The 57,671-nt window shown below is 72.9% G+C and carries 46 protein-coding genes, 1 tRNA gene and 1 riboswitch (1 of these 48 cut by a window edge); of the genes, 17 read left to right on the top strand and 30 right to left on the bottom strand.

Translation table 11 applies throughout. The annotated features are described in order from the left end of the window. The 6 genes from IO30_RS0103365 to hutU form a co-directional block, all read right to left on the bottom strand. On the bottom strand, positions 1-496 hold the 5' portion of the coding sequence (locus IO30_RS0103365) for a COG1470 family protein (protein ID WP_051901819.1). The gene continues 518 nt to the left of window position 1, outside the view; the window shows 496 of its 1,014 coding nt (coding positions 1-496); it begins with the start codon at positions 494-496; its stop codon lies off the left edge, out of view. A 16-nt stretch (positions 497-512) separates the two neighbouring features. Next, the gene (locus IO30_RS0103360; RefSeq protein ID WP_031139075.1) at positions 513-1,196 is read right to left on the bottom strand and encodes an LPXTG cell wall anchor domain-containing protein; all 684 of its coding nucleotides are present in this window, start codon (positions 1,194-1,196) and stop codon (positions 513-515) included. Between the two features lie 136 nt (positions 1,197-1,332). Beyond that, the gene (gene hutI / locus IO30_RS0103355) at positions 1,333-2,520 is read right to left on the bottom strand and encodes an imidazolonepropionase (protein ID WP_031139072.1); all 1,188 of its coding nucleotides are present in this window, start codon (positions 2,518-2,520) and stop codon (positions 1,333-1,335) included. Positions 2,521-2,564: 44 nt separating this feature from the next. Further along, positions 2,565-3,929 carry a formimidoylglutamate deiminase gene (locus IO30_RS0103350; RefSeq protein ID WP_051859467.1) on the bottom strand — a complete coding sequence of 455 codons (1,365 nt, stop codon included), beginning with the start codon at positions 3,927-3,929 and terminating at the stop codon, positions 2,565-2,567. Beyond that, positions 3,920-5,110: an allantoate amidohydrolase gene (locus tag IO30_RS0103345; protein ID WP_031139069.1), complete on the bottom strand. Its 1,191-nt coding sequence runs from the start codon at positions 5,108-5,110 to the stop codon at positions 3,920-3,922. The genes IO30_RS0103350 and IO30_RS0103345 overlap by 10 nt, the downstream gene beginning before the upstream one ends. 23 nt (positions 5,111-5,133) lie before the next feature. Continuing rightward, entirely contained in the window at positions 5,134-6,798 is a 1,665-nt protein-coding gene (hutU, locus tag IO30_RS0103340) for a urocanate hydratase (RefSeq protein WP_031139067.1), read from the bottom strand. A 106-nt stretch (positions 6,799-6,904) separates the two neighbouring features. On the opposite strand from hutU, the gene IO30_RS0103335 reads away from it, so the two are divergent. Beyond that, on the top strand, positions 6,905-8,275 hold the full coding sequence (locus IO30_RS0103335) for a type III PLP-dependent enzyme domain-containing protein (RefSeq protein WP_031139065.1): 1,371 nt from the start codon (positions 6,905-6,907) through the stop codon (positions 8,273-8,275). A 31-nt stretch (positions 8,276-8,306) separates the two neighbouring features. Here the strand turns inward: IO30_RS0103335 and IO30_RS0103330 are convergent, their stop codons facing one another. After that, positions 8,307-9,149 (bottom strand): MurR/RpiR family transcriptional regulator, encoded by an 843-nt coding sequence (locus IO30_RS0103330; RefSeq protein WP_031139063.1) that lies wholly within the window; start codon positions 9,147-9,149, stop codon positions 8,307-8,309. Between the two features lie 178 nt (positions 9,150-9,327). On the opposite strand from IO30_RS0103330, the gene IO30_RS0103325 reads away from it, so the two are divergent. Then, entirely contained in the window at positions 9,328-9,708 is a 381-nt protein-coding gene (locus tag IO30_RS0103325; RefSeq protein WP_031139061.1) for a hypothetical protein, read from the top strand. 336 nt (positions 9,709-10,044) lie between these two features. On the opposite strand, the gene IO30_RS0103320 is transcribed toward IO30_RS0103325, so the two are convergent. After that, positions 10,045-11,430, bottom strand: coding sequence for a cystathionine beta-synthase (locus IO30_RS0103320; RefSeq protein ID WP_031139059.1), 1,386 nt, complete (start codon positions 11,428-11,430; stop codon positions 10,045-10,047). A gap of 126 nt (positions 11,431-11,556) precedes the next feature. Here IO30_RS0103320 and IO30_RS0103315 point away from each other — a divergent pair, with 126 nt between their 5' ends. From IO30_RS0103315 to IO30_RS0103305, 3 genes are all read left to right on the top strand, one after another. Further along, positions 11,557-12,597: an SGNH/GDSL hydrolase family protein gene (locus tag IO30_RS0103315; protein ID WP_051859468.1), complete on the top strand. Its 1,041-nt coding sequence runs from the start codon at positions 11,557-11,559 to the stop codon at positions 12,595-12,597. Between the two features lie 210 nt (positions 12,598-12,807). Then, positions 12,808-14,028, top strand: coding sequence for an acetyl-CoA C-acetyltransferase (locus tag IO30_RS0103310; protein WP_031139055.1), 1,221 nt, complete (start codon positions 12,808-12,810; stop codon positions 14,026-14,028). Between the two features lie 486 nt (positions 14,029-14,514). Next, positions 14,515-15,357, top strand: a complete 843-nt coding sequence (locus IO30_RS0103305) for a hypothetical protein (RefSeq protein WP_031139053.1) — start codon at positions 14,515-14,517, stop codon at positions 15,355-15,357. On the opposite strand, the gene IO30_RS0103300 is transcribed toward IO30_RS0103305, so the two are convergent. Continuing rightward, positions 15,341-15,694, bottom strand: coding sequence for a hypothetical protein (locus IO30_RS0103300; protein WP_031139052.1), 354 nt, complete (start codon positions 15,692-15,694; stop codon positions 15,341-15,343). The two genes, IO30_RS0103305 and IO30_RS0103300, sit on opposite strands and share 17 nt — an antisense overlap. A 101-nt stretch (positions 15,695-15,795) precedes the next feature. On the opposite strand from IO30_RS0103300, the gene IO30_RS0103295 reads away from it, so the two are divergent. After that, complete coding sequence (locus tag IO30_RS0103295; protein WP_031139050.1) at positions 15,796-16,026, top strand: DUF4287 domain-containing protein; 231 nt, start codon at positions 15,796-15,798, stop codon at positions 16,024-16,026. Between the two features lie 144 nt (positions 16,027-16,170). On the opposite strand, the gene IO30_RS0103290 is transcribed toward IO30_RS0103295, so the two are convergent. Continuing rightward, on the bottom strand, positions 16,171-17,028 hold the full coding sequence (locus tag IO30_RS0103290; RefSeq protein ID WP_031139048.1) for a Bax inhibitor-1/YccA family protein: 858 nt from the start codon (positions 17,026-17,028) through the stop codon (positions 16,171-16,173). Between the two features lie 146 nt (positions 17,029-17,174). Then, a tRNA-Leu gene (locus IO30_RS0103285) sits at positions 17,175-17,256 on the bottom strand. 440 nt (positions 17,257-17,696) lie between these two features. Here IO30_RS0103285 and IO30_RS0103280 point away from each other — a divergent pair. Both IO30_RS0103280 and IO30_RS0103275 read left to right on the top strand, forming a co-directional pair. After that, a complete protein-coding gene (locus IO30_RS0103280; RefSeq protein WP_107065156.1) occupies positions 17,697-18,461 on the top strand; it encodes an ABC transporter ATP-binding protein in 765 nt (254 codons plus the stop codon). Between the two features lie 84 nt (positions 18,462-18,545). Beyond that, a complete protein-coding gene (locus IO30_RS0103275; protein WP_031139044.1) occupies positions 18,546-21,089 on the top strand; it encodes an ABC transporter permease in 2,544 nt (847 codons plus the stop codon). Between the two features lie 101 nt (positions 21,090-21,190). On the opposite strand, the gene IO30_RS0103270 is transcribed toward IO30_RS0103275, so the two are convergent. From IO30_RS0103270 to IO30_RS0103230, 9 genes are all read right to left on the bottom strand, one after another. Then, positions 21,191-22,525, bottom strand: coding sequence for an SAM-dependent methyltransferase (locus tag IO30_RS0103270; protein WP_031139042.1), 1,335 nt, complete (start codon positions 22,523-22,525; stop codon positions 21,191-21,193). A 146-nt stretch (positions 22,526-22,671) separates the two neighbouring features. Further along, positions 22,672-24,057, bottom strand: a complete 1,386-nt coding sequence (locus tag IO30_RS0103265; protein ID WP_051859469.1) for an NAD(P)/FAD-dependent oxidoreductase — start codon at positions 24,055-24,057, stop codon at positions 22,672-22,674. Positions 24,058-24,480: 423 nt separating this feature from the next. Beyond that, positions 24,481-25,422 carry a Ppx/GppA phosphatase family protein gene (locus IO30_RS0103260; RefSeq protein WP_031139039.1) on the bottom strand — a complete coding sequence of 314 codons (942 nt, stop codon included), beginning with the start codon at positions 25,420-25,422 and terminating at the stop codon, positions 24,481-24,483. Next, entirely contained in the window at positions 25,419-25,967 is a 549-nt protein-coding gene (locus IO30_RS0103255) for a DUF501 domain-containing protein (RefSeq protein ID WP_031139037.1), read from the bottom strand. The genes IO30_RS0103260 and IO30_RS0103255 overlap by 4 nt, the downstream gene beginning before the upstream one ends. A gap of 80 nt (positions 25,968-26,047) precedes the next feature. Continuing rightward, positions 26,048-26,536 carry an FtsB family cell division protein gene (locus IO30_RS0103250; RefSeq protein WP_031139035.1) on the bottom strand — a complete coding sequence of 163 codons (489 nt, stop codon included), beginning with the start codon at positions 26,534-26,536 and terminating at the stop codon, positions 26,048-26,050. 106 nt (positions 26,537-26,642) lie between these two features. Further along, a complete protein-coding gene (eno, locus tag IO30_RS0103245; protein ID WP_031139033.1) occupies positions 26,643-27,929 on the bottom strand; it encodes a phosphopyruvate hydratase in 1,287 nt (428 codons plus the stop codon). 283 nt (positions 27,930-28,212) lie between these two features. Continuing rightward, positions 28,213-28,947 carry a LysM peptidoglycan-binding domain-containing protein gene (locus IO30_RS0103240; RefSeq protein ID WP_031139031.1) on the bottom strand — a complete coding sequence of 245 codons (735 nt, stop codon included), beginning with the start codon at positions 28,945-28,947 and terminating at the stop codon, positions 28,213-28,215. A gap of 3 nt (positions 28,948-28,950) precedes the next feature. Beyond that, positions 28,951-29,123, bottom strand: a riboswitch (cyclic di-AMP (ydaO/yuaA leader). 279 nt (positions 29,124-29,402) lie between these two features. Next, complete coding sequence (locus tag IO30_RS0103235; protein WP_031139029.1) at positions 29,403-30,467, bottom strand: LysM peptidoglycan-binding domain-containing protein; 1,065 nt, start codon at positions 30,465-30,467, stop codon at positions 29,403-29,405. 103 nt (positions 30,468-30,570) lie between these two features. Then, on the bottom strand, positions 30,571-31,845 hold the full coding sequence (locus IO30_RS0103230) for a cytochrome P450 family protein (RefSeq protein ID WP_031139027.1): 1,275 nt from the start codon (positions 31,843-31,845) through the stop codon (positions 30,571-30,573). A gap of 121 nt (positions 31,846-31,966) precedes the next feature. On the opposite strand from IO30_RS0103230, the gene IO30_RS0103225 reads away from it, so the two are divergent. After that, entirely contained in the window at positions 31,967-33,175 is a 1,209-nt protein-coding gene (locus tag IO30_RS0103225; protein ID WP_234321767.1) for a globin domain-containing protein, read from the top strand. Positions 33,176-33,179: 4 nt separating this feature from the next. Here the strand turns inward: IO30_RS0103225 and IO30_RS0103220 are convergent, their stop codons facing one another. Next, a complete protein-coding gene (locus IO30_RS0103220) occupies positions 33,180-34,163 on the bottom strand; it encodes a nucleoside triphosphate pyrophosphohydrolase (protein WP_031139023.1) in 984 nt (327 codons plus the stop codon). Positions 34,164-34,191: 28 nt separating this feature from the next. Continuing rightward, positions 34,192-34,821 (bottom strand): SurA N-terminal domain-containing protein, encoded by a 630-nt coding sequence (locus IO30_RS0103215; protein WP_031139021.1) that lies wholly within the window; start codon positions 34,819-34,821, stop codon positions 34,192-34,194. A 177-nt stretch (positions 34,822-34,998) separates the two neighbouring features. On the opposite strand from IO30_RS0103215, the gene IO30_RS0103210 reads away from it, so the two are divergent. Further along, complete coding sequence (locus IO30_RS0103210; protein WP_051901817.1) at positions 34,999-37,401, top strand: YfhO family protein; 2,403 nt, start codon at positions 34,999-35,001, stop codon at positions 37,399-37,401. Here IO30_RS0103210 and IO30_RS0103205 read toward each other — a convergent pair. The 3 genes from IO30_RS0103205 to IO30_RS0103195 form a co-directional block, all read right to left on the bottom strand. Beyond that, entirely contained in the window at positions 37,389-38,897 is a 1,509-nt protein-coding gene (locus tag IO30_RS0103205; protein WP_031139018.1) for a serine/threonine-protein kinase, read from the bottom strand. The genes IO30_RS0103210 and IO30_RS0103205 overlap by 13 nt on opposite strands. Further along, positions 38,894-39,502, bottom strand: coding sequence for a hypothetical protein (locus IO30_RS0103200; RefSeq protein ID WP_037892907.1), 609 nt, complete (start codon positions 39,500-39,502; stop codon positions 38,894-38,896). The genes IO30_RS0103205 and IO30_RS0103200 overlap by 4 nt, the downstream gene beginning before the upstream one ends. 110 nt (positions 39,503-39,612) lie before the next feature. After that, positions 39,613-41,652, bottom strand: a complete 2,040-nt coding sequence (locus IO30_RS0103195; RefSeq protein WP_031139014.1) for an N-6 DNA methylase — start codon at positions 41,650-41,652, stop codon at positions 39,613-39,615. A 254-nt stretch (positions 41,653-41,906) separates the two neighbouring features. Between IO30_RS0103195 and IO30_RS44260 the strand changes: the two genes are divergently transcribed. Continuing rightward, positions 41,907-42,080: an Rv0909 family putative TA system antitoxin gene (locus IO30_RS44260; protein WP_107065152.1), complete on the top strand. Its 174-nt coding sequence runs from the start codon at positions 41,907-41,909 to the stop codon at positions 42,078-42,080. A gap of 118 nt (positions 42,081-42,198) precedes the next feature. Here IO30_RS44260 and mfd read toward each other — a convergent pair whose 3' ends face one another. Further along, positions 42,199-45,729 carry a transcription-repair coupling factor gene (mfd, locus tag IO30_RS0103185; protein ID WP_031139012.1) on the bottom strand — a complete coding sequence of 1,177 codons (3,531 nt, stop codon included), beginning with the start codon at positions 45,727-45,729 and terminating at the stop codon, positions 42,199-42,201. Positions 45,730-45,943: 214 nt separating this feature from the next. Here mfd and IO30_RS0103180 point away from each other — a divergent pair, with 214 nt between their 5' ends. From IO30_RS0103180 to IO30_RS0103170, 3 genes are all read left to right on the top strand, one after another. Next, complete coding sequence (locus tag IO30_RS0103180) at positions 45,944-46,222, top strand: type II toxin-antitoxin system Phd/YefM family antitoxin (protein WP_051859472.1); 279 nt, start codon at positions 45,944-45,946, stop codon at positions 46,220-46,222. Continuing rightward, positions 46,219-46,593 (top strand): type II toxin-antitoxin system VapC family toxin, encoded by a 375-nt coding sequence (locus tag IO30_RS0103175; RefSeq protein ID WP_031139008.1) that lies wholly within the window; start codon positions 46,219-46,221, stop codon positions 46,591-46,593. The genes IO30_RS0103180 and IO30_RS0103175 overlap by 4 nt, the downstream gene beginning before the upstream one ends. 65 nt (positions 46,594-46,658) lie before the next feature. Beyond that, positions 46,659-48,065 carry a DUF2079 domain-containing protein gene (locus IO30_RS0103170; protein WP_031139006.1) on the top strand — a complete coding sequence of 469 codons (1,407 nt, stop codon included), beginning with the start codon at positions 46,659-46,661 and terminating at the stop codon, positions 48,063-48,065. A gap of 86 nt (positions 48,066-48,151) precedes the next feature. Here IO30_RS0103170 and IO30_RS0103165 read toward each other — a convergent pair whose 3' ends face one another. Both IO30_RS0103165 and IO30_RS0103160 read right to left on the bottom strand, forming a co-directional pair. Then, the gene (locus tag IO30_RS0103165) at positions 48,152-50,737 is read right to left on the bottom strand and encodes an ABC transporter permease (RefSeq protein ID WP_031139004.1); all 2,586 of its coding nucleotides are present in this window, start codon (positions 50,735-50,737) and stop codon (positions 48,152-48,154) included. After that, entirely contained in the window at positions 50,734-51,510 is a 777-nt protein-coding gene (locus IO30_RS0103160) for an ABC transporter ATP-binding protein (protein WP_373316495.1), read from the bottom strand. The genes IO30_RS0103165 and IO30_RS0103160 overlap by 4 nt, the downstream gene beginning before the upstream one ends. Positions 51,511-51,937: 427 nt before the next feature. Between IO30_RS0103160 and IO30_RS0103155 the strand changes: the two genes are divergently transcribed. Next, on the top strand, positions 51,938-53,515 hold the full coding sequence (locus IO30_RS0103155) for an MFS transporter (RefSeq protein WP_031139000.1): 1,578 nt from the start codon (positions 51,938-51,940) through the stop codon (positions 53,513-53,515). Between the two features lie 80 nt (positions 53,516-53,595). Beyond that, on the top strand, positions 53,596-54,450 hold the full coding sequence (locus IO30_RS0103150; protein WP_237403450.1) for a hypothetical protein: 855 nt from the start codon (positions 53,596-53,598) through the stop codon (positions 54,448-54,450). Between the two features lie 12 nt (positions 54,451-54,462). Here the strand turns inward: IO30_RS0103150 and IO30_RS0103145 are convergent, their stop codons facing one another. Next, positions 54,463-55,026 (bottom strand): CGNR zinc finger domain-containing protein, encoded by a 564-nt coding sequence (locus IO30_RS0103145; RefSeq protein WP_031138996.1) that lies wholly within the window; start codon positions 55,024-55,026, stop codon positions 54,463-54,465. Positions 55,027-55,107: 81 nt separating this feature from the next. Here IO30_RS0103145 and IO30_RS0103140 point away from each other — a divergent pair, with 81 nt between their 5' ends. Next, a complete protein-coding gene (locus IO30_RS0103140; RefSeq protein ID WP_031138995.1) occupies positions 55,108-55,986 on the top strand; it encodes an alpha/beta fold hydrolase in 879 nt (292 codons plus the stop codon). Between the two features lie 694 nt (positions 55,987-56,680). Here IO30_RS0103140 and IO30_RS0103135 read toward each other — a convergent pair. After that, a complete protein-coding gene (locus IO30_RS0103135; RefSeq protein ID WP_031138993.1) occupies positions 56,681-57,553 on the bottom strand; it encodes a DivIVA domain-containing protein in 873 nt (290 codons plus the stop codon). Between the last annotated feature and the right edge of the window lie 118 nt (positions 57,554-57,671).

The raw sequence follows: 57,671 nt of genomic DNA, 5'->3' as shown, positions 1-57,671 counted from the left end.
CCGCCTCGCGGCCGTCTTCGGTGGCCACCACCGCGGCGGGGTGGTCGCCGGGCGGGGCGGCGGGCGGCACGGTGACGGTGAAGGGGACCACCGCGCGGGTGCGCGGCGGGATCTTCACGGTGGCCCCGGACCCGAAGCTGATCCAGGACCCGGCGGCGGTGCCGGCCGCGGCTCCGCCGGCGGGGCGTACCGCGAGGGCCCCGTCGGCGGTGTTGTAGGCGTCGGCCCCGCGCAGGGTGACGGTGCGCTCCCGGTCGGAGGTGTTGGCCAGGGCGAGGCGGTCCTCCAGCACGGTGCCGGGGGTGCCCGCGAGGTAGAAGTACGGGCGGGCGCCGCCGGGCCGCGCGGCGGCGGTCCCGGCGGCGGGCTCGGCGGTCCAGCCGGGCTCGTCGGCCGTGGCGGGGTGCGCGGAGCCCGCGTACAGGGCGGCGGCGAACAGCGGCACGAGGAGGAACACGTGCCGCTTGAGGGTCTTGAGGGTGTGGAGCACGGGCATGGCCGGGGTGCTCCGTTCAGGACCGGGCCCGCCCACCGCGCCGGGTGAGCCAGAGCACGCCGGCGGCGCCGGAGAGCAGCACGGTGGCGCCGAGGGTGCCGAGGGCGAGGGCGGAGTCGGTGGGTCCGGTCTGCGGGAGGGCGGTGGGGCCGCCTGCGCCGGCCGCGGGCGGCGGGGCGGCGGCGCCGCCGGGGGCGGTGACCTCCAGTTCCAGCGAGGGGCCCGGCTTGTTGCCGGGGGTGCAGGTGGTCGTGGTGCCCATGGCCTTGATGGTGAGCACCCCGGCGGTGAAGGTGACCTTGCCGCTCTTCTTGGGCGTGTAGGTGCCCGACAGGTCGGTGATCTTGATGGGGGTCTCGGCGGGCACGGCCTCGGGGTTCGAGGGGCCGGACACCGGTACGGAGACCTTCTCGGCGCCGTCGACGAGGACGACCGCGCTGGGGCTCATCGCCCCCTTGCCGAGTTCGATGGGGCTGGACGAGACGCCCTTCTGGAAGGACACCGTCAGCTTGTAGCCGTCGCCCTCCTTGACGGCCTTGATGTCGATGGGCGACACGGCCGACTTGTCCCCGATGGGGGTCTTGCAGTCGTAGGCCACGTCAACGACGGTGGCGTGCGCTGCCGGGGCGGCCAGCAGTACCGCCGATCCGGCGAGCGCAGAGGCCAGCGCGAGCGCGGTGGAGCGTTTCCGGTCGGACACCTTCGTCTTCCCCTCGGGCCACAAGTTACTGACGACACATCAGATTGGTGGCTCAAGGTACGCCCGGGGCCTTACGGAGGGAAGACAAAGGACGGCCCGGATCAGCGGCCCGTCGGCCGCACGGTTTTCGGCCGCTTCAGCGGCCCCCGGCCACCCGGACGCCCCGCTGCCAGACGGCGGAGACGAGCGGCACGCCGGGCCGGTAGGCGAGGTGGACGTGGCTGGGGGCGTCGAGAACGGCCAGGTCGGCGCGGGCCCCGGGGGTGACGGTGCCGATGTCGGTGCGGCGCAGCGCGCGGGCCCCGCCGGCGGTGGCCGACCAGAGGGCCTCGTCGGGGGTCATCCCCATGTCCCGGACGGCGAGGGCGATGCAAAAAGGCATCGAGCTCGTGTACGAGGAGCCGGGGTTGCAGTCGGTGGACAGGGCGACCGTGGCACCCGCGTCGATCAGGCGGCGGGCGTCGGGCCACTGGGCGCGGGTGGAGAACTCGGCGCCGGGCAGCAGCGTGGCCACCGTGGTCGCGGCGGCCTGCGCGAGGGCGTCCACGTCGGCGTCGGTGAGGTGGGTGCAGTGGTCGGCGGAAGCGGCCTCCAGCTCCACGGCGAGCTGCACGCCGGGCCCGTAGGACAGCTGGTTGGCGTGCACGCGCGGGATCAGTCCGGCGGCGGCTCCCGCGGTGAGGATCGCGCGGGCCTGGTCCCCGTCGAAGGCGCCCTTCTCGCAGAACACGTCCACCCAGCGGGCGTACGGGGCGCAGGCCGCCAGCATCTCGCCGGTGACGAGGTCCACGTAGGCCGCCGGGTCCTCGGCGTAGTCGGGGGAGACGATGTGCGCGCCGAGGTAGGTGACCTCCTCGGTGTGCGCGGCGGCGATGCGCAGGGCGCGGGCCTCGTCGGCGACGGTGAGGCCGTAGCCGGACTTGGTCTCGAAGGTGGTGGTGCCCTGGCGGCGGGCCTCGTCGAGGTGGCGCACCAGGTTCGCCTCCAGCTCGGCGTCCGTGGCGGCGCGGGTGGCGGCGACGGTGGTGCGGATGCCTCCGGCGGAGTAGCTGCGGCCGGACATCCGGGCGTTGAACTCGGCGGTGCGGTCGCCGGCGAAGACCAGGTGCGAGTGGGAGTCGACGAAGCCGGGGATGACGGCGCGGCCCTGCGCGTCGAACGCGGTGTCGGCAGCGGGCGCCTCGCCGGCGGGGCCGACCCAGGCGATCTTGTCGCCTTCGATGACGACCGTCGCGTCCTGGAGGAGGCCGAGGGGGCTTCCGTCCCCGACGGACGGGTCGTTCGTGACGAGGCTGCCGATGTTCGTGATGGCGGTGGTGGTCATGGGTTCCTCTCGTAACCGGGGCTCCGCCCCAGACCCCGTATCTGTCAGCCGCGGAGGGCCGCGATGGACTCGGCGAGGGCCGACGGGACGTCTTCGACCAGGGTGTGGGCGCCGTCGCGGACGATGTGCCGGCCGCCGACCACCGTGTGCCGGACGTCCGCGGCGGTCGCGGCGAAGACGGCCGTCTCGGCGCCCAGCCGCGGCAGGGCGCCCGCCGTGCGGACGGAGTCCAGCGCGATCGTGGTGAAGTCCGCGAGCGCGCCCGCCTCCAGGCGGCCCGCGTCGGCCAGGCCGAGCGCCGCATGACCGTCGGCGGTGGCGGCGGTCAGCAGGGAGTTCGCCGTCCAGTGGCCCCGGGTGCGGCTGCGCAGGCGCTCGTTCAGCTCCATCGCGCGGGCCTCTTCGAGCAGGTCGATCACGGCGTGGCTGTCGCTGCCCAGGGACAGCGGGCTGCCCGCCTGCTGGAGGCGGACCGCGGGGCCGATGCCGTCGGCGAGGTCGCGTTCGGTGGTGGGGCACATGCAGGTGCCGGTGGTGGTGCCGCCGAGGAGGGCGATGTCCCCGTCGGTGAGGTGGGTGTTGTGGACGCCGGTGGTCCGCGGCCCCAGCACCCCGTGGTCGGCGAGGAGCTGGGTGGGGGTGCGGCCGTGCGCCGCCTGGCAGGCGTCGTTCTCGGCGGTCTGCTCCGAGAGGTGGACGTGCAGCGGCGCCCCGCGCTCCTGGGCCCACTGGGCGACGGTGGCCAGCTGGTCGGCGGGCACGGCGCGCACCGAGTGGATCGCGGCGCCGACCAGGGCGTGCTCGCGGGGCTTGAGGGCGCCGGCCCGCTGCGCCCAGGCCTCGGCGCTGCCGTCGGAGAAGCGCAGCTGGTGGTGGCTCGGCGGCTCGCCGAAGCCCGCCGACAGGTACGCCGTGTCCAGCAGGGTGATGCGGATGCCGGCCGCGGCGGCCGCCTCGATCAAGGCCTCGCCCATCGCGTTCGGGTCCGCGTAGGCGGCGCCGCCGGGGGCGTGGTGGACGTAGTGGAACTCGCCGACGTTGGTGATGCCGGCCAGGGCCATCTCGGCGTAGACGGCCCGGGCGAGCGCGAAGTAGCTGTCGGGGGTGAGGTTCTGGGCGACCTTGTACATGAAGTCGCGCCAGGTCCAGAAGGTGCCCGAGCCCACCTGCACGGTGGAGCGCAGGGCCCGGTGGAAGGCGTGGCTGTGCGCGTTGGCCAGGCCAGGGAGGGTCAGGCCGCGCAGCACCTCCGCGCCGGGCGGCGGGGTGTCCGCACCGGTGCGCAGGGCCCCGATCCGCCCGTCGGCGGTCACCTCCAGGGCGACGCCCGGCTCGACGTGGGTGCCGAGCCAGGCGTGCTCCAGCCAGTACGTCTTGTGCGCGGCCACCGCGTGCCCCGTCACCTGCATGCGAGTCCTTCCAGTACGTCGGCGAGGGCCAGCACGCCGGCCACGCAGTCGTCCTCGGCGGCGAACTCCCGCGGGGAGTGGGAGACGCCGGTCGGGTTCCGTACGAACAGCATCGCCGTCGGGACGGCCGCGGAGAGGATTCCGGCGTCGTGTCCCGCTCCGGTGCCGAGGACGGGGACGGACCCGCCCAGGATGCGGTTGAGCTCGTCGCGCAGGGCGTGCTCGAACTCGACGACCGGGGTGAAGGACTCCCGGACGACCGCGAGGTCGATGCCGTCCTGGTCGGCGCGCTCGCGGGCGGCCTTCTCCACGGCGGTGACGACCGTGTCGAGGGTGGCCTGGTCGGCGGCGCGGGAGTCGAGCCAGCCGCGCACCAGCGACGGGATCGCGTTGACCCCGTTGGGCTCGACCGAGATCTTCCCGAAGGTGGCCACGGCCCCGGCGAGGGCCGCCTCGGTCCGCGCCGCCAGCACGGTCGCCGCGTAGGTGAGCATCGGGTCGCGCCGGTCCACGAGGCGGGTGGTGCCCGCGTGGTTGGCCTCGCCGCGGAAGTCGAACCGCCAGCGGCCGTGCGGCCAGATCGCGGAGGCGATGCCGACCCGGTCCCCCGACAGGTCCAGGGCGCGGCCCTGTTCCACGTGCAGTTCGACGAAGGCCCCGATACGGGCGAGGCGTTCGGGGTCGGCGCCGATGGCCTCGGGGTCGTACCCGGCGGCCTCCATGGCGCGGGGCAGGGCGATGCCGTCGGCGTCGCGGAGCTCGTACGCCTTCTCCTTGGTCAGCTGCCCGGCGGCGAGCCGGGAGCCGACGCAGGCGAGGCCGAAGCGGGCCCCTTCCTCGTCACCGAAGTTGGTGATGGCCAGCGGCCTGGAGAACTCCGCGCCCCTCCTGCGGAGTTCGTCCAGGGCCGCGAAGGAGGACACCACCCCGAGGGGGCCGTCGAAGGCCCCGCCGTCGGGGACGGAGTCCAGGTGCGAGCCGGTGACCACGGCGTCCCCCGCGAGGGGGTCGCCGAGCCAGGCCCACTGGTTGCCGTTGCGGTCGGTCTCGTACGTCAGCCCGCGCGCCTCGGCCTGCGCCTGGAACCAGGTCCGGCAGTCGGCGTCGGCGCCGGTCCAGGCGTAGCGGCGGTAGCCGCCGGACTCGGCGTGGCGGCCGATGGGCGCGAGATCCGCCCACATGGTGTGGAAGGAAGCGGCCTCGCTCACGCGTCGTCGCCCTCGCGCATCGGGACGCGCACGCCGCGCTCGTCCGCGACCGACTCCGCGATGTCGTAGCCCGCGTCGACGTGCCGGATGACGCCCATGCCGGGGTCGTTGGTGAGCACGCGGCGGATCTTCTCGCCCGCGAGCGGGGTGCCGTCGGCGACCGTGACCTGGCCCGCGTGGATGGAGCGGCCCATGCCGACGCCGCCGCCGTGGTGCAGGGAGACCCAGGAGGCACCCGAGGCGACGTTGACCATGGCGTTGAGGAGCGGCCAGTCGGCGATGGCGTCCGAGCCGTCGAGCATGGCCTCGGTCTCGCGGTACGGGGAGGCCACCGAACCGCAGTCGAGGTGGTCGCGTCCGATGACCAGCGGGGCGGCCAGTTCGCCGCTCGCCACCATGTCGTTGAACCGCTCGCCGGCCTTGTCGCGCTCGCCGTAGCCGAGCCAGCAGATGCGCGCGGGCAGGCCCTGGAAGTGGACGCGCTCGCCCGCCATCTTGATCCAGCGGTGCAGGGACTCGTTCTCCGGGAAGAGTTCGAGCATCGCCTTGTCGGTCTTGTGGATGTCGGAGGCCTCGCCGGACAGGGCGGCCCAGCGGAAGGGGCCCTTGCCCTCGCAGAACAGCGGCCGGATGTAGGCGGGGACGAAACCGGGGAAGGCGAAGGCGCGGTCGTAACCGGCCAGCTGGGCCTCGCCGCGGATGGAGTTGCCGTAGTCGAAGACCTCGGCGCCCGCGTCCATGAAGCCGACCATGGCCTCGACGTGGCGGGCCATGGACTCGCGGGCCCGGGTGGTGAAGCCGGCCGGGTCCTTGGCCGCGTAGGAGGCCATGTCCTCGAAGTCGACGCCGGTCGGCAGGTAGGCGAGCGGGTCGTGCGCGGAGGTCTGGTCCGTGACGATGTCGATCGGCGCGCCCTCGGCGAGCATCTGCGGGAGCAGGTCGGCGGCGTTGCCGAGCAGGCCGATGGAGAGCGGCTTGCGGGCGTCGCGGGCCTCGACGGCCAGGGCCAGGGCGTGCTGGAGGCTGTCGGCCTTCACGTCCAGGTAGCGGTGCTCGATGCGGCGCTCGATGGCGCGCGGGTCGACGTCGATGCAGATCGCGACGCCGTCGTTCATCGTCACGGCCAGCGGCTGGGCGCCGCCCATGCCGCCGAGGCCGGCGGTGAGGGTGATGGTGCCGGCGAGCGTCCCGTCGAACTTCTTGGCGGCGACGGCCGCGAAGGTCTCGTAGGTGCCCTGGAGGATGCCCTGGGTGCCGATGTAGATCCACGAGCCGGCCGTCATCTGGCCGTACATGGTCAGGCCCAGCTGCTCCAGGCGGCGGAACTCCTCCCAGTTGGCCCAGTCGCCGACCAGGTTGGAGTTGGCGAGCAGGACGCGCGGCGCCCACTCGTGGGTCTGCATCACGCCGACCGGGCGGCCGGACTGGACGAGCATCGTCTCGTCCTGCTTGAGGGTCTGCAGGGTGCGGACCATCGCGTCGTACGAGCGCCAGTCGCGGGCGGCCTTGCCGGTGCCGCCGTAGACGACCAGCTTGTCGGGGTGCTCGGCGACCTCGGGGTCCAGGTTGTTCTGGAGCATCCGCAGCGCGGCCTCCTGCTGCCATCCCAGGGTGCTGAGCTCGGTGCCTCGCGCGGCCCGTACGGGGCGGGGTCCTGACATGGCGGGTGCCTCCTGACGCTGTTGGTCAATCCATTCACATCCTCGCGCCCTGAATAGATTCAGTCAACAGCTGCGGGCGGCGCCGTCGGATGATGGGATGGCGGGCATGGCCACAGAGGCGCACGCGCCGACGGATGCACAGGGCGCCGCCGCGCGCCGGGACCGGGCCGTACGGGCGGCGGTCGCACAGGGACTCGTCGGCGGGACCGACACGGCGCCCCCGCTGGTCTGCCTGCTGGACACGGACGGGATCCGCGCCTCGGCCGCCGCCCTGACCAGCGCCTTCGCGGCCGCGCTACCGCCCGGCACGCCCGTCCTGCACGCCTTCGCCGTCAAGGCCGCCCCACTGGTCCCCGTGCTGCGCCTGCTCGCCGACGCCGGGCTCGGCTGCGAGGTGGCGAGCCCCGGCGAGCTGGCCCTGGCCCGGGCGGCCGGGGTGGGGCCGCTGCGGACGGTGCTGGACTCCCCCGCCAAGACGGCGGCCGAACTGAGCGAGGCCCTGGCGCTGGGGATCGCCGTCAACGCCGACAACCGGCAGGAGCTGGAGCGCCTCGACGCCCTGGTCGCCGCGTCCGCGACCCCGCCCGCCTCCCCGATCGGGATCCGGATCAACCCGCAGACCGGCGCGGGCACCATCGACGCCCTGTCCACCGCCACGGCCACCTCGAAGTTCGGCGTCCCGCTGCGCGACCCGGGCGCCCGCGCCTGGCTGGTACGGGCCTACCTGGACCGGCCCTGGCTCACCCGGCTGCACACCCACTCGGGCTCCCAGGGCGTCCCCCTGCCCCTGATCGCGGAAGGCGTACGGGAGCTGCACGCGCTGGCCGAGGAGATCAACGCGGCGGCCGGGCGCCGCCAGGTCGACACCCTCGACATCGGCGGCGGCCTGCCCGTGAACTTCGCCTCGGACGCGCACACCCCGGCCTACGAGGAGTACGTGGCGGCCCTGCGCGCGGCGGCCCCGGCCCTGTTCGACGGCTCGTACGGCCTGGTGACGGAGTTCGGCCGGTCCCTGCTGGCCAAGCACGGCCTGGTCCTGTCCCGGGTCGAGTACACCAAGACCACCGGGGCCCGCCCGATCGCCCTCACCCACGCCGGGGTCCAGCTGGCGACCCGTACCGTGTACGCCCCGGCGGCCTGGCCGCTGCGGATCCTGGCGTACGACGCGAAGGGCGCCCCGAAGGAGGGCGACCCGGTGGCCCAGGACATCGCCGGCCCGGCCTGTTTCGCGGGCGACCTCCTCGCCACGGCCCGGGAGCTGCCCCGGCTCTCACCGGGCGACCTGATCGCCGTCCCGGACACCGGGGCGTACTTCTTCACTGCCCACTACGGCTACAACAGCCTGCCCCGCCCGGCGGTCCACGGCTTCACGGCCACCCCGCAGGGCGGCATCCGCTTCGCCCTGGCCCGCCCGGAACAGTCCCTGGCCGCCATCGTCGCGGAAGCGGGCGGCGACCGGCCCGACGCCCTGCTCTAGACGGCCCAGTGCTGCGGCCGGGGCGCCCCGCTCACTCCACGAACAGCCCGCGCGCGGCGGCCCGCGCGTCGAAGGCCTCCAGCCGGGCCTGCGCGTCCGGCAGCGCGTCCGCCATGGCCTCCAGCAGGACCCGGCCCAGCAGCATCGGCGCACAGGCCGTGTCGAAGGCCAGGCCCGTACCGACCGGCGCCGGGATCAGCAGGTCCGAATGGCGGGCCACGGGGGCGAAGGCCGAGTCGGCGACCGTCACCACGGTCAGCCCGGCCCCACGGGCCCGCTCCAGCGTGTCGACGACCTCGCGGGGGTGGCGGGGCAGCGCGAAGCAGAGCAGCGCCGTGGCCCCGTCGTAGCGGGCCGCGTCGATGCGGTCCTCCAGCATCGAGCCGCCCTCGTCGAGGAGCCGTACGTCCGGGTGCACCTTGGCGGCGAAGTACGCGAAGCCGCGCGCCTGCGAGGAGGCCGCCCGCAGTCCCAGCACCGGCAGCGGGACGGAGGCGGCGAGCAGCCGGCCCGCCTCCTGGACCGGCGCGGGATCGGCGAGCGCGGCCGCGAGCTGCCGCAGGTTCTCGATCTCCCCGAGGACGGCCTGCTGGTACTCGTTGTACGCGTCCCCGGGCCCCTCGGCCGTCCGCTCCGCCGGAGCCACCTCGCGCAGGTGGCGGCGGAGCGCGGGGTACCCGTCGAAGCCGAGCGCCACCGCGAACCGGGTCACCGAGGGCTGGCTCACCCCGGCCAGCTCCGCGAGCTCAACGCTCGACAGGAAGGGCACCTCCGCCGCTCCGCGCACCATGCAGTGCGCGATCCGCCGCTGGGTCGGCGTCAGCCGGTGCCCCTCGAACAGTTTCTGCAGCCGCGCGGCCGGGCTGTCGCTCATCCCGTCCCCTCCGTCCCCGTGATCTATTCAGTCACCGAGCACTCTGCATGCGGTTATGCAGCGGGGCAAGCCCGGTGCCCGCTCCGCGAGACGCGGGAGCCCCGGGGCGGGATACGGGGGCGGGATACGGGGGCTAGCCCCAGTGCCCGCGCGGGGCGGCGGTTCCTACGGTGGGGCCATGGACGCGCACGCCCGAGAGCTGAAGAAGGAACTCGACGCCACGCTGGACGCCCGGCGCGAGCTGGGTCCGGAGTACGAGTCCGCGCTGGTGGACTCGTTCGTCGAGAAGGTCGACACGCAGGTCCGGCGCCGCCTCGCCGAGGAACGGCTGGCCGCCGCGCGGGACGGGCACCGCCCCGGTACGGCGGACGGGAACTTCGGCGAGCGCTTCGGCTTCGCCATCATCACCCTGGTCCTGGCGGTGCCGCTGTCGGCGATCGCCGCGACCCAGGCCCACTTCAGCGGGCTCCTGGTGGCCTGGGCGGGAATCGTGGGTGTGAACTTCATCCACGCGGGCAAACGGCTCAGGTCAGGCGGAGGCCGGGACACCTCCGCCTGACCATCGGCTTGCCGGCCGGCTCGGCCCCGAAAGCGGGAGAAGCCGGAAAAGACTGAGCGCGGGGACCGCCGCACCCCGGTTGCCCGGGGGCGGGACGACGGCGGTCCCCGCGATGGACACGGCCGGGTCAGGGCCGTCCGCGTCCGTGGCGTCCACGTGGTCCGGGAGCCGCTCCGGGGTACGCAACGCCGTTCGGTGGTGCCGGCCGGGCCCGGTTCCCCGGGTTTCCCTGCCGACAACCCCACTGTGCACGAGCCGTGTTAAGCCGGTGCTGCCGTCACGTGTCAGGCCCGTGCCGTTTGCGCGACGGCCGCACGCGGCCCCGTACGGCAGGTGTTACTTCGCGCCCTTGGCGAGGAAGGCGAGCAGGTCCTGGCGGCTGACCACACCGGTCGGCTTGCCCTCGACCAGCACGATCGCCGCGTCCGCCTCGCCGAGCACCGACATCAGCTCGGACACCGGCTCGCCGGAGCCGACCTGCGGCAGCGGCGCGCTCATGTGCTTCTCCAGCGGGTCGCCGAGGGAGGCCCGCTGCGCGAACAGCGCGGCGAGGAGCTCCTTCTCGACCACGGAGCCGATGACCTCGGCGGCCATCACGTCCGGGTGTCCGGCGCCGGGCTTCACGATCGGCATCTGCGAGACGCCGTACTCGCGCAGGACCTCGATGGCCTGGCCGACCGTCTCCTCGGGGTGCATGTGGACGAGGGAGGGGATGCCGCCCTCCTTGTCGTTCAGCACGTCACCGATCCGCGCGGACGGACCGGCCTCCTCCAGGAAGCCGTGACCGGCCATCCACTCGTCGCTGAAGATCTTGCTGAGGTAGCCGCGGCCGCTGTCGGGCAGCAGGACGACGACCACGTCGTCGGGGCCCAGACCCTCGGCGGCGCGCAGCGCGGCGACCACGGCCATGCCGCAGGAGCCGCCGACGAGCAGGCCCTCCTCCTTCGCGAGCCGGCGCGTCATCTGGAAGGAGTCCTTGTCGGACACCGCGATGATCTCGTCGGTCACGTCGGGGTCGTAGGCGGTCGGCCAGAAGTCCTCGCCGACGCCCTCGACGAGGTACGGGCGGCCGGTGCCGCCGGAGTAGACCGAGCCCTCCGGGTCGGCGCCGATGACCTTGACCGCGCCCCCGGACACCTCCTTGAGGTAGTTGCCGGTGCCGGAGATCGTGCCGCCGGTGCCGACGCCCGCGACGAAGTGGGTGATCTTGCCGTCCGTCTGTTCCCACAGCTCGGGACCGGTGGTCTCGTAGTGCGAACGGGGGTTGTTCGGGTTGCTGTACTGGTCCGGCTTCCAGGCGCCCGGGGTCTCGCGCACGAGGCGGTCGGAGACGTTGTAGTACGAGTCCGGGTGCTCGGGGTCGACGGCGGTCGGGCAGACGACGACGTCGGCGCCGTACGCCCGCAGCACGTTGATCTTGTCGAGCGAGACCTTGTCAGGGCAGACGAAGATGCACTTGTAGCCCTTCTGCTGGGCCACGATGGCGAGTCCTACGCCCGTGTTGCCGCTGGTCGGCTCCACGATGGTGCCGCCGGGCTTGAGGGCTCCGCTCTGCTCGGCCGCCTCGATCATCCGTACGGCGATCCGGTCCTTCACGGATCCGCCGGGATTGAAGTACTCGACTTTGGCCAGCACGGTGGCCTGGAGGCCTTCGGTCACACGGTTGAGCTTCACCAGCGGGGTGTTGCCGACGAGGCTGATCATCGAGTCGTGGAATTGCACCATGTTCTCCAAGGAGGGGACTCCACGGGTTCTCCGGGAGGTCCGGCCAGAGTATGCCGAAAGGGATTGGCCGACCGTACGTACGGGGCAGGTAGGTCAACAAGGAGCAAGGAGGTGGCCTGAACAGTGTCCAGGGCGAGAACAGCCCGCCGGATCGCGGCGGGGGCAGCGTACGGCGGGGGCGGACTCGGGCTGGTCGGGGCCGCCGCCGTGGGACTGGTACTGGCCGAGGTGCAGTTCGCGAAGCGCACGGTGGGCACCGGTCTCCCGGAGCCGCCCCGCGCGGACGGGCTGTACGGGAGCGACTTCGCCGGGCCCGAGCAGAGCCCCGGCCCGCTGCGCCTGGGGATGCTGGGCGACTCCACGGCCGCGGGGCTCGGCGTGCGCCGGGCCCGGCAGACTCCGGCGGCCCTGCTGGCCTCGGGGCTGGCGGCGGTGGCCGAGCGGCCGGTGGAGCTGCGCAACGTGGCGCTCTCGGGTGCCATGTCGGACGACCTGGACCGGCAGACGAGCCTGCTGCTGGACGGGGACGGCCCCGCCCCGGACGTGTGCGTGATCATGATCGGCGCGAACGACGTGACCCGCCGGATGCCGCCCACCCAGTCGGTGCGGCTCCTGACCTCCGCGGTGCGCAGGCTGCGTCTGGCGGGGTCCGAGGTCGTCGTGGGCACCTGCCCCGACCTGGGCACCATCGAGCCGGTGTACCAGCCGCTGCGCTGGGTGGCCCGCCGGGTCTCGCGCCAGCTGGCCGCCGCGCAGACCATAGGGGTGGTCGCGCTGGGCGCCCGTACGGTCTCCATGGGGGACCTGCTGGGCCCCGAGTTCGCCGCGAACCCGCGCGAGATGTTCGGCCCGGACTCCTACCACCCCTCGGCGGAGGGGTACGCGACCGCCGCCATGGCCATGCTGCCGACCCTGTGCGCCGCGCTCGGGCTGTGGCCGGAGTCGGACCGGCTGGACGTCTCCCGGGACGAGGACATGCTCCCGGTGGCCAAGGCGGCGTCCGCGGCGGCCGGGGAGGCGGGTACGGAGGTCACGGCGGTCCGCGGGCCCTGGGTCCTGCTCAAGCACCGCCGCCGGCGCCGGGTGCCGGGCGAGGAGCTGCCGGAGCACCGGGGCGGCGGGACGGGCGCGGGCCTCGCGGACACCCGCACCGCCGGACCGTGACGGCGGGGCGGCGCCGGGCCGCCCGCTCCGGTGCGGCCGGGTCGGCCGGGGTGGCTGCGGGGTCGGCCTCGGAGCCGGCCTCGGAGCGACCGGCATCACACGCCCAGGCCGGTGACCTCGACCGTACGGGGCGGTAACTTCGCATGCGGTCCCGTACGACGACCACCGCGCCACCGCAGCCGCAACCGCAACGCACCCCTTGGAGCCCCGATGCCCGAAGCAGTCATCGTTTCCACCGCCCGCTCGCCCATCGGGCGCGCCTTCAAGGGGTCCCTCAAGGACGTCCGCCCGGACGACCTGACCGCCACGATCATCCAGGCCGCCCTCGCCAAGGTCCCCGAGCTGGACCCGCGCCTGATCGACGACCTGATGCTCGGCTGCGGTCTCCCGGGCGGCGAGCAGGGCAACAACCTGGCCCGCATCGTGGCCGTGCAGATGGGCATGGACTTCCTGCCCGGCACCACGATCACCCGGTACTGCTCCTCCTCGCTCCAGACCTCCCGGATGGCCCTGCACGCCATCAAGGCGGGCGAGGGCGACGTCTTCATCTCGGCCGGCGTGGAGATGGTGTCGCGGTTCGCCAAGGGCAACTCGGACTCGTGGCCCGACACCCACAACCCGCTGTTCGCCGAGGCGGAGGCCCGTACGGCCGCCGTGGCGCAGAGCGAGGGCTCCTCCTGGCGCGACCCGCGGGAGGACGGCCTGGTCCCCGACGCGTACATCGCGATGGGCCAGACCGCCGAGAACCTGGCCCGGATCAAGGGCGTGACCCGCCAGGACATGGACGAGTTCGGCGTGCGTTCGCAGAACCTCGCCGAGGCCGCGATCAAGAACGGCTTCTGGGAGCGGGAGATCACCCCCGTCACCACCCCGGACGGCACCGTGGTGTCCGGGGACGACGGCCCGCGCGCGGGGGTCACGCTGGAGGGCGTCCAGGGCCTCAAGCCCGTCTTCCGCCCCGACGGCCTGGTCACGGCGGCGAACTGCTGCCCGCTGAACGACGGCGCCGCGGCCCTGGTCATCATGAGCGACACCAAGGCCCGCGAGCTGGGCCTGACCCCGCTGGCCCGGATCGTCTCCACCGGTGTCACCGGCCTCTCCCCCGAGATCATGGGCCTGGGCCCGGTCGAGGCGTCCAAGCAGGCCCTGAAGCGGGCCGGCCTGACGGTCGGCGACATCGACCTCTTCGAGATCAACGAGGCCTTCGCGGCGCAGGTCATCCCGTCCTACCGGGACCTGGAGATCCCGCTGGACAAGCTGAACGTCAACGGCGGGGCCATCGCCGTCGGTCACCCCTTCGGGATGACCGGTGCCCGCATCACCGGCACCCTGATCAACAGCCTCCAGTTCCACGACAAGCAGTTCGGCCTGGAGACGATGTGCGTGGGCGGCGGCCAGGGCATGGCCATGGTCATCGAGCGGCTGAGCTGAGCCGTAGCGGAGGGTAGGGGTCGTCCGAGGAACGAGGACGGCACCTGCCCGCAGCGCAGGCGAAGCTCAGCGCGACCAGGAAAACGAGCGGCTGAGCTGAGCCGTAGCGGAGGGTAGGGGTCGTCCGAGGAACGAGGGCGGCACCTGCCCGCAGCGCAGGCGAAGCTCAGCGCGACCAGGAAAACGAGCGGCTGAGTCGGTCTTAGCTGGATCCGACCTGATCACGGCCCCATGGCCGCTGACCTGCGTACTGACGCAGAATCTAACCCCGCCGCAGCCCATCTGTGACCGAATCTCCCCCAGGATGTGACCTTTGTCCTGGGGGAGACATGTTTTCGCAGGTCAACGCCGGTACGCATGGGGCGGGTGTGACCAAAGCCCTGTCCAATTCGTGACGTAATGCACTGCACGCCATTCCCAGGTCAGGACACTCTGATGTAGGAAGTCGGGGGATCGAATCACACCGGGAGTTAGTCAGTGAGCGCCATGTCTCTTGCCCTGCTGCTGACCACGGCCGCTGCCACGGCCGTGGGCGCTGCTGCACTGCACGCCGTCCACGGACTGCGCAAGCAGGTCACAGCCCTGCGCAGCGACCTGTCGGTGCCGGCCCACCCTCGTGGTGCGACCGTCCCCCACGCCCGCAGCGCCGTGGAGTCCCCCGCCGCGGAGATACGAGCCGCCGTGGCCGAAGCCCTCGCCGAGGAGCGCGAGCGCGAGCTGGCCGAGGCGCGGGCCTTCTGGGCCGCGCAGGAGGCCCGTGACGCCGCCGACGCGTCCCCCCACTTCGCCGGGGAGACCCCGAGGTCGCTGCTGGGCGGTCTGCCCGGGCTCGGCGAGGACGCCCCGGTCTTCTTGCCCCGGCAGGCGGACATGGTGGGCCTGGAGCACGTCCTCGGCGACGAGGCCGTCGACGAGTACCCCGTCTACCCCGAGGATTCGGCCGAGCTGGCCGCCGCCCGCCGCCGCCACCCCTCGCACCCGGACTTCGTCCCCGTGCAGGCCTCGCACCCCGGCGCCGACCACGAGCGCACGGTGAGCCGCCTGGAGGAGCTCGCGGAGGCCCGTACGGCGCTCGCGGACGTCCGTCCCGGCCCGCTGGGCACGCTGGACGTGTACGTCTTCACCGACGGCACCACGCTCTGTATGACCCCGGGGCACCGGGAGACCGCCGAGCGCCTGGCAGAGGCCCTGCGTTCGGGCACCGCGCCGGTCCTGCTGGGCGGCTCGGGCATCTCCGGCGCCTACGCCCTGACCTTCTCCTGCGGTGACACCGAGGACCCGGACAGCAACGTCTACATCCTCGCGGACCGCGTCATCGCTTCGCTCTGACCTCTGCCTGCTCCACCAGCCGCACGGCCTCGTCCAGCACCTCGGACGGGGCCGTCGTGGCATCCGTGCCCGGCGGCGCGGTCCGCAGCGCCTCGGCGAGGTCCAGCCCCGCCACGGCCACCTGGTCCCCGACGACGAACAGGCCCGCCTCGGGCATCCGGCGGGCCGGCCCGTCCTGCTCCGGCCCCTGCTCCAGCCGCTGCGCCCGGGCCGAGAGCTCGCGGGCGAGCTCCAGGGCCGTTTCCGCGGCCCCCTGCTGGAGGCGGCTCTGCGGTGCGGCCCGCAGCCAGTCGGCGAAACGTTCCACGACGGCGCTCAGGGGCGAAGTATCAAGCACCCGGCCGACCTTACGCGCCGCCCGGGCCCCATTGCCAACGGGCGAACTCTCCGGCACGGTGTCGTGAAGAGAACAGCACGGCGATACCTCCGGAGGCGCCCATGTCCGTAGAGTTCTCCGAGCAGACCCACCGCAACATGATCGACAGAATCCCCCGGACCACCGGTCGTGACATGTCCGACTGGCTCCGCGCCGTCGACGAGGGCCCCTCCCTCGTCCGGTTCGAGGAGAAGGTCAGCTGGCTCCTCGGCGCGCACGAGCTGTCGTACGGCCAGGCCAAGGCGATCATCCACGAGTACGACCTGCGCAGGGCCGCACGCCGCTTCGGCTGAGCCCGGTCCCTGCCCCTGGCCCCTGACCCCGATCCCTGCCCCCTAGGAACGCGGGAAGGCCCCGCGAGCGGTGCGCTCGCGGGGCCTTCCCTGTGCTGCGGGGCGGACCGGCCGGGCGACTGCCCGCGGTCCGGCCGGGTCCTGCTAGTCGTCGCCCGAGAGGATCTGGAAGATGCGGAGCATCTCCATGTAGATCCACACCAGGGTCATGGTGAGGCCGAAGGCCGCCAGCCAGGACTCCTCGCGCGGGGCGCCGTAGGCGATCCCGTCCTCGACCTGCTTGAAGTCGAGGGCGAGGAAGCAGGCGCCGAGGATGACGCCGAGGGCGCCGAACAGCAGGCCGAGGCCGCCGCTGCGGAAGCCGAGGCCGTCACCGCCGCCGAAGACGGAGAACAGCAGGTTGGCGACCATGAGCAGCATGAAGCCCATGGCGGCGGCCATCACGAAGCCGTAGAAACGGCGCGTGACGCGGATCCAGCCCATCTTGTACGCGAAGAGCACGGAGGCGAAGACGCACATCGTGCCCATCACGGCCTGGATGACCACGCCGGGGCTCAGGTAGGTGCTGGTGGCGGCGCTGATGACGCCCAGGAAGACGCCCTCGAAGGCCGCGTAGCCCAGGATCAGCGCGGGGACCGCGCTGCGCTTGAAGGACTGGACCATCGCCAGGACGAACGCGATGAGCGCAGCGCCGATGGCGATGCCGTAGGACTTGCCGAGGTTGGCGGGGTCGACCGGCAGCAGGACCCAGGCGAGGGTCGCCGTCAGGACGACCGTGCCGAGCGTCATGGCCGTACGGCTCACGACGTCGTCCATGGTCATCGCGTCGGTGCGCGGCGCCGCCTGCGGCATACCCGTGGCCGGGTCGGTCGCGTACGGGTTCGTCGCGTACGGGTTGGTCGCGGCCCCGGCCTGCTGGTGCTGCTGCGCATCGAACTGCGCGTGGCCACCGTTGTCGCGGCTGAACCCCCGTCGCGAGAAGACCGGGTTACTGCTCCTCATCTCACTCCTCCATGGCCACCGTGCGCGGCCTTGCAACAAGAGTAATGCGCTCGCAAAGAAAGCACCCTACTGCTGGAGGAGGATCTTAGAAGAAGGCATGGCGAAGCGCAGGGGATATATGAGGGGGCTTCGCGGGAGCTTCGGAGTGCCCGGAGCCGGACTTGAACCGGCACGGCCCGAGGGCCAGCGAGGTTTAAGCTCGCCGTGTCTGCATTCCACCATCCGGGCAGGGCGTAGTGACCCCCGTAGAAAAGCCGTGAACACTGCGCTGAGCCTATCGGGAACGCTCTTGCTCACAACGGCCGCTCTATGCGATGTTGTCTGATTTTATTGGAGCTTGAGTGGTCGTCAGGCGCGAGAATGCGCGGTCGGCCCGTTCCGGGCGGCAGTGACCCCCGGTACGGGAATGACGGGATTTCGATGGCCCGCGCCACCCCGCGCGCCACCCTCCTCGCCACCCCGCCTCTCCGGCGGACTCCAGGGGCCGTACGGGCTCCTGTCATACCAGAGGAGGATGCGAGCGGGGCTGTGATCAGACTCGAGTGGGCCAGCGAACGGGCACCTCGGCTGATCCGGAGGCGGCATGAGCACGGCGACGATGGGAACGTCCCGCCGACCCGTGCCGTACCGCAGCCCCCGTCCCGACAGGAGCCCCTCCCGTGACCACCATGAACTACGCCCCGCACACCGCCCAGGCCGTGGCCGCCCGCGCCACCGGCCTCTCCAAGGTGTACGGCCAGGGCGAGACCCAGGTGGTCGCCCTGGACAACGTCTCCGTGGACTTCGCCCAGGGCCAGTTCACCGCGATCATGGGCCCCTCCGGCTCCGGCAAGTCCACGCTGATGCACTGCGTGGCCGGACTGGACACCTTCTCGTCCGGTTCCGTCCGCCTCGGCGAGACCGAGCTCGGCAGCCTGAAGGACAAGCAGCTCACGCAGCTGCGCCGGGACAAGATCGGCTTCATCTTCCAGGCCTTCAACCTGCTGCCGACCCTGACCGCCCTGGAGAACATCACGCTCCCCATGGACATCGCCGGCCGCAAGCCCGACAAGCAGTGGCTCGACACGGTCATCGCCATGGTGGGCCTCTCCGACCGCCTCACCCACCGCCCCACCCAGCTCTCCGGCGGCCAGCAGCAGCGCGTGGCCGTGGCCCGCGCCCTGGCCTCCCGCCCCGAGATCATCTTCGGTGACGAGCCCACCGGAAACCTCGACTCGCGCTCCGGCGCCGAGGTCCTCGGCTTCCTGCGCAACTCCGTCCGCGAGCTCGGCCAGACCGTCGTGATGGTCACCCACGACCCGGTCGCCGCCTCCTACGCCGACCGCGTCATCTTCCTCGCCGACGGCCGGATCGTCGACGAGATGCTCAGCCCCACCGCCGACGGCGTGCTCGACCGCATGAAGGCCTTCGACGCCAAGGGCCGCACCAGCTGACCTGGGACCGCCCCGCGGCTCCGCACGCCCTTCGAAGCCCCCGCGGCTTCCTCCAGACTTTCCAGCCCCAGGACTGAGATCCCCATGTTCCGTACCGCCCTGCGCAACGTCCTCGCGCACAAGGCCAGGCTGCTGATGACGGTGCTCGCCGTCACCCTCGGCGTCGCCTTCGTCTCCGGCACCCTCGTGTTCACCGACACGCTCAGCAAGGCCATGTCCAACCAGTCCGCGAAGTCCTACGAGGGGGTCGCGGTCTCGATCACCGACCACGGCGCCGAGCGCACCGAGGACGGCGGCAAGGAGGGCGACCCGGGCATCAGCCAGGCGACCCTCGACCGGATCAAGGCCGTCCAGGGCGTCGGCTCCGCCTCCGGCCGGGTGACCGGCTTCGCCGGCGTCGGCGACGAGAACGGCAAGCTGATCGGCAGCGGCTGGGCCAACGCGGGCTCCAACTTCGCCCCCGTGCAGAACGGCCAGGACCCGCGCTACACCTTCACCGCCGGCTCCGGCCCGGCCAAGGACGACCAGGTCGCCCTCGACAAGGAGAGCGCGGCCCGCGGCAAGTACGAGGTCGGCGACAAGGTCCGCGTCGCCACCAACGGCCCGGTCCAGGAGTTCACCCTCTCCGGCGTCTTCGCCACCGAGGACGGCGCCGTCAACGCGGGCGGCAGCCTGGTCCTGTTCGACACCCGGGTCGCCCAGGAGCTGTACCTCCAGCCCGGCTTCTACCAGGAGGTCTCCGTAGCGGCCAAGGACGGCACCTCCGCCGACCAGCTGCTGGCCGGGATCAAGCCGCTGCTCGGCAAGAGCTCCGAAGCCAAGACCGGCGCCGCCCTCGCCGCCGAGCAGGCCAAGTTCATCGAGCGGTCCATGTCCGGCATGAGCCAGGGCCTGCTGATCTTCGCCGGTGTCTCCCTCTTCGTCGGCATCTTCCTCATCTACAACACCTTCACGATGCTGGTCGCCCAGCGCACCCGGGAACTGGCCCTGCTGCGCGCCGTCGGCGCCCACCGCGGCCAGGTCAAGCGCTCGGTCCTCGCCGAGGCCGCCGTCGTCGGCGCCATCTCCTCGGTCATCGGCCTGGCCTGCGGCGTCGGCCTCGCCGTGGCCATGCGCTCCGCGATGGAGCTCTTCGAGGCGAAGATCCCGGCCGGTCCGCTGATCATCGCCCCGGCGACCGTCCTGACCGCCCTGGTCATCGGCGTCGTGGTCACCATGCTCGCCGCCTGGCTGCCCGCCCGCCGGACCGCCAAGATCGCCCCGGTCGCCGCCATGGGCAGCGCCCACCTCCCGGCGACCATGAAGTCCCTGGTGCTGCGCAACTCCATCGGCAGCGTCCTGGCCGTCCTCGGCGCCGGTGTGGTCATCCTCGGCGTGAGCCAGAAGAGCGAGGGCCGCACGACCATCGCCGGCGGAGCGTTCTTCCTGCTCATCGGCCTGTTCGTGCTGCTGCCGATGCTGTCGCGCCCGGTCATCGCCCTGGTCCGCCCGCTGCTGGAGAAGGTATTCGGCATCTCCGGCAAGCTGGCCGCCCTGAACGCGGTCCGCAACCCGCGCCGCACCGCCGTCACCGCCGCCTCGCTGACCATCGGCCTGACCCTGGTCACCGCCATGTCGGTCATCGGCATCACCGTCGGCCAGGCCATCGACAAGGCCACCACCCAGAACATCAAGGCCGACTACCGGGTCACGATGGCGGCCGAGGGCATGAACCTCGACAAGTCCGTCCTCCCGGCCCTGGAGAAGGGCAAGGGCGTCACCGCGGTCTCCCCGAAGACCACCGAGATCGTCAAGCTCGGCGACACCTCCCAGGTGGTCAACGGCATCAACCCGGCCGCCCTGGCCCAGGTGCTGTCCGTGCAGACCACCGCGGGTGACCTCGCCTCCCTCGGCGAGGGCAAGCTGATGGTCTCCGCCAAGGAGGCCGCGAAGAAGGGGCTGTCGGTCGGCTCCACCCTCGAAGCCCGCTACGACGACGGCAAGAAGGGCACCCTCCAGGTCGGCGCGCTCTTCGACGGCAAGGACCAGCTGGACGACTACGTCCTCGACAACAAGATCCTGGCCTCGCACAACGAGACCCAGTACCTGCCCGAGGTCCTCGTCAAGACCGAGGGCGGCGCCTCCAAGAGCGCCCAGCAGGCCGTGATCGACGCCCTCGGCAAGAACCCGGCGATCAAGGTGGCCGACAAGGAGGGCATCCGCAACGAGATGGCCGGCATGATGAACACCGCGCTGAACATCATGTACGGACTGCTCGGCATGGCCCTGATCATCGCGGTCCTCGGCGTGATCAACACCCTCGCGATGTCGGTGTACGAGCGCCAGCAGGAGATCGGCATGCTGCGGGCCGTCGGCCTGGACCGCGGCAAGGTCAAGAACATGATCCGCCTGGAGGCCGTGGTCATCTCGCTCTTCGGCGCGGTCCTCGGCATCGGCGTCGGCGTCTTCCTCGCCTGGGCCGGCGGACGGACCATCGCGGCTTCCATCCCGGGTTACGAGCTGGTCATCCCCTACGACCGGATCGGGATCTTCTTCGCCCTCGCCGGGCTGGTCGGCGTCCTGGCCGCCATGTGGCCGGCCCGCAGCGCCGCCCGCCTGAACATGCTGACGGCCATCAAGACCGAATAGCGGCGCGGCACACGGTACGCACGGGCCCCGGGGCAGCAGCCCCGGGGCCCTTCCGCGTCCGTACGGGCCGGGCGCACCCCGGCGCCGGACCCGGGGGCTCCCTACGTGCCCCAGGTGCGCAGCCGCAGCGGCAGACCCGCGTCGCCGCCCGCCGCGGGCTTCACCGCGAGCACCTGGTTGACCCCGAGCCGGCCGCGTTCGAAGCCGAGCGCGGAGGCCGCCATGTACAGCAGCCAGACCCGCGCCCGGCCCGGTGAGGTCAGCCGTACGGCCTCGTCCCAGTGCTCCTCCAGACGGGACACCCAGGCCCGCAGGGTCAGCCCGTAGTGCTCGCGCAGCGCCTCCACGTCGCGGACCTCGAAGCCGGCCAGCTCCAGTTCGCCCACGGTGCTGCCGATGGGGGAGAGTTCGCCGTCCGGGAAGACGTAGGAGTCGATGAACCGGTCCAGCCGGTACTCCTGTTCGTCGGGCGCCGGGGGCCGGGCGATCTGGTGGTTCAGCAGCCGGCCGCCGGGGCGCAGCAGGTCGAACAGGGTGTGGGCGTACTCGCGGTAGCGCTCGTGCCCGACGTGTTCGGCCATGCCGATGGAGGAAACGGCTTCGTACGGGCCGTCCCTGACGTCCCGGTAGTCCTGGATCCGGATCTCGACGAGGTCGGCGAGGCCCTCCTCGGCGACGCGCTTGCGGGCGTACGCGGCCTGCTCGCGCGAGAGGGTGACCCCGGTGACCCTGACGCCGTACTCGCGGGCGGCGTGCAGCGCCATGGAGCCCCAGCCGCAGCCGACGTCCAGGAGCCGGTCGCCGGGCTGCAGCGCGAGCTTGCGGCAGACCAGGCCGAGCTTGTCCCACTGGGCCTCCTCCAGCGTGCAGCCGGGGCTCCAGTAGGCGCAGGAGTACACCATCGAGGGGCCGAGCACGCGCTCGTAGAAGGCGTTGCCGACGTCGTAGTGGTGCCCGATGGCGGCGCGGTCGCGGGTCCTGGTGTGCCGGGGCCCGGAGTGCCGGGCGACCTCCTCGGCGGGCGGCTGGGGCGGCGGCAGCGGCCCGGCGAGGGTCACCAGCTCCCGTACGGCCGCCCGCCGCACGGGATCGCGCAGCAGGGCCCGCAGGCCCGCGGGCGGGCTCGCGGGCCCGGTGTCCGGGGACTGCGCGGAGCCGTTCGCCCTGGGCCGGTCCCAGAGCAGGCCCGACACCCGCTCCAGCACGGCGTACAGGTCGCCCTCCACCGTCAGCTCGCCCGCCACCCAGGCGCGGGCCAGGCCCAGTTCGCCGGGCTTCCACAGCACGCGGCGCAGGGCGCGGCGGTCGTGGACGGCCAGCAACGGGCCGCCGGGCGGGCCCGCCTCGCTGCCGTCCCAGGCCCGGATGCGGATGGGCAGCGGGGCGCCCAGCAGGGTCTCGGCTACAGCGGCGAGCCGCGGCGCGGCGTCGGTCATGGCGCACCTCCACAAAGGTCCGACAAAACCGTCTACCCATCCGCCGCCCCGGGCACACCGAAGGGCACGCCGAAGGGGCCGCCCGCACCACGGATGGCGGGCGGCCCCTTCGGGGTCGTGCTCAGGCGTTCAGCGGGAACACCGGGTCAGGAGGCCTTGGCCTTCTGGGGGGTGTTCGCGGCGACGGCCGGGGCCGGCGCCGGCTTGGCGGCCTCGTAGAACTCCTCGCGCGGGGTCTCCAGCGCTCCGAGGGAGACGACCTCGCGCTTGAGGAACATGGCGAGGGTCCAGTCGGCGATGACGCGGATCTTGCGGTTCCAGGTCGGCATGGCCATGCCGTGGTAGCCACGGTGCATGTACCAGGCGAGCCGGCCCTTGAGCTTGATCTTCACCTTGCCGACGATGATGATCGCGACGCCCTTGTGGAGGCCGAGGCCCGCCACCGCACCCTTGTTGGCGTGCTCGTACTCCTTCTGCGGGAAGCCCCGCATGCCGGAGATGACGTTGTCGCCGAGGACCTTGGCCTGACGCAGCGCGTGCTGCGCGTTCGGCGGGCACCAGGCGTTCTCCACGCCCGCCTTGCGGGAGGACACGTCCGGGACCTGGGCGTTGTCGCCCGCGGTCCAGATGTAGTCGGTGCCGGTGACCTGGAGGGTCGGGGCGGCGTCCACGTGGCCGCGGGGGCCGAGCGGCAGGCCGTAGCGGGCCAGGACCGGGTTCGGCTTCACGCCGGCGGTCCACACGATGGTGTTGGAGTCGACCTCGAGGCCGTTCTTCAGCACCACGTGGCCGTCCACGCAGGAGTCCATGGAGGTGTTGAGGTAGATCTCGATGCCGCGGGACTCCAGGTGCTCCTTGCCCCAGGTGCCCAGCTTGGGGCCGACCTCGGGAAGGATCTTGTCGGCCGCGTCGACCAGGATGAAGCGCATGTCCTCGCGCTTGATGCTGGAGTAGTACTTCGTGGCGTCGCGGGCCATGTCCTCGACCTCACCGATGGTCTCCGCACCGGCGAAGCCGCCGCCGACGAAGACGAAGGTGAGGGCCTTGCGGCGGACGTCCTCGTCCGTCGTGGACTCGGCCTTGTCGAGCTGCTCGAGGACGTGGTTGCGCAGGCCGATGCCCTCCTCGACGCCCTTCATACCGATGCCCTGTTCGGCGAGGCCGGGGATCGGGAAGGTGCGGGAGACGGCGCCGAGCGCGATCACCAGGTAGTCGAAGGGCAGCTCGTACGCCTCGCCGACCAGCGGCGTGACGACGGCGACCTTGCGGTCCTGGTCGATGCTGGTGACCCGGCCGGTGAGAACCTCTGCCTTGGGCAGCACGCGTCGCAGCGGGACGACGACGTGCCGAGGCGAGATGCTGCCTGCGGCCACTTCGGGGAGGAAGGGCTGGTAGGTCATGTACGAGCGCGGGTCGACGACCGTGACGGTCGCCTCGCCGAAACGCATCTTCTTGAGAATGCGCTTGGCTGCGTACAGGCCTACGTACCCACCTCCTACAACGAGGATCCTGGGACGCTCCGTGGTGCTCATGGAACGAGTATCCAGCACCCAGAGGGGTGACGCTCGTGAGCCCCTTCACAAGGAGTCGGAAGCCCTCTGCTACACTGCGCGGCCCACGTGACCCAGGTCATGCTCCACAACGGGAACCGGGGCCTGGCCGGAAACGTTGTTCACCCGTCCTGAACTGGCCTCCAGGGTCTCAAGCGGACTGGACCACAGGCTCTTGTCCGTACCTCTGATGCGGAATCTGTCGTTACCGCTATTCGTACGAACGCTCGGAGAAACGGGCCCGAAGACCCCTGGAGGGGCCCGAAGGACCCTCCCCGTGGACCAACGGGCTCATTTTCCTTGTGAAGAACTTCACGAACTTCATGTGGATCACGGGACCAAAGACCCCCGAAGGCCCCTCACAAGGCCCCCGCAGGGCCCTGTGAGGGGCCCGTGCGGGCCCCGTCAGGCGACGGACCAGGCGATCCCGTCGAGGATGTCGTGCTCCGAGACCACGACCTCCGTGGCGCCGATCCGCTCCATCAGGGCCAGCAGGACCAGTGCGCCCGCGCCGATCACGTCCACCCGGCCGGGGTGCATGACCGGGATCGCCGCGCGCTGCGCGTGCGTCGCCGTCAGCATCCGCTCGGTGACCTCGCGGACCTGCTCGTAGGAGATCCGGGAGTGGTGGATGGCCGCGGAGTCGTACGCGGGCAGCTCCAGCGCGATCGCCGCGACGGTGGTCACCGAACCGGCCAGGCCGACCAGGGTGCGCGCCTCGCCCAGCGGGACCGACTCGGCGGCCAGGTCCAGCGCCGCCTCGATGTCGGCCCGGACGGCCGCGATCTGCGCCTCGGCCGGCGGGTCGGTGACGACCCCGTCCACGACCAGGTGGCGTTCGGTCATCCGGACGCAGCCCACGTCCACCGAGCGCGCGGCCCGGACGTGGTCCTCGCCGACGACGAACTCGGTGGAGCCGCCGCCGATGTCCACCACCAGGAAGGGCTTCTCCAGGTGGTCGGCGCCCACCAGCTCCTTGGTGGCGCCGGTGAAGGAGAACTCGGCCTCCTGCTCGCCGGAGATCACCTCGGGCTCGACGCCCAGGATGTCCAGCACGCCCCGGACGAACTCGTCCCGGTTCTCGGCGTCCCGGGAGGCGGAGGTCGCCACGAAGCGGATGCGCTCCGCGCCGAGCTCCTTGATGACCGCCGCGTACTCGCGGCAGGCTGCGAAGGTGCGCTCCAGCGCCTCGGGGGCGAGCCGGCCGGTGCGGTCCACGCCCTGGCCGAGGCGGACGATGGTCATCCGCCGGTCCAGCTCGGTGAAGGCGCCCGTGGCCGGGTCGGCGTCCGCGACGAGCAGACGGATGGAGTTCGTACCGCAGTCGACGGCCGCGACCCGGGTCACCGCTCCCCCTCCTCTTCCTTCTTCTTCTCCGCGCACGGGGTGACGCAGGCACCCTTGGCCCACCACTCGGGCAGCATCGCCAGGGCCTCGTCGCCGAACGGGTTCACGCCGGGTCCGGCCGCCAGCGAGTGGCCGACCAGCACGTGCAGGCACTTCACCCGGTCCGGCATGCCGCCGGCGCTCGGGAAGCCCTGGAGCACCTCGATGGCGTCACGGCGCTGGATGTAGTCCTCGTGCGCGGCCCGGTAGGCGGCGGCCAGCTCCGGGTCCTCGGCGAGCCGGGCCTGCATCTCCTTCATCACGCCGTTGGCTTCGAGGGTGCCGATGGCACCGGCCGCGCGCGGGCACGTCAGGTAGTACAGCGTGGGGAAGGGGGTGCCGTCGGGGAGCCGCGGGGCGGTCTCCACCACGTCCGGCTGGCCGCAGGGGCAGCGGTGCACGATGGCGCGCAGCCCGCGCGGCGGGCGGCCGAGCTGCTGCTCGAACGCCTCGATGTCCGCGTCGGTCGGCTCGGTCCGGTCGGTCTGGGGCGGGGGCGTCTGCATGCCTGGAGGAAGTCTCTTCGTTCGCGGTTTCGATGACATTCGGATCCGATGGAATCCGAGGAAAAACGGGTGGTACCCGGTCAGTCGCCGGGGCGGTCGGCCTTGTCGACGCCGTCCCAGACGTTGGAGTACCAGGGCCGGTCGGACCCGGCCTGGCCGGTGCGGCGCGGCTCGGGACCGCCCGCGCCGGGGTCCTTCATGATGTAGCCGGTCTCCCCCGGGCGGAGGTAGTGCAGGTGCTTGCGCGCTTGCTGCTCCGCGTAGGCGTCGTCCTGCCAGCGGGCCTTCTCGTCGCGCAGCCGCTCAAGGCGTTCGCGCGCGGTGGTGGCGGCCCGCTGCTGCTCCGCGATCTCCGAGCGCTGGGAGACGTACTGGCGCATCGGATACGCGAGGGCGACGACCAGCGTACAGAGGACCAGCACCAGCAGGGCGGCACGGCCGGTGAGCCGGCTGCGGCGGACCTGACGGCGCGACTGCGAGCGGTAGACGTGGGCGGCGGTCCGCTCGCCGAGCTGCTTGAGCCTGGTCGCGGTGGAGAAGGTGGAGAACCGATCCCGGTTCCCGGCCATTGATCCCGCCTCCCCTATATGCGCACTACGCAATACGTCCCCGCACACGGTACGGGACCGAGTGCGGGGACGTACGGAGGCTAGGCGCAGCCTTCGGTCAGAGCTGTCAGCCCTTGAAGCGCGGGAAGGCGGAACGGCCCGCGTAGACCGCGGCGTCGTCGAGGATCTCCTCGATGCGCAGCAGCTGGTTGTACTTGGCGACGCGGTCCGAACGGGCCGGGGCGCCGGTCTTGATCTGACCGCAGTTCACGGCGACGGCGAGGTCGGCGATGGTGACGTCCTCGGTCTCGCCGGAGCGGTGGGACATCATGCACTTGAAGCCGTTGCGCTGGGCCATCTCGACGGCGTCCAGGGTCTCGGTCAGCGAACCGATCTGGTTCACCTTCACGAGCAGGGCGTTGGCGGAGCCCTCCTCGATGCCGCGGGCCAGGCGCTCCGGGTTGGTGACGAAGAGGTCGTCGCCGACGATCTGGACCTTGGCGCCCAGGCGGTCGGTGAGGGTCTTCCAGCCGGCCCAGTCGTCCTCGTACAGCGGGTCCTCGATGGAGACCATCGGGTACGCGGAGACGAGCTCCTCGTAGTACTCGGTCATCTCGGCGGCCGAGCGGGACTGGCCCTCGAACTCGTACTTGCCGTCCTTGTAGAACTCGGACGCGGCGACGTCGAGCGCGAGCGCGATGTCCTTGCCCGGGACGTAGCCGGCCTGCTTGATGGCCTCGACGATGAGGTCGAGCGCGGCGCGGTTGGACTCCAGGTTCGGGGCGAAGCCGCCCTCGTCACCGAGGCCGGTGGACAGACCCTTGGTGTGGAGCACCTTCTTGAGGGTGTGGTAGACCTCGGCACCCCAGCGCAGCGCCTCGGAGAAGGACTCCGCGCCGATCGGGGCGATCATGAACTCCTGGATGTCCACGTTGGAGTCGGCGTGCGACCCACCGTTGAGGATGTTCATCATCGGAACGGGCAGCAGGTGCGCGTTCGGACCGCCGAGGTAGCGGAAGAGCGGCAGGTCCGAGGCCTCGGACGCGGCGTGCGCGACGGCCAGGGAGACGCCGAGGATGGCGTTGGCGCCGAGGGAGCCCTTGTTGTCGGTGGCGTCCAGGTCGAACATGGCCTGGTCGATCAGCCGCTGCTCGGTGGCGTCGTAGCCGACGAGCTCCGGGCCGATCTGCTCGATGACGGCGAGGACGGCCTTCTCGACACCCTTGCCGAAGTAACGGTTGGGGTCACCGTCACGGAGCTCGATGGCCTCGAATGCACCGGTGGAGGCGCCGGACGGAACTGCAGCACGGCCGGTGCTGCCATCGTCGAGGCCCACCTCGACCTCGACCGTGGGGTTGCCTCGGGAGTCCAGGATTTCCCGGGCTACGACGACGTCGATGGACGGCACGAGCATCTCCTTCTGGGATGTGACGCTGGGTGTGCGGTGGCGTGTCAGGCCGTGGGACGGCCTTGCCGACTAGAGCCTAACCGGCTCCGGGCACTCGGTCGGCCGACCGCCCGGGGGCTGGGACGAAAAAGGGCCCGAATACCCGCCTTCCAGGACATAGGACCCTTGATCTCGTGGCCTGGAGGCGGACATGCCGCCGCCCGGCGCGTGGAAATGACGCGCCGGGCGGTGGGAAGTGCGCGGGTTCAGCGGCGGGCCGCGAACCGTCCTGCGGTCATGACCGCAGTGTTCAGCTGAGCTTCAGCTTCTGACCCGGGAAGATCAGGTCGGCGTCCGCCACGATGTCCTTGTTCAGCTCGTGCAGCTGCTGCCAGCCGCCCTTGACGCCGTTGGCCTCGGCGATCGTGCCCAGGGTGTCGCCGGACTTGACCTCGTACGAACCGTTGCCGGTCTTCGGGGCCTCGGTCTTGGGCGCCTCGGTCTTCGGGGCCTGGGCCTTCGGCTTGGCCGCCGGGGCGGGGACCGCGGAGCGCTCGGAGCGGGTGACCGGAGCCTCGGAGCGCTTGGTCTCCTTCTTCGGCTCGGCCTTCTTCTCCTGCTTCTTCGGCTCGGCCTTCTTGGCGGGGGTCTCGGCCGCACCGCCGGTGTAGGAGGAGTTCGACAGGCCGACGCCGCAGGACGGCCAGGCGCCCTTGCCCTGACCCTTGAGGACCTTCTCGGCGACGGCTATCTGCTGCGCCTTGGTGGCCTGGTTGGCCTGCGCGGCGTACGCCTTGCCGCCGTAGCCGGCCCAGGTGGAGGACGAGAACTGCAGGCCGCCGTAGTAGCCGTTGCCCGTGTTGATGGCCCAGTTGCCGCCCGACTCGCAGGCCGCGACGCGGTCCCACTCGGAGGCGGTGGCGGCGCTGGCGGTGCCGGCGGCCATCAGGGGGGCGGCGACTGCCACACCGGTGACACCGGCGAGCGTGACGATGCGAGCGGCCTTGGAGGCGCGGCGGTGCTTGCCCTTGCCGGAAAGCAGCATGGAGTTTCTCCTCACCGACGCCTACGAGGTGAGCTGTCGGGTTCGGGCGAGTGAGTTGCCCGGCCGTGCGACCTAGCGCACGTCTTAACCCCTAGCCGGTGGCGTGACCGTCTCTCAACGGCCGCTCCCGGCGCCTACCTTGGTTCCCCCGCTCCTGCCTTCGGCGCTTTACGCGACGACTGTTCCCTCCGTCCGCCGGCAGGATTCGGCGATGCGGTCGAAGGAGCTCGCGGTGGCGAGCGATTCAGAAGGTAGACAGGTCTCTCCCCGATGTTCAACGCGCCACATCGGGGAGAAACGACCCCTACTTGCGCCCTCCCCAGGGGTGTTTGCGCAGGTGAGGGCAGGGTTTGCAGCAGCTTCGGGGCGGGACACGCCAGTTGACCTGAAGAGACACATGTCTCACTTACAGAAAACAGACAATCAGGCGTTACCGGATGTCCGAAGTGCCCCTATTACTTGGTTAGATCCAGGTTCTGACCGGGCTTGATCAGGTCGGCATCCCCGCCGATGACCTGCTCGTTGGCCTGGTAGAGGGCGTTCCAGCCGCCCTTGAGTCCCTTGGCGTCCGCGATGGCGGTCAGGCTGTCGCCCGCCTTCACCGTGTACGTGGGGTCCGACGCGGGATCAGATGCGGCGGGTGCCTCGACGGCGGGCGTACCGCGGTGCTTGCCGCCGCCCCCGACCGGTACGGACGCGTCCGGGGAGGTCAGCGGGACGGCCGAGGACGAGGGGTCGGGCGAAGTGCCCGGGACGGCCGGGGCCGTCGGGTCGCCGGTGGGCGCTGCCGGGTCCGCGGGCGCGCTCGGGTCCGGGGAGGGGGCCGGGGTCGTGGGGTCGGCCGGGGCCGTGGGGTCGACCGGGGCGGTGGAGCCGTCCGGGTTCTGCGGGCTGACCGGAGCCGACGGGTCCGCGGTGGTGGGGAGGTCCGGCGCCGGCATGACGGGCAGTCCGCTGGAGGGTGCGAGCGGGCCGTCGGGAATCGCGAAGGACGGGCTCTCGCCCGGGGAGGGGGTCGGGGCGCCGAAGTCGGTGGCCGGGGCGCCCTGTCCGCCGGCGGGCACGGAGGCGTCCGGGCGGCCCGGGGAGGGAGCCACCTTCGCGGTGCCGCCGGGCAGGCCCGGGTCCACCTCGGGAGCGGGGCCCTGCTGCGTCAGACCGGCCGAGGCCGCACACAGCGGCCACGCCTGCGGCCCCTGCGAGGCCAGCACCCGCTCGGCGACGGCTATCTGCTGGGACCGGCTCGCCAGGTCGGCGCGCTCCGCGAAGTCCAGGCCGCCGGCGCTCTGCCACTGCTCCTGGGTGAACTGGAGCCCGCCGTACGCGCCGCTGCCGAAGTTGGCGCTCCACGTGCCGCCGCTCTCGCATTCGGCGACCGCGTCCCACGTGGAGGTGTCGGCGGCAGTGGCACTGGTGGCGGCAAGCAGCGGCAGGGCCAGCGCGGAGCCAGTGACTCCGGCGGTGACTACCAGCGCGGGGACCTGGCGGGGGCGTCTGTGGCGGCCGTTCCCGGAACGCATGAGGGTGCACCTTTCGCATAACGGCGGGGTAACGGCAGAACCTAGCCTCCTTCGAACGGTTGTCACAAGTTCGACCGACAACTGACTACCGGTCAGCGTGCCTTCAGACGTTTCGGGGTGTGAACCGGACCGGAAGGGTGCGCAGGCCACGCATGATGAGCCCGCCCCGCCACCGCAGCTCTTCAGGAGGAACGGCAAGTTCCAGATCCGGCAGACGCGTCAGCAAACCCGCAAGCGCGGTCTGCCCCTCCAGCCGCGCGAGCGGAGCGCCGAGGCAGTAGTGGATCCCGTGCCCGTACCCGAGGTGCTGGTTGTCGGTCCTGGAGAGGTCGAGGGTGTCCGGCGCGGCGAACCGCTCGGGGTCCCGGTCGGCGGCCGCGAGGACGACCAGCACCGGATCGCCCGCCGCGATCCGGCTGCCTCCGAGGGTCAGTTCCTCGGTGGCGAACCGCCAGGTGGCCAGCTCCACGGGGCCGTCGTAGCGCAGCAGTTCCTCGACGCCGGTCTCCAGCAGGGCGCTCTCCCCGGCCGCCAGGGAGGCCTGGAGGCGCTCGCGCTGCCCGGGGTTCATGAAGAGGGAGTGGACCCCGTTGCCGATGAGGTTCACGGTCGTCTCGAATCCCGCGAACAGGAGGATGAAGGCCATGGCGGTGGCCTCGGCCTCCGTCAGGTGGTCGCCGTGGTCGCTCGCCCGGATCAGGTCGGAAATCAGGTCCTGTCCCAGATCATCCCTTTTGCGGTGGATGAGTTCGCCGAGGTAGGTCCGCATCTGCTTGACCGAGCGGGCCACTCCGCCCCGCGGCCCACCGCCGTGGCGGATCATCATCCCGGCCCAGTCGCGGAAGTCGTCCTGGTCCTCGCGCGGTACGCCGAGCATCTCGCAGATGGCGTAGATGGGGAGCGGGAAGGCGAACTCGTGGATGAGGTCCGCCTCACCCCGGGCGGAGAACTGGTCGATGAGGTGGTCGGTCAGCTCCTGCACGCGCGGGGTGAACTCGGCGACCCGGCGCGGGGTGAAGGCCTTCGACACCAGCCGGCGCAGCCGGGTGTGGTCCGGCGGGTCGATGTTCAGCAGGTGCGTCATCAGCTCCGCCTTGCGCTCCCCCGGGATCCCGGTCTTGCCCTTGGCGTGCGCGGGCTCCGCGTGGTGCGCCGGATTCTTGCTGAGCCGCTGGTCGGCAAGGGCCTGGCGGGCGTCCGCGTACCGGGTGACCAGCCAGGCCTCGACCCCGCTGGGCAGCTTGGTGCGGTGCACCGGGGAGTTCTCGCGCAGCCAGGCGTACGCGGGATAGGGATCGGTCGCGAACTCCCAGTCGAAGAGGGTCGGACCCTTCGGTCCAGGGACGTCTGCCGGGGCTGCGGGAGTCTGCTCATGCACCCGACGACCGTATCCCGGCCCGCACCCGGCACCCCATATGGGCCGTTCGTCGCGGCTGTCCGTAGATACGCCTTCCCTTGACCTCAGGTTCCCCGGCGTTCCTACTTTCGGTTTTGTGGATGTGAGGATCTTGAACAGCAGCTTCGCGGTGGTGGAGAGACGGGCCGAACACGCGGTCAAGTTCTTCTACTCCCACCTCTTCTGGCACAACCCCGGCATCCGTGCACTCTTCCCGCCCGCCGCCGAGGACATGGAGCGCCAGCGCGACCGGCTCTTCGCCGCGCTCACCCACGTGATCGCCCACCTGGAGGACGACACCCTCCTGCCCTACCTCCACGAGCTCGGACGCGACCACCGCAAGTTCCTGGCCGGCCCCGAGCACTACGCGGCCGTCGGCACCAGCCTGCTCGCCGCCCTCGCCGAGACCTCCGGGGACGCCTGGAACCCGGACGTGGAGAAGGCCTGGGCCGAGGCGTACCAGGTGATCGCCGACGCGATGACGGCCGGCGCCGCCGCGAGCGAGGACCCGCCGTGGTGGGACGCCGAGGTCGTGCGACACCTCCAGTACGGGCAGGACATCGCCGTGCTGACCCTGCGCCCGCACCTGCCCCTGCCGCACCTGCCCGGCCAGTACGTCAGCGTCAGCAGCGAGCGGGTCCCCACGACCTGGCGCACGTACTCGATCGGCAACGCCCCGCGCCCCGACCACACCGTCGACCTCCACGTCAGCCGGATCGAACGGGGCCGGCTCAGCACCGCCCTGGTCCAGGACGTCCGGCCGGGCGAGGTCCTGCGGCTCGGTGCACCCGGCGGCCGGCTGACCTTGCGCCGCGAGGGCCGCCCGCTCAGCTTCATCGCCGCGGGCACCGGCTGGGCGCCCGTGCGGGCCATGCTCGAAGAGCTCGCCGAACACCCTCCCGATCAGGACGTACGGCTCTTCGTGGCCGCGCGGGACGCCGCGCACCTCTACGACCGGCCGTTCATCGACGCGTACGCGCGGGGCGGCGCTCTCGCCGTCACCTACATCACGCCCGCCCCGGGGCAGCACCGCAACCAGGCCACCGACCGGCTCGCCACCGCGCTCAGCAACCGGGGGATGTGGCCGGACCAGGACGTCTACCTCAGCGGACCGGCCCAGTTCATCGAGGAGACCGCCCACCTCCTGGAGGAGCTGGGCGCCCGCCCCGACCGGATCTTCTACGACTCCGTACCCGCCGCAGGACGCGGCGAGGGCCCGGGCGGCCGACCGCTGGGCTTCGGCGAATGGTTCCTGAACCGGCCCGCCCCGCACTGGCACAACCCCTCGGGCCGGGCTCCGCGCACCCGCTGAACCCCTACGGCGTGAGGCCCTCGGCGGCCCGGATCGCGTCCCGGTAGGTACGCGCCGCCGCCCGCAGCGCCGTCTCCGGGTCGATGCCCTCTGCCTCGGCGCGCGCCGCCAGTGCGAGCAGCTCGTACCCGATGCCCTCTGCGCGGGGCAGCTCCACGGCGAGGGCGCCCGCGCGGACCCGGCCCGCGAGTTTGGCCGCCAGCGCCAGACCGGGCTGGCCCAGCGGGACCCCGTCGGTGACCGACTCCCGCTGCTTCTCCACGGCCTTGGTGCGCTGCCAGTGCGCGTGGACGTCCTCGGGGGTCTGGGCCTGCGCGTCGCCGAAGACGTGGGGGTGGCGGTGGACCAGCTTCGCCACGAGGGTCCCGGCCACGTCGTCGATGGAGAAGGCCTCGTCGGGATCGTCCTGCTCCTGCGCGATGCGCGCGTGGAAGACGACCTGGAGGAGGACGTCGCCGAGCTCCTCGCGCAGCGCCTCCCGGTCCCCGTCCTCGATGGCCTCGACGAGCTCGTACGCCTCCTCGATCGCGTACTTGGCCAGGCCCCGGTGCGTCTGCTGCGAGGTCCAGGGGCACTCGCGCCGGACCCGGTCCATCACCTGGACCAGGTCGAGCAGGCGGGCGCCGGGCAGGTCGTAGGAGCCGGGGAGCAGTTCCAGGTCGGGCATCGAGACCCGGCCGGAGCCCGCCAGCCGGGCCAGCCCGTCGGTCAGCCGCCGGTCGCCCTCCCCGCCCGGGAGCACCACCAGGGTCCGGCCGCCCGCGCAGGCCTCGACGAGCGCCTGCGCGTCCGGGTCCTCGTGGACGACCTCGATGCCCGCCTCGCGCAGGTACGGCAGCTGCGGGTGGCCGGGGTCGGCGCACAGGACCCGGTCCGCGGCGTGCAGGGTCTGCCACGCGGGCCAGGACAGCACGCCGGGGGCGACCCGGTGGCTGGTGGTCAGCAGGACGATGCGGCCGGTGGGCTCGGCGGGTACGTGGTCGGTCACCCTGCGAACCTACCCCCGGCCGCCGGGGTCAGGCTCCGGCGGGGGGCTGCTGCTCGGGCCGGGTCTTCTGGGTGATCCAGGGGGTCTCCCCGTTCCCCAGCTTGATCTGCTGGGCGTCCCAGGCGCCGTACCGCGGGTTGACCTCGATGTCGAGGGCCTCCGCGGCGGCCCGGGCGGGCGCCTCCAGCTTCCCCTGGCCGTACTTGGCGGTCAGCTTGGTGAGCAGCACCTGGTTGGTGAGGAAGCGCTCCGCCTGGCCGGGGGCGATGGCCCCCTTCTGCAGGAGCAGGGCCTCGAACCCCTCCTCGCCCTGGTTCTCGTCGACGTACCGCTTGCGCTCGTCCTCGATCTCCTTCTCGGTGGCGGAGACGCCGGCGGTCGCGGCCATCTTGTCGATGACCCTGCTCTGGAGGATGGCGTCGAGCTTCTGCCGCTCCAGGTTGGGGGTGCGCGCGATCAGCTCGGCGGCGGCCGCCTGGCCCTCGCGGTTCTGTGCGGCGCGGACGTCGTTGACCTGGGCCTGGAGCGCGGAGGTGGTGATCCGTTCACCGCCGACGACGGCCGCGGTGCCGGGACGGGTCTCGCCGGAGCAGGCGGACAGCAGAGGGGCCGCCACGAGCAGGGCGGCGGATACGGAGAGCGCTGTGCGACGGTGCAAAGGAGCCTCCAGGGCCGGGAGATTGTGCGTCGGTGCACAAGGGCCGTGCGGTGATCGATGTTATGAGGTCAGGGTGGTCCGAGCCACCGGTTCGACCAACGATTCCCGGGGTGTTGGGGTTCGTGTTCACTCCGTGGCCATCATCGCGACCTCCGGCGCTGCCAGGGTCGGCCCACCATGTCGACACCGCACCGCTCGCCGCGCCGCCGGAGCCTGTCCGGCTCGGCGCTCGCCGCCCTGGTCACCGCCCTGGCCGTGTGCGCGGGGGACGCCGCCGCCCGCGTCTTCCCGTACGGGCCGCGCCACCGCAGCGTCAACGACCTCGGCAATCAGTTCGTACCCTTCCACGCGCACCTGTGGGACCTCCTGCACGGCCGCGCCGAGGGCGGGCTGCTGTTCAACTGGCAGTCCGGCTACGGCACCGGCTTCCTGCCCGACCTGGGCACCTATCTGGCCAGCCCGTTCGCGCCGCTCGTCGCCCTCTTCCCGCGGGCCGACATCGACCTCGCGGTGTACGTGGTCACCGTGCTCAAGACGGCCGCCGCGGCGGCGGCCATGGCCTGGCTGCTGCGCACCCAGCGGCGCGGGCCCTGGTGGGCGGCGGGGCTGCTGGGAGCCTCGTACGCACTGTGCGGCTGGTCGGTGGCCGAGGCCTCCTACAACCCGATGTGGCTGGACGGGCTGATCGCCTTCCCGCTGCTGTGCCTGACGGGCGAATGGGCCCTGCGCGGACGCCGCCCGGTGGCCGGGGTGCTGGTGGTCGCCCTGTGCTGGACGGCGAACTTCTACACCGCCTACATGGCGACCCTGGGCGCGGCGCTGGTCCTGCTCGTCCGGGTGGTGCTGACCCGGGAGGGCGCGGCGGACCGGCTGCGGGCCGTCGGCCGGGCGGCCTCGGCGACCGTCCTCGGGACCGCCCTCGCGGCGCCCGTGCTGGCTCCCCTCTTCCTCAGCTCCGGGCAGGCGTACCCGGGGTGGGCCAAGGAGTTCCGGCCGGTGTCCTGGGCGGACCTGTTCGCACGCATGCTGCCGGGGACCTACTCCTTCTCCTCCCCCGCCGTCTTCGTCGGCACCGGGACCCTGCTGCTGGTGGCGGCGCTGCCCTTCCACCGGGCCGTGCCCGCGCGCACCCGGCTGTGGTGGACGGGGCTGACCGCGGCCGTCGCGCTCTCCCTCCAGTGGGCGCCGGCCCATCTGGCCTGGCACCTGTTCGCGACGCCGAACGGCAGCCCGTACCGGCAGACCTTCGTCCTGGCGGGGATCGCCGTGATCGCCGCCTGGACGGGGCTGGCGGCGGGGCTGCCGGGCGTGCGGGCACTGGCGGCCGGGGCGGGGCTGCTGGCGGCGGCGCTCTGGTGGGCGCGCGGCAGCGCCCTGGTCACCTCCGCGGGGCAACTGCTGTTCTGCGCCGGGCTGCTCGCGGCCGGGGCCGCGTGGTGGGCGCTCGGCCGCCGGTCCCTGGTGGTCCCGGCGGCCGGGCTGCTGACCCTGGTGCTGCTGGTGCAGGCCGCGGCGACGGCCGCGTACGGGCACAAGGGCAAGCTGGGCGGCCTCGACGACTACCCGTCCTGGGGCGCCGCCCACACCGCCCGCGCCGCGGCGCTGGCGCAGGCCGGGGGCTGGCCCGCGTACCGCACCGACCCGGGCCGTCCGGCGCTGACGGGCAACGATCCGCTGCTGCTGGGCGGGGAGGGCGGCTCCTACTACAGCAGCCACACCCCCGCGGTGTTCACGGAGACGATGGTGGCCCTCGGGGCCGGCTGGACCTCGCGTGGGCGCAACGTCCAGAGCATCGACAACCCGGTGACGGACGCCCTCTTCGCGGTCGGCGCCCGGCTGCGTCCCGACGGTACGGTCGCCCGCGCCGAGGTGCCCCCGCTGGTGACGGTCCGCCCGCCCGGCCCGCCCGCCGCCTTCGGCGGGTCCCCCTTCGCCAACCAGGAACTGCTGCTGGGGGCGACGGTGTACGAGGACCCGGCCGAGCCGGGCGTCTGCCGCGCGGGCACCGAGGCCCACCTGTGGGCACCCGAGTACGACGGGGCGGCCCGTCTCGCCGACGGGGCCGCCTTCCGGCTGCGCGGGAACGCACCCCGGGGCCGGGCGGCCCTCCAGCCGATGGGCGTCTCCCGGGGACCTTCCTCGGTCCTGGTCTTCGACGCGGCCCCGCCGCGGTGGACCCTGTCCTGCCTGGACCGCACCCGGCTGGACGCGGCGGTCGCCGGGCTGCGCGCCTCGGCGGCGACCTCACTGCGGGTCGGGTCCTCCGGCGTCCGGGCCGAACTTCCCCCGGGCAGCCGGGGCACGGCGGTCCTGTCGGTGCCCGCGATCGCGGGGTGGAGCTGCAACGGCCGCCCCGCCGCGGCCCACCTGGGCCTGGTGGCCCTGCCCCTGGACGGCCGCACGACCACCCTCGCCTGCACCTTCCGCCCGCCGGGACTGCTCCTGGGGGCGGCGGTCGCGGGGGCGGCCCTGGTGGTGCTGGCGGCCCTGAACGGGCTGCCCGGGCTGTCCCGGCTGTCCGGGCTGTCCCGGCTGTCCGGGCTGTCCTGGCTGCGGGCCAGGAGGCGTCAGCGCACCTGACCCAGCCACTGCAGGGTGCGGCGGATCTCGGCCGGGAAGGGGTGTGCCGGGCCGTGCAGCCGTTCCGCGTCGAACAGCAGGCGGGCCAGGGTGTCGTGGGCCGCCGGACGGTCGCCCAGGGAGAGCAGCAGGTGCGCTATGCGGCGGCGGACCTCCAGGGGGAGGCCGGGGTCCGGGTTGGCGTAGTGGTTCTCGAAGAGCGGCAGCAGCGAGCGGTACTCCGCCAGGGCCGCGGCCGGTTCGCCGAGCTGTTCCAGGCACTGCGCCGAGTCGTAGCGGAAGCGCAGCGCCTGCGGGTCGCCGGCCGGGAACTCGTCGGCGAGACGGCGCAGTTCCGGCAGGGCCCGGCGGTACTGGCCGTCGTCCATCAGGGTGGCGGCGTACTGCTTGCGCAGGGAGCGGACCACCGGGGAGTGCGCGCCGTGCTCGGCAGCCGCCGCCGGCAGGATCCCGCCGAGGATGTCCACGGCCTGGGTGAGACGGCCCTGGTCCAGGAGTTTGCGGGCCTCGTCGACGGCGCCCGGTACGTCCGGCTTCGGGGGCGCCGGAGGGGCGGTCGGCTGGGGCGGGATGACGGTGGCCCGGTCCGGCCAGGGCGCGTGCGGGCGCAGGAAGGGGCGGGTCGGGTCGAGCGGTCCAGCCGGGGCGGCGCTGCCCCGGGCCGGCAGCAGCGGGGCGAGCGCCTCGTACACCTCCTGCGCGGAGGAGGGCCGGTCCTGCGGGTCCTTGGCGAGCAGGTGCAGCAGGACCGCCTCCAGCTCGGCCGGGATCTCCGGGCGCAGCTGGCGGACCGGCAGGGGCGGCTCGTACAGGTGGCGGTGCAGGACGCCGAGGGCGGTGGAGCCGGCGAAGGGGACGTTGCCGCTGAGGAGTTCGTACAGCAGCACGCCGAGCGCGTACAGGTCGGTGTACGGGCCCACCGCGCCGCCCATGGCCTGTTCGGGCGCCATGTACGCCGGGCTGCCGATCGGAGAGCCGGTGCTGGTGAGACGGGTGGTGTCGGTGTCCATCACCGAGGCCACGCCGAGGTCGAGGACCAGCACGGTGCCGTCCGGGCGGATCATCACGTTGCGCGGCTTCAGGTCGCGGTGGACGATCGGCACCGCGTGCACGGCCGACAGCACCGCGCACAGCTGCGCGGCGACGGCGACCGCCCACGGCCACGGGTACGGGTCGTGCTCGGCGAGGTGGTCGGCGAGGTCGGCGCCCTCGACGTAGCCCATCACGAGGTAGAGCTCGTCGCCGTCGCTGCCCGCGTCGTGCACGGTGACCAGGCCCGGGTGGTCGACCTGGGCGGTGACCCGGCATTCGCGCACGAAGCGGCGGCGCAGTTCCTCGGCGACGGTGCCGGGGCCGGCGACCTTGTCGGGGCGCAGCAGTTTGACGGCGACCCGCCGGTCCAGGCGGCGGTCGTAGGCGGTCCAGACCTGGCCCATGCCGCCCTGGCCCAGGACGGTCGCGAGCTGGTAGCGGTCCCCGATGAGGCGGTCGGTCACCGGTTCGGGTCCTGGTCGCGGGGCGGCTGGTTGCGCAGCAGCTCGCTGAGCTCGTCGAGTTCGGCGCGGACCTGCCCGAGCCGCGGCGGCGGGGTGGCCTGCTGCGGCGGCAGCGGGGGCTGTGCCGGGGGCTGCTGCTGGGCGGGCGGGTAGCCGTAGCTCTGGGCCGGCCGCTGGACGGGCGGCTGGGGGCGCTGCTGGGGTTGCGGGTGCGGGTAGGGCGCGGCCTGCTGCGGGTACCAGTACGCCGCCCGCGCCGCGGACTTGTTCTCGTGGTGCTTGATGTCGGCGACGAGGAAGTACACGCAGATCGCGAAGCCGGTGAAGAGCGAGCCGCCCGCCCCCAGGTTGCCCTGCCAGCCGCTGGTGTCCTCGGTGGGGTCCATCCCGATCAGGATCAGCCAGCCGACGGAGAGCGCGCCGCTGACCGGCAGCAGCACCCAGTCGACCGTCTTGCGGGTGACCAGCGCGAGCCGCAGCATCGTCCCCCAGGCGAGGAAGCCGCAGGTGAGGACGGGCAGCAGCGCGAACAGCACGCGCAGTGCCACCACGCCCCCGGTGCTGGGCTGGTGACCGTGCTGCGGCGGAAGGCCGGGGCCGTGCATCGCTGCTCCTGACAGGCCGTGCGGAAAGGATTTCGGGTCTGAGCGTATACAGCGTCCCCGGCCATCGGTGAGGTGATGCCCCAACCGTTGTACGGTCGCCGCACAACCGCTCAGTCGGGGTGGACCGTGCCGTCCGACAGGCCGTCGTAGAGGCCTTGTACGAGCTGCTCACCGAGCCGTCCCGCCAGGCGCAGCGCGTCCTCGAACTCGGCGAGCGCGCGGAACCGGACGCCGTAGCGCTGCTGTTGCGCGAGCGGCAGCCGGGGCAGCCGGACGCGGCGCACGTCGAGCCGGGCGGTGGTGGAGGCGTGGCTGCTGGCGCGGCGGGCGTTGGCGGTGCCGCGCAGGAATCCGGCCAGGAACCACGGGTCGAGGGCGGCCGGGTCGGGGCGCAGCAGGGCCAGGCCCCGGCCGGGCACCGCGCCCGCGGTGGCCGCGCAGACGACACGGGCGGCGGCGGTGCCGCCGAGGACGGGGACGAGGACGTCACCGGGTTCGGTGAGCAGGGGCGCGTCGGCGCCGGGCGCCAGGGTCCCCGAGGGGCCGCTGGCGGCGTGCACGTCCTGCTCGGTGAGGACGGGCGCCGTACCGCTGCCGCTGCCGGTGCCGGTGTGCAGCGCCAGGGCTCCGGCGCGCACGAGTTCGCTGACGGTGGTCACGGGCGGCCGGGCCGGGGCTTCGGCGGCCGGGGCGGCGGGCGGCGGGGTGAGGCGGGCCGCGCGGGCCAGGCTCTCGTCGAGGCGCTCCCGTACGGCGCCCAGCTCGGCCGGGGTGCCGGCGGCGGCAGGGGGCGGCAGGTGCCGGGCCGGGGTCAGGTCCACGTCGTCGTCGAGGAGTTCGATGACGGGCACCAGGCGGCTGAAGCCCGGGACCTCCGTCACCGAACCGGTGCGGTCGTACGCGGCCCAGGTCTCCTGGACCGCGGCGTGCACGGAGGACCACGGGGTGCGGGCGCGCCCCTCGGCCGCCGCGGCGGCCGGCCCCGGGGCGGCAGAGGCGGTGGCGGTGACCGCGCCGTCGACGAGTAGCAGCGCTGCCGGGGGTGCGGCCTGCGGGGCGGGCCTGCGCAGCACCCACAGGTGCAGCGGGACCCCGTAGGGCGGGGCCGCGCCGGCCGGGAGCGCGACGACGGCCCGCAGCGCGCCGCGGCGCAGCAGGTCGGCGCGGATGCGCCGGCCGGAGCGGCGGGCGGCGACGGCGGGCGGCATGAGCAGGACGGCGGTGCCGCCTTCGCGGAGGTGGGCCAGGGCGTGCTGGACCCAGGCGAGTTCGGATTCGGCGCGGGCCGGGAAGCCGTACTCCCAGCGCGGGTCGTAGGCCAGTTCCTCGTGCCCCCAGTTGCGTTCGTTGAACGGCGGGTGGCTGAGCACGGCGTCGACGGCGGGCTGCGCGAAGGCGTCGGCGCGCAGGCTGTCGGCGGCGGCCGTCCGGATCCGGGCGGAACCGGCGAGGGCCAGGCGCAGGGCGGCGAGGGCGGCGAGTTCGGGCGAGGAGTCCTGGGCGTACAGGGCGGTGGCGCCGGGAACGGCCCGCAGCAGGGTGCCGGTGCCGCAGGCGGGGTCGAGGACCGTGCGGACGGCCGGTCCGGCGAGGGCGGCCATCAGTTCGGCGAGGCCGTCCGGGGTGAGCGTGTACTGCCGCGGGTTGGCGTCGAGGTGGCGGCCGAGCAGGAACTCGAAGGTCTTGCGGGCGCCGGTCCCGGCGGCGAGTCGGGCGGCGGAGCGCAGCAGGGGCACGGCCGCGGCCGGGACGGGGACTGCGGCGAGCGGATGGCCGTGCCCGAGGCGGGCGGCGAGGACCTGGTCGAGGACGGGGCGCAGCAGGGCGGCCATCCGCTCGTCGGAGACGGCGCTCAGCTCCAGCCAGTCGGTGGGCCGGTCCCGTACGACGAGGAGGGCGCCGCCCACCTTCAGCAGTGCGGCGACGGCGCCGCCGGGGTGGGCGGCGACCTGCTGCCAGACGCGTTCGCGCAGCGGGACCTCGGCGAGCTTGCCCTGGGCGCGCAGCCAGTGCTCCACCTCGGTCAGGGCGAAGGAGGGGCTGGTCTCGCTGCCGCCGACGGGCTTGGGGAAGTCGGGGTGGCGGCGGCGCCAGTTGCTGACGGCGGCGCGGCCGACCCCGGCCAGCCGGGCGACCTCGGCCGCGGTCACTTCCGCGCCCGCGGGCTCGGCGCCGGGGACCCCGGCTGCGGCGTCTGCGGCGTCTGCGGCGGCGTGCTCGGCGCCCGTCTCCTCGAACATGCCGGGGAGCCTACCGGTACACACGTGAGAGATCGATTCACACCGTGAATCCCGCAGGACCGCCCGAACCCCGTTGACCCGGTTCACACATGCCCGTGGGTCCGGCGAGCACAGGGCCCCGAACGGGCGTACCGTCGCAAACGGGATACGGAAGGAGCCCGTCCATGGGGATCTTCGACAGGTTCAAGGACCAGGCCAAGACCAAGGGCAAGGACATCTCCGACAACCTCGAACAAGAGGCCAACGAGAAGACCGGCAACAAGTACGCGGATCAGATCGACAAGGCACAGCAGCAGGCGGAACAGCGGCTGGGCATCGACGACGACCCGAACAAGTGACGCCGGCCCGACGACGACGTCGGGCGCTCACCCCACCGCTGTCCCCCCGAAAGCCGCAGGATCGGCAGCCGCCCGCGCCCCCGCGCGGGCGGCTGCCGCGTTCCCACGGCCCGAGGGACTACGAACCGAGGATCGTGGCGAGGAACTCCCCGGTCCAGGCCAGCAGTTCCCGCCCGACCAGCGGCTTCCCGCCGACCCGGGCCGTCTTCGGCCGCGGGATCAGCACCTGCGAGGTCGCGGGCTTGAGCACCGCCCCCGGGTAGAGCCGCTTGAGGCGCAGCTCCTGCGATTCACGCAGTTCCACCGGCCCGAAGCGGATGTTGGGGCCCTGGAGGGTGATGTCGCCGACCCCGCAGGCCCGGGCGAGCATCCGCAGCCCGGCCACCAGCAGCAGGTTCTCCACCGGCTCCGGCAGCTTGCCGTAGCGGTCGGTGAGTTCCTCCCGCACGGCCTTGACGTCCTCCTCGGAGTTGGCCGCGGCGATCGAACGGTAGGCCTGCAGGCGCAGCCGCTCGCCCGGCGCGTAGTCGTGCGGGACGTGCGCGTCGACCGGCAGCTCGATCTTGACCTCCAGCGGCGGCTCCTCCTCCACCCCGCCCTCGACCGCAGCCCGGTAGTCGGCCACCGCCTCGCCGACCATGCGGATGTACAGGTCGAAGCCGACGCCCGCGATGTGCCCGGACTGCTCGCCGCCGAGCAGGTTGCCCGCGCCGCGGATCTCCAGGTCCTTCATCGCCACGTACATGCCCGCGCCCATCTCGGTGTGCTGGGCGATCGTCGCGAGCCGCTCGTGCGCGGTCTCGGTCAGCGGCTTCTCCGGCGGGTACAGGAAGTACGCGTACCCGCGCTCGCGCCCACGGCCCACGCGGCCGCGCAGCTGGTGCAGCTGGGAGAGGCCGAAGTTGTCGCCGCGCTCCACGATCAGGGTGTTCGCGTTGGAGATGTCGATGCCCGACTCCACGATCGTCGTCGACACCAGCACGTCGAACTTCTTCTCCCAGAAGTCCACGACGACCTGCTCCAGGGCCTGTTCCGACATCTGGCCGTGCGCGGTCGCGATCCGCGCCTCGGGCACGATCTCCCGGAGCCTGGCTGCCGCCCGGTCGATGGACTCGACCCGGTTGTGGATGTAGAAGCACTGGCCCTCGCGCAGCAGTTCGCGCCGGACCGCCGCGCCGATCTGCTTCTCCTCGTACGGGCCGACGAAGGTGAGCACCGGGTGCCGCTCCTCCGGCGGGGTGGTGATCGTCGACATCTCGCGGATGCCGGTCACCGCCATCTCCAGGGTGCGCGGGATCGGGGTCGCGGACATCGTCAGCACGTCGACGTTGGCCCGGAGCTTCTTCAGCTGCTCCTTGTGCTCCACGCCGAAGCGCTGCTCCTCGTCGACGATGACCAGGCCCAGGTCCTTGAACTTGGTCTCCTGCGAGAACAGCCGGTGCGTGCCGATGACCACGTCCACCGAGCCCTCGCGCAGCCCCTCCAGGGTGGCCTTGGACTCGGTGTCGGACTGGAACCGCGACAGCGCCTTCACCTTGACGGGGAACTGGCTGTAGCGCTCGGAGAAGGTCCCGAAGTGCTGCTGCACCAGCAGGGTGGTGGGCACGAGGACGGCGACCTGCTTGCCGTCCTGCACCGCCTTGAACGCGGCGCGCACCGCGATCTCGGTCTTGCCGTAGCCGACGTCGCCGCAGATCAGCCGGTCCATCGGGACCGACTTCTCCATGTCCTCCTTGACCTCGGCGATGGTGGTGAGCTGGTCGGGCGTCTCCGCGTACGGGAAGGCGTCCTCCAGCTCCCGCTGCCAGGGGGTGTCCGGGCCGAAGGTGTGGCCGGGGGCCGCCATGCGGGCGCTGTAGAGCTTGATGAGGTCGGCGGCGATCTCCTTGACCGCCTTCTTCGCGCGTGCCTTGGTCTTGGTCCAGTCGGCGCCGCCGAGCCGGTGCAGGGTCGGGGCCTCCCCGCCGACGTACTTGGTGACCTGCTCCAGCTGGTCGGTGGGGATGTACAGCCGGTCGCCGGGCTGGCCGCGCTTGGCGGGGGCGTACTCGACGAGGAGGTACTCGCGGGTGGCGCCCTGGACGGTGCGCTGCACCATCTCGACGTAGCGGCCCACGCCGTGCTGCTCGTGGACGATGTAGTCGCCGGCCTCCAGGGTCAGCGGGTCGATGCTCTTGCGGCGCCGGGTCGGCATCCGCCCGAGGTCCTTGGTGGCGGTGCGCTGGCCGGTCAGGTCGGTCTCGGTGAGGACGGCCAGGCGCAGGGCCGGGTCGACGAAGCCGTTGTCGAGGGAGCCGCAGGCGACGTGCACCAGGCTGGGCTCCAGCGTGCGCAGGTCCGGCTCCAGCCGGGCCGGGATGCCCTCGCCGCCGAGGACCTCCACGGTGCGGGCGGCGGGGCCGTGGCCCTCGGTGAGGTAGACGGTGTGCCAGCCGTCGGCGATCCAGCCCTTGGTGTCGGCGAGCGCCCGGGCGGTGTCCCCGCGGTAGGCCTCGGGAGCGTGCATGCCGAGCCCCAGGGTGTCGCCGCCCACGGTCTCGTCCGCGGCGAAGGGGGAGACCGACCACCACATCATGCCGAGCTCACGGGCCCGGTCGCGGACGTCCGCGATCCCGCGCAGCGAGGCGGCGCCCACGTCGATGGGGGCCTCGCCGCCGCCCGCGGTGGCCGCCCAGGAGGCCATCAGGAACTCCTGCGAGGTGGCCACGAGGTCGGCGGCGCGGGTCCGTACCCGCTCCGGGTCGCAGACCACGGCCATCGCCCGGGCGGGCAGCACGTCGATCAGCAGCTCCATGTCGTCGACCAGGACCGGGGCCAGGGACTCCATGCCCTCGACGGCGATCCCCTCGGCGATCTTGTTCAGCAGCTCGCCGAGCTCGGGGTGCGCCTCGGCGAGGGCCGCGGCCCGCTCGCGCACCTGGTCGGTCAGCAGCAGCTCGCGGCAGGGCGGGGCCCACAGCCCGTGCTCGGCGATCTCCAGGGACCGCTGGTCGGCGACCTTGAAGTAGCGGATCTCCTCGACCTCGTCGCCCCAGAACTCGACGCGCAGCGGGTGTTCCTCGGTCGGCGGGAACACGTCGAGGATGCCGCCGCGCACGGCGAACTCCCCGCGCTTCTCGACCAGCTCGACCCGGGCGTACGCGGCGGCGGCCAGCGCCTGGGTGATCTCGCCGAGGTCGGCGCTGCCGCCCTGGCGCAGGCTCACGGGCACGAGGTCCCCGAGCCCCTTGACCTGCGGCTGGAGCACGGAGCGGATGGGGGCGACCACGACGGAGACGGGCCCGGCGGCGGGGTCGTCCCCGGACGGGTGGGCGAGGCGGCGCAGGACGGCGATCCGGCGGCCGACGGTGTCGCTGCGCGGGCTGAGCCGCTCGTGCGGGAGCGTCTCCCAGGACGGGTAGTCCACCACTTCGTCGGGCGGCAGCAGCGAGCGCAGCGCGGCGGCCAGGTCCTCGGCCTCGCGCCCGGTGGCGGTGACCGCCAGGACGGTCCGCCCGGTCTCCCGGGCCAGCGCGGCGATCGCGAAGGGCCGCGCGGCGGCGGGGCCGACCAGGTCCACGTGCATGCGGTTGCCGTCCCCGGCCGCGGTGACCGCCTCGGCGAGAGCGGGGTCCCGGGTGACGGCGTCGAGCAGTCCGTGCAGGCTCATGAAGGGGGCTTTCCGTCCGGTGGTGGAGGCGTGGAGGGGCAACGCGAAGGACCCGACACGTCTCACGGGCCGGGGGTTCCCACCCTACGACGCCTCCGGGTCCCCCGCCCGTGGGATTCCGGTCCCCGTGCGGGTGACGGAGCTGGCGCGGACTGCTCCGATCTGATTACGCTTAGTCCAGCGGTTAGCCCACCACGCCTGCCTTGGAGTGCCCATGGAAGCGGCCCGGCAGTACAACGTCCACGAGGCGAAGACGAACTTCTCCAAGATCCTGGAGGCGGTCGCGACCGGCGAAGAGGTGATCATCAGCAAGGCCGGCGAGCCGGTGGCGAAGGTGATCCCGCTCTCGGGGAAGGTCCTGCGGACCTCTCGCGGATCCCTGCTGGAGCCTGTGGTCTTCGCCGACGACTTCGACGACATGTCCGACGACCCCGGCTTCGCCGAAGCCTTCGGCCTGCTTCCGCACCCCGAGGGCGCCGGGGCGGCCGAGTGAAGCTCCTGGCCGACACGCACGTCGTCGTGTGGTGGCTGACGGACTCGCCGCAGCTGTCGGACGGGGTCAAGGACCTGCTCGACACCGAACGGCTCGCCTACGTCAGCGCCGTCACCCCATGGGAACTCGCGGTCAAGCAGGCCCTCGGCAAGCTCGAAGGCCCCGAGGACCTGCCCGAGCGGGCCCGGGACTGCCAGCTCCGGCCGCTCCCCGTCACCGCGCTCCACGGCATCCGGGCGGGACAGCTCCCCCTCCACCACAGGGACCCCTTCGACCGGATGCTGATCGCCCAGGCCCAGTCGGAAGGGCTGACCCTCGTCACCCGCAACGCGTTCATCCCGCTCTACGATGTCGGCGTACTGACCGTCTGACCGTCTGAGCTCGCCGCGCCGCGTCCGCAGGAGTTCACGCCGCCCGGCCGAGGAGCGCCAGACCCGTGACGAGCGATGCGATAACCCGCCCTGCCCCCGCGACCACGGCCGCGGTGAGGCAGGGCCGGCTCCCGTGGACGGGGCCCTACCTGGTGGCCGCCGGGCTGTTCCTCGTCTACCTCGTCCTGTCCGTCGGGCGCTTCCGCCGGATGGAGTGGGCCTCCTGGGACCTGGGGATCTTCGAGCAGGCCATCCGCGCCTACGCGCACCTCCAGGAGCCCGTGGCCGACCTGAAGGGGCCGGGGACCAACATCCTCGGGGACCACTTCAGCCCCGTCATCGCGCTGGTGGCCCCCGTCTACCGGATGTTCCCGGGCCCCGTCACCCTGCTCGTGGTCCAGGCCGCACTGTTCGCGCTGTCCGCCGTACCCGTCACCCGGGCCGCCGCGCGGCTGCTGGGACGGGCCCGGGGCACCGCGCTCGGCGTGGCGTACGGGCTGTCGTGGGGGATCCAGCGGGCCGTCGAGTTCGACTTCCACGAGATCGCCTTCGCCGTGCCCCTGCTGGCCTTCGCCCTGGAGGCGGTGCTCGCCCGGCGCTGGTACGCCGCCCTGTGGTGGGGGCTGCCGCTGCTGCTCGTCAAGGAGGACCTCGGCTTCACGCTCGCCGCCCTGGCCGCGGTGGTGGCCTGGCGGGCCCTGCCGACCGACCGGCGGGCCACCTGGACCGCGGTGGCCGTCGCGGGCGGCGCCTCGGTCTTCGCCGTCCTCGTCTTCACCGTGATCGTCCCGGCCTTCGCCACCGCCGGGTACGGCTACTGGGACAAGATCGAGGGCGCGGGCCCCTTCGACGGCGCCGGCACCAAGCTCACCACCCTGGCCTGGGTCCTGATCCCCACCAGCGGCCTGCTGGCGCTGCGCTCGCCGCTGCTGCTGGTCGCCGCCCCCACCCTCGGCTGGCGGTTCCTGTCCGGCGACGACCACTACTGGTCCACCGACTGGCACTACAGCGCCGTCCTGATGCCGGTGGTGGCCCTCGCCCTCGTCGACGCGATCGACACCCTGCGGCGCAGCGAACGGCCCCGGCTGCGCGCGTACGCCCTCCAGCTGCCCACCGCCGTCCTCGCCGCGGGGCTCGCCCTCAGCGCGACCGCCCTGCCCACCGAGAAGCTCGGGCGGGCCGAGACCTATCAGAAGCCCGAGCGGGTCGTGGCGATCGAGCGGCTCCTCGCCCGGATCCCCGACGGGGCGACCGTGGAGGCCGACACCGGCCCGCTGACCCGGCTGACCTCCCGCTGCCGGGTCTTGTGGATCGGCGGCAGCCGCGGGGTGGTCCCCGACTGGATCACCATCGACAACTCCTCCGCCTGGGCCGGCCAGGACCCGGCCGCCTACGCCGCCCAGCTGCACCCCGGCCACCGGTGGGAGCTGGTGGGGCAGGCCGGCGGGGTCGTCCTGATCCGCAGGCAGTGAACGACGCCGGCCCCGGACCGCCCGTGTGGACGGTCCGGGGCCGACGCCCTCCCCTGTTGTTTCCCCCGTGACGACCGCGGCGGTCGTTACTCGCTCGCGATCGCGTTCAGTACGTTCATCCGCCCTGCCCGGAAGGCCGGGACCAGTGCGGCGAACAGGCCCACGAAGGCCGAGGCGGCGAACACCCCGAGGATGGTGGGCCAAGGGATCTCCAGCACCTTCAGGCCCTCCAGCGCGAGCAGCTGCTGGGCGGTGGCCCCCCAGCCCATGCCCAGGCCGAGGCCGAGGAGGGCGCCGAAGAGGGCGATGACCACCGACTCCAGGCGGATCATGCGGCGCAGCTGGCGGCGGGAGAGGCCGATGGCGCGCATCAGGCCGATCTCGCGGGTCCGCTCCACCACCGACAGGGCCAGGGTGTTCACGACGCCCAGGACCGCGACGACGATGGCGAGGCCGAGGAGCCCGTAGACCATGTTCAGCAGCTGGCCGACCTGGTCCTTCAGCGCCTGCTTGTAGTCCGCCTGGTTGAGCACCTTGTACTGCGGGTACTCGGCGAGCGCCGCCTTGACCCCCTTGTAGGCGGCGGCGTCGGACTGCCCGTCCTTCGCGGTGGCCAGCAGCATGAAGGGGCGCGGCATCCGGTCGGCCGGGACGTTCGCCTCGGCCACGGCGGTGCTGACGTACTTCATGCCCTTGTCGAGGTTGCCCTCGTCGCTGGTGATCGCGGCGACCTTCAGCTTGACGGTCTTGCCGCCGGTGAAGGCGACCGTCAGCTCGTCACCGAGCTTGATCCCGTGCGCGGTGGCGTACTCGGAGCCCACCCCGATGGAGTCCTTGCCGTACGCCGCGGCGTGCTCGCCGGCGGTCATCTTGCGCCGGATGTCCTTGGCGTACGTCGGGTCGGTGGCGCCGAGGCCGTCCGTCTCGGTGCGGCCGTCCGGGGAGGTGATCGTGGCCTCCACCTCGCGGTAGGCGGTGACGTGGTCCAGGCCCGGCGTGGCGCGCAGCGCCTGCTCGGCCTGGGGCAGGACGGGCTGGCCGGTCATGGAGTTGACGATGTAGTCCGCGCCGACCGACTTGTCGAGCTCGTCGGTGGCGGAGGCCACCATCGAGGAGCCGACCACCGACAGGCAGGCGACCAGGGCGAGCCCGATCATCAGCGCGGCGGCGGTGGCGCCGGTCCGGCGCGGGTTGCGCAGGGCGTTGCGTTCGGCGAGCCGGCCCACCGAGCCGAAGGGCCGCAGGACCACACCGGAGAGCACCCGTACGACGCCCGCGGCGAGCAGCGGGCCGATCACGATGAAGCCGATCAGGGTGAGGACGACGCCCAGGCCCAGCCACATGGATCCGGGACCGGCCTCCTCGGCGGCCGCGGCGAGGAAGAGCGAGGCGCCGCCGATGCCGGTGAGGACGAGGCCGAGGACGGCGCGGATGACGCCGGCCTTCTTGTCGCCGGGGGTGCCGGACTCGCGCAGCGCCGCCATCGGGGAGACCTTGCCGGCCCGGCGGGCCGGGATGAAGGCGGCGATCGCGGTGACCTTGATGCCGAGCAGCAGGCCGATGACCGGGGTGGTCCAGGCGACGGTCAGGTCATCGGTGGACAGGTGCATGCCCATCAGGCCCATGAGCTCCATGAGCCCGACGGCCAGGCCGATGCCCGCGCCCACACCGAGGAGCGAGCCGACGAAGCCGAGGAGGTAGGCCTCCAGGACGACGGACTTGAGGACCTGTCCGCTGTTGGCGCCGATGGCCCGCATCAGGCCGATCTCGCGGGTCCGCTGGGCGACCAGCATCGAGAAGGTGTTGAAGATGAGGAAGATGCCGACGAGGAAGGCGATCCCGGCGAAGCCGAGCATCACGTACTTCATCACGTTCAGGAAGGAGCCGACGTCCTTGCGGTTGGCGTCCGCGGACTCCTTGGCGGTCTGGAGCTTGTACGTGTCCGCGCCGACGGCGGCAGCGACGTTCCGCTTGAGCTGCTCGTCGCTCACCCCGTCCTTGGCGGTGATGTTGACGTGCGTGAAGGAACCGGGCTCGCCCAGCAGCTGGCGCTGCGCGGTGGCGGTGTCGAAGTAGACGACGGCCGCGCCCGGGTTGGTCACGGTGAAGGCGGCGATGCCGGTGATCTTGGCGCGGATGTCGCCGGTGATGGCGATGGTGCGCAGCTCGTCACCGAGTCCGAGGTGGTGCTTCTTCGCGGTGTCGGCGTCGACCATCACCTCGGTGGGACCGCGCGGCGCCTGGCCGGCGGTGATCTTCATCGACTTGAGCTCGTTGTCGTTCCAGTTGCCCGCGATGGTCGGGGCACCGGTGGTCGAGCCCATGTTCTCGTTCTTGGAGTTGACGACCGTGACGGACATCGACATGACCGCGCCCTCGGCGCTCTTGACGCCCTCGGCCTTGGCGGCCTTCTCGACGACCGCGCCGTCCAGGCTCTCGGGCCTGCCGCGGTCGGAGACCTCCTCGCCGTCCTTGGCCGCCTTCGGGCTGAGGGTGACGTCGGAGCTCGTCACCGCGAAGAGCTTGTCGAAGGTGGTGTTCATGGTGTCGGTGAACACCAGCGTGCCGCAGACGAAGGCGACGGAGAGCATGACCGCGACGGCGGACAGCGCCATCCGCCCCTTGTGCGCGACGAAGTTGCGCCGCGAGGTCTTCCAGACGGTGTTGCTCATGACGTGCGTCCGCGGGCGTCGAAGTCCTTCATCCGGTCCAGCACCTGCTCGGCGGTGGGGTTGAACATCTCGTCGACGATGCGGCCGTCGGCGAGGAAGATGACGCGGTCCGCGTAGGAGGCGGCGACCGGGTCGTGGGTGACCATGACGATGGTCTGGCCGAGCTCGTCCACCGAGCGGCGCAGGAAGCCGAGGATCTCGGCGCCGGCCCTGGAGTCGAGGTTTCCGGTCGGCTCGTCGCCGAAGATGATCTGCGGGCGGGCGGCGAGGGCGCGGGCGACCGCCACGCGCTGCTGCTGGCCGCCGGAGAGCTCCGTCGGACGGTGCTTGAGCCGTCCCGCGAGACCGACGGTCTCCACGACCCGGTCCAGCCAGGCCTGGTCGGGCTTGCGGCCCGCGATGTCCATGGGAAGCGTGATGTTCTCCAGGGCGTTCAGCGTGGGCAGCAGGTTGAACGCCTGGAAGATGAAGCCGATCCGGTCGCGGCGCAGCTGGGTGAGCTTCTTGTCCTTCAGCCCGGTGATCTCGGTGTCGTCCAGGTGGATCTGGCCGCTGGTCACCGTGTCGAGACCGGCGAGGCAGTGCATCAGCGTGGACTTGCCGGAGCCCGAGGGCCCCATGATCGCGGTGAACTGGCCGCGCCGGATGTCGACGTCCACGTCGTCCAGTGCGACGACGCGCGTCTCGCCGGAACCGTAGGCCTTGACGACCTTCCGTGCCCGGGCCGCGACGGCTTCATGGCCGCCAGTGCCCCCGTGCCTGGTCTCGGTCATAGCCGTTGTCACGGTGTTTCCCCTCGTTCGATTGCGTGCGCCGCTTGCGCCGCGGACGGGTGTCCGTCCGCGCGTCGCCGTCATGGAGTCTGCTGGCCGGGGCCCCTCCGGCGCGCTGGTGCTCATCGCCGTATCCACCGGGGGGTTAACCCCACCCCCCTGCATGCCCCGCCCGTATGAACCAGTTAAGGACGCGCCGGGGCCGCGCACCTCCTCCGCCGGGACGAATGACCCCTGGGCCCAAATGCGGACCGCCCCCTAGGGGATCTCCGCCTCTGGGGGGAGGCGCCCTGGGGGATACCGCCGGGCGGACCCGCGGTGAGAAGGTGTTCCCCGCAGTTACGTGCAGGGGGAAGGAATCTTGGTGAGCTCAGCGGAAAGCGGGGGCGGCAGTCCGGACGGCATACCTGCGGCGGGCTCCGGGGCGGTGGGGGCGGCCGGTGCCGGGGCGGCCGGTGCCGGTGCCGGCAGGGCCGGTACGGGGACTCCCGCGCCGGGCGGGGCCGCCGGGAGCGGGAAGCCGCCCGCCTCCGTCGTCGCCTCGCTGATGCTGGGCATGGCCCTGGTCGCCCTGGACAGCACCGTCGTCGCCACGGCCGTCCCGCAGATCGTCGGTGACCTGGGCGGCTTCTCCGTCTTCTCCTGGCTGTTCTCCGGTTACCTGCTGGCCGTCACCGTCAGCCTCCCCGTCTACGGCAAGCTCTCCGACACCTTCGGCCGCAAGCCCGTCCTGCTCTTCGGCATCGCCCTCTTCCTCGTCGGCTCGCTGCTGTGCGCCCTCGCCTGGAACATGGCCGCGCTCATCGCGTTCCGGATCGTCCAGGGCCTGGGCGGCGGCGCCCTCCAGGGCACGGTCCAGACCCTGGCCGCCGATCTGTACCCGCTGAAGGACCGGCCGAAGATCCAGGCCAAGATGTCCTCGGTCTGGGCCACCGCGGCCGTGGCCGGCCCGGCGCTCGGCGGACTGTTCGCCGCGTACCTGCACTGGCGCTGGATCTTCCTGGTCAACCTGCCGCTGGCCGGGCTCGCCCTGGCGATGGTGGCCCGTCACCTGACCGAGCCCGTACGGTCCCCCGTACGCCGGGGCCCGGTCGACTGGGCCGGGGCCCTGTCCATCTTCGCCTGCGGCGGGGTCCTGCTCTTCGCCCTCGTGCAGGGCGGGGTCGCCTGGCCCTGGCTGTCCGCGCCCTCCCTGGGGCTGCTGGCCACGAGCGCCGTCCTGGCCGCCCTGGTGGTGCGGGTGGAGCGCCGGGCCGAGGAACCGATCCTGCCCGGCTGGGTGTGGCGGCGGCGCACCATAGCCGCCGTCAACCTGGCCCTGGCCGCGCTCGGCCTGCTGATGGTCGCCCCGATGGTGTTCGTGCCCACGTACGCCCAGTCCGTGCTCGGCCTGGACCCCGTGGCCGCCGGTCTGGTCATGTCCGCGATGACGCTGAGCTGGCCCATCAGCGCCGCCCTGAGCCAGCACGTCTACCGGCGCATCGGCTTCCGCAACACCGCGGCCATCGGCATCTCGCTGGCCGTGGTCATCCTCTACTCCTTCACCCTGCTGCCCCATCCCGCCGAACCCTGGCAGCCCGCGCTGATCCTGTTCCTGCTCGGCGGCGCCCTCGGCCTCTTCCAGCTCCCGCTGATCATCGGGGTGCAGTCCACCGTGGGCTGGGAGCAGCGGGGCACGACCACGGCCTCCGTGCTGTTCAACCGTCAGGTCGGCCAGAGCGTGGGCGCGGCCCTGCTCGGAGCGGTGGCCAACGCGACCATCGCCGCCCGGCTGGTGCAGGCCCCGGTGCCCGGGCTCCCCGACAGCCTGGACGGGGTGGCGCAGGCCCTGGACCGGCCGGAACTGCTGCCCGCGGCCGCCGCCGACTACCTGCGCGACTCCGTGGCCGCGGCCGTCGACCACGTCTTCCTCGGCGCGACCTTCGCGGCCGTGGCCGCCCTGCTGGTCCTCCTGCTGATGGCACCGCGGAAGTTCCCCGTCCTGCCGGAACACCGCGAGGACTGACGGCCCCGGCGGGGCGGCTTGTCATGGCCCGAGCCCGTGCGTAACCCTCGGACCCAGGACCGTTTCTCCGGGGGGACGACATGGTTTCCGCACTCTGTGCGCTCGCGCTGCTGGCCGCCGTGGCCGGACCGATCGGCTGGCGTCTGCGCCGCCGCCCGGGCTTCGTCACCGGCCGCGACGGCCGTCTGTCGACCTCGACGACACTGGCCCTGGCCTGGACGGTGATCCTGCTCTGGCTGCTCCTGGCGATCTTGGCCTACGGGCTCACCGCGGGCGGGGGCGTCGGCTGGTTCCAGGGCGGACACGGGCCCCTGTCCACCCTGACGACGGTGTACCTGCCGCTGCTCGGCGGCCCGTACGTGGCCCTGATCGGGGCGAAGACGGTGGTCGGGGTGCGCGTGGAGAACGGCAGCATGGCCAAGCCGGCCGCGCCGCCCACGGCCTCGGGGCGGCGGCCGCTGCGGGAGCTGATCGCGAACGACGGCGGGCGGACCGACCTCGTCGACCTCCAGTACGTCGCCCTCAGCGCCGTGACGATGCTGTACGTGGTGCTGTTCTTCCTCGCGGACGTGGGCGGCGGGCTGCCTCGCCTGCCCGCCGAGATGTGGGCCCTGACGGGCGCCCCGGCGGGGGCGTACCTGGTGAACAAGATGGCCGGCCGCGCCAACCCGGTGATCACGGGCGCCGCCGTCTCCGACGGCCTCCTCACCGTCGAGGGCGGCGGATTCACCGAGCCCCGCCTCACGGTGGACGGCGCCGCGCTCCCCGTCACGGCGGACCCGCTGACCGGCGCCCTGGTGGCCGCCCTCCCGCCCGCGGTGCGGCCGCCGTTCACCGTGGTGGTCAGCTCGCACGGCCTGCGCAGCGACCCGTACGGCTACGCCCCCGGCCCGACGGTCCCGGCGCAGCCGGCGGACGCCCGGGAGACGGCCTAGGGGCGCGTCCGCTCAGGCTCCGGGCTCCTCCTTGTGGCGGGCGTAGTAGCGGGCCACCCGGGCCCGGTTGCCGCAGACCGACGCCACGCACCAGCGGCGGCGGGGGTGCGCGGGCAGGAACAGCAGGACGCAGTCGTGGGCCTCGCAGGTGCGCACCGCCGTCACCCGCGGGTCGGTGAGGAGTTCCGCGACCGCCTCGGCCAGTTCCGCCGCGAGCCGCCGGGCCGCGGCGGCCTCCCGGTGCGGATCTGCCGTCAGCCCGGTCCCGGCGGTCCACTCCAGCACGCGGTGCGAGGGCGCCGCGGCCAGCGCCCCGTTCAGCACGGCCAGGGCCTGCGCCGGGGGCCGTTCACCGCGCCGGGCCGCCTCCAGCGCCGGGCGCGCGGCCTCCCGTACGGCCCGCACGGCCGCCACCTCGGCCTCTCCCACCTCCCCGGCCGGGGACAGCCGTCCCCCCTGCACGGCCAGCCAGGCCGCGAGCCCCTCCGGTCCGGCGACGAGGTCGCCCGCGGCAGTGCGGGTGTTGAGGAGGTCCAGCGCGAGGGGCTCACCGGTGAGCGGGAAGGTCACTGTCACCCGACTAATGGTACGGCAGCCTCTTGACCCATTAGCGATCACCGGTGAAACTAATGGGAACGAGGCCCCAGGAGGCATGTGATGAACGCTCGCCCCACCCTTCCCGCCGTCCGCCACGACTCCGTCGACGTCGACGGAGTCCGCGTCGCCTACCGCGAGTCCGGCCCGGCCGACGGCCCCGTCCTGCTGCTCCTGCACGGCTTCCCCACCTCCTCCCACCAGTTCGCCCGGCTGATGGACGCGCTCGGCGAGGTCCCCTACCGGCTGATCGCCCCCGACTACCCCGGCTTCGGCCGTACCGAGACCCCCGCCGGGTTCACCTACACCTTCGACCGGCTCGCCGACGTCGTGGAGGGCTTCACCGACGCCCTCGGCCTCGAACGCTTCGCCCTGTACGTCTTCGACTTCGGCGCCCCCGTCGGCCTGCGGCTCGCCGCCCGCCGCCCCGGCCGCGTCACCGGCCTGATCGTGCAGAACGGCAACGCCTACGAGGAGGGACTGTCCGACGCGGCCCGCGAGTTCGCCGGGCTGCGCCGCGAGGTGCCCGGCCACGAGGACCGGATCCGGGGGCTGTTCACCGCGGAAGGCACCCGCTTCCAGTACGAGACCGGCGTCGCCGACACCGGCCTCGTCTCCCCCGACGGCTGGACCCTGGACCTCCACTACCTCGGCCTGCCCGGCCGCACCGACGCCCAGGCCGACCTCGCCTTCGACTACGCCTCGAACTTCGCGCACTACCCCGCCTGGCAGGCCTGGCTGCGCACCGCACGGCCGCCGGTCCTCGTCGTCTGGGGCGCGGGCGACCCCTTCTTCACCCCGGCGGGCGCCAAGGCCTACCTCCGCGACGCCCCGGACGCCGAGGTCCACCTCTTCGACGGCGCGGGCCACTTCGCCCTGGAAACCCACCTCCCCGAGATCACCCCCCTGATCGCCACCTTCCTGACCCGCCTCCTCCCGTAGCCCGGCCGGGCCCCAGACCGGCGTCGGCCCGGGACCGCACGGGGGTCCGGCCCGGGCCTGCGTCAGGCCCGCCGCGGACGGAACCGGCAGCCTCGCAACGGCGCCGGGGCCGCTTCGGAGCCCGAACGCCCTCCGCAGGCCCGAACCGGGGCCTGGCACGGTCCCGAACGGGGGCCTGGTGGCTCCGGCTGAGGCCAGGCCCGCCACCGACGGAGTCGGGGCAGCCTCGCGCTGGCGCCGGGGCCTGCCACGGGCTCGAACGGATGCTGGCTCGGGCCGACATCAGGCCCGCCACGAACCGACGTCGGCCCGGGCCCGCACGGGGTCCGGGCCGGGCAGGCGTCAGGACCGCGTCGGGCCTGGTCACGGCTTGCGCAGGCCCGGCGCCTGGCGCGGGCCCGAACGGGGGGCGGCTCAGGCTGGCTTCAGGACCGTCTGAGACCGGCGGCGGTCCGGGGCGGCGTCAGGCCGGGCTCGGATCGGGGTCCGAGCTGCTCCCCGGGCCGATGACCGGCTGGGCACGGCGTCAGGCCTGCCTCGGACCGGCTTCGGGGCTGACCCCGGGACGACGGCGGGCTGGGCACGGCGCCGGGCGGCTCGGGGCCGGGCCCGGGTCACGGCGTCAGCCGCCGGCCGGGGTGCGGCGTCAGCCGCCCGCCGGGGTGCGGCGTCAGCCGCCCGCCGGGGTGCGGCGTCAGCCGCCCGCCGGGGTGCGGCCGGTCAGGGCGGCCAGGCTGGCGCGGACGTGGTTCATGTGCGCCTGCATCTCCTCCTGCGCCTCCACGTGCTCCCGCAGGACCCGTTCGGTCTCCCGGCCCGTCCGCTCCTCCTGCACCCGGGCCGCCGCGAGCAGCTCCGCCGCCCGCGCCTCCGCGTCCTCCTGCCCGTGCCGGGCCGACTCCTCGGCCTCGGCGAAGCCCCGGCGGGCCTCCGCCAGCCGCCCCTCCGCGTACCGCTCCAGCTCCGCGTGGCGCGCCTCCAGCTCCGCCTCGCGCGCCGCGAGTTCCCGCTCCGCCGCCTCCCGGCGCTCCGTGTGCTCCTGCTCCCGCTCCGCCAGCAGCGCGTCCGCCCGCCTCCCCGTCTCCGCCAGGGCCGCCTGCGCCTGCGTCCGCCACGCCTCCGCGTCCTCCCGGGCCTGCGCCCGGGCGTCGTCCGCCTCCCGCTGCGCCCGCAACAGGCCCTGCCGGGCCCGGACCTCCGTCTGCTCGCGCACCGCCTCCGCGTCACCGCGCGCCAGTTCCGCCACCCGGTCCGCGTACGCCTCGGCCGCGCCCAGCGTCGTGGTCACGTCCGCCCGCGCGTCCGCCCGCACCGACTCCGCCTCCTCCTGCGCCAGCAGCAGGATCCGGCGGGCGCGCTCGCTCAGCTCGTCGTAGGTCTGCGGGGCCAGCGCGGCCACCGCCTCGCGCAGCCGCCCCGCCTCCTCCTCCATCCGCTTCGCCAGGACGGTCAGCCGCGCCACGCGCTCCCAGGCCTCGTCGCGGCTCCCGGACAGGCGCGCGAGGTACCGGTCGACCTCTTCCATGCGGTAGCCGCGGCCGCGCACGGTCGCAATGGGTGCACTCATCCTGGAAGCGCCTCTCTCGCGGGGATTCCTGTCAAGGATGCGTCATTTGCTCCCAGAAGCCGGAATGGCCGGGCCGGGACCCCGTCCGAGGGTCCCGACCCGGCCATTCAAGTGATCA

Source organism: Streptomyces xanthophaeus, from assembly GCF_000725805.1.
Classification (GTDB): Bacteria; Actinomycetota; Actinomycetes; order Streptomycetales; family Streptomycetaceae; genus Streptomyces; species Streptomyces xanthophaeus.
This window is presented reverse-complemented; position numbering and strand designations above follow the sequence as displayed.

Coding starts and splice junctions, on each gene's coding strand:
- IO30_RS0103270 (WP_031139042.1), bottom strand. CDS start 22,525: ATGACCGACGCCGCGCCGCGGCTCGCCGCTGTAGCCGAGACCCTGCTG.
- IO30_RS0103295 (WP_031139050.1), top strand. CDS start 15,796: ATGTCCGTAGAGTTCTCCGAGCAGACCCACCGCAACATGATCGACAGA.
- IO30_RS0103235 (WP_031139029.1), bottom strand. CDS start 30,467: ATGCGTTCCGGGAACGGCCGCCACAGACGCCCCCGCCAGGTCCCCGCG.
- IO30_RS0103150 (WP_237403450.1), top strand. CDS start 53,596: ATGGTTTCCGCACTCTGTGCGCTCGCGCTGCTGGCCGCCGTGGCCGGA.
- IO30_RS0103135 (WP_031138993.1), bottom strand. CDS start 57,553: ATGAGTGCACCCATTGCGACCGTGCGCGGCCGCGGCTACCGCATGGAA.
- IO30_RS0103180 (WP_051859472.1), top strand. CDS start 45,944: ATGGAAGCGGCCCGGCAGTACAACGTCCACGAGGCGAAGACGAACTTC.
- IO30_RS0103140 (WP_031138995.1), top strand. CDS start 55,108: ATGAACGCTCGCCCCACCCTTCCCGCCGTCCGCCACGACTCCGTCGAC.
- IO30_RS0103160 (WP_373316495.1), bottom strand. CDS start 51,510: ATGACCGAGACCAGGCACGGGGGCACTGGCGGCCATGAAGCCGTCGCG.
- IO30_RS0103240 (WP_031139031.1), bottom strand. CDS start 28,947: ATGCTGCTTTCCGGCAAGGGCAAGCACCGCCGCGCCTCCAAGGCCGCT.
- IO30_RS0103250 (WP_031139035.1), bottom strand. CDS start 26,536: ATGGCCGGGAACCGGGATCGGTTCTCCACCTTCTCCACCGCGACCAGG.
- IO30_RS0103165 (WP_031139004.1), bottom strand. CDS start 50,737: ATGAGCAACACCGTCTGGAAGACCTCGCGGCGCAACTTCGTCGCGCAC.
- IO30_RS0103335 (WP_031139065.1), top strand. CDS start 6,905: ATGGCCACAGAGGCGCACGCGCCGACGGATGCACAGGGCGCCGCCGCG.
- IO30_RS0103280 (WP_107065156.1), top strand. CDS start 17,697: ATGAACTACGCCCCGCACACCGCCCAGGCCGTGGCCGCCCGCGCCACC.
- IO30_RS0103200 (WP_037892907.1), bottom strand. CDS start 39,502: ATGCACGGCCCCGGCCTTCCGCCGCAGCACGGTCACCAGCCCAGCACC.
- IO30_RS0103330 (WP_031139063.1), bottom strand. CDS start 9,149: ATGAGCGACAGCCCGGCCGCGCGGCTGCAGAAACTGTTCGAGGGGCAC.
- IO30_RS0103350 (WP_051859467.1), bottom strand. CDS start 3,929: ATGCAGGTGACGGGGCACGCGGTGGCCGCGCACAAGACGTACTGGCTG.
- eno (WP_031139033.1), bottom strand. CDS start 27,929: ATGCTCGTGCCGTCCATCGACGTCGTCGTAGCCCGGGAAATCCTGGAC.
- IO30_RS0103255 (WP_031139037.1), bottom strand. CDS start 25,967: ATGCAGACGCCCCCGCCCCAGACCGACCGGACCGAGCCGACCGACGCG.
- IO30_RS0103275 (WP_031139044.1), top strand. CDS start 18,546: ATGTTCCGTACCGCCCTGCGCAACGTCCTCGCGCACAAGGCCAGGCTG.
- hutU (WP_031139067.1), bottom strand. CDS start 6,798: ATGTCAGGACCCCGCCCCGTACGGGCCGCGCGAGGCACCGAGCTCAGC.
- IO30_RS0103305 (WP_031139053.1), top strand. CDS start 14,515: ATGTCTCTTGCCCTGCTGCTGACCACGGCCGCTGCCACGGCCGTGGGC.
- IO30_RS0103290 (WP_031139048.1), bottom strand. CDS start 17,028: ATGAGGAGCAGTAACCCGGTCTTCTCGCGACGGGGGTTCAGCCGCGAC.
- IO30_RS0103265 (WP_051859469.1), bottom strand. CDS start 24,057: ATGAGCACCACGGAGCGTCCCAGGATCCTCGTTGTAGGAGGTGGGTAC.
- hutI (WP_031139072.1), bottom strand. CDS start 2,520: ATGACCACCACCGCCATCACGAACATCGGCAGCCTCGTCACGAACGAC.
- mfd (WP_031139012.1), bottom strand. CDS start 45,729: ATGAGCCTGCACGGACTGCTCGACGCCGTCACCCGGGACCCCGCTCTC.
- IO30_RS0103310 (WP_031139055.1), top strand. CDS start 12,808: ATGCCCGAAGCAGTCATCGTTTCCACCGCCCGCTCGCCCATCGGGCGC.
- IO30_RS44260 (WP_107065152.1), top strand. CDS start 41,907: ATGGGGATCTTCGACAGGTTCAAGGACCAGGCCAAGACCAAGGGCAAG.
- IO30_RS0103345 (WP_031139069.1), bottom strand. CDS start 5,110: ATGTGGGCGGATCTCGCGCCCATCGGCCGCCACGCCGAGTCCGGCGGC.
- IO30_RS0103210 (WP_051901817.1), top strand. CDS start 34,999: ATGTCGACACCGCACCGCTCGCCGCGCCGCCGGAGCCTGTCCGGCTCG.
- IO30_RS0103325 (WP_031139061.1), top strand. CDS start 9,328: ATGGACGCGCACGCCCGAGAGCTGAAGAAGGAACTCGACGCCACGCTG.